Annotated in this window: 58 protein-coding genes (2 of these 58 running past the window's edge); 25 read left to right on the top strand and 33 right to left on the bottom strand. The window is 69.7% G+C overall.

Annotated features, from left to right (window positions below):
• On the bottom strand, positions 1-683 hold the 5' portion of the coding sequence (gene ipdE1 / locus P6281_RS02555; RefSeq protein ID WP_008263616.1) for an acyl-CoA dehydrogenase IpdE1. 466 nt of this gene lie to the left of the window's left edge; 683 of the gene's 1,149 nt are visible here — the first part of the coding sequence; the start codon lies at positions 681-683; its stop codon lies beyond the left edge, outside the window.
• A 59-nt stretch (positions 684-742) separates the two neighbouring features.
• Here ipdE1 and fadD3 point away from each other — a divergent pair, with 59 nt between their 5' ends.
• From fadD3 to P6281_RS02530, 5 genes are all read left to right on the top strand, one after another.
• Entirely contained in the window at positions 743-2,278 is a 1,536-nt protein-coding gene (gene fadD3 / locus P6281_RS02550; protein ID WP_014383763.1) for a 3-((3aS,4S,7aS)-7a-methyl-1,5-dioxo-octahydro-1H-inden-4-yl)propanoate--CoA ligase FadD3, read from the top strand.
• Positions 2,278-3,423 carry an acyl-CoA dehydrogenase family protein gene (locus P6281_RS02545; protein ID WP_008263612.1) on the top strand — a complete coding sequence of 382 codons (1,146 nt, stop codon included), beginning with the start codon at positions 2,278-2,280 and terminating at the stop codon, positions 3,421-3,423. The genes fadD3 and P6281_RS02545 overlap by 1 nt, the downstream gene beginning before the upstream one ends.
• The gene (locus P6281_RS02540) at positions 3,420-4,364 is read left to right on the top strand and encodes an acyl-CoA dehydrogenase family protein (RefSeq protein ID WP_014383762.1); all 945 of its coding nucleotides are present in this window, start codon (positions 3,420-3,422) and stop codon (positions 4,362-4,364) included. The genes P6281_RS02545 and P6281_RS02540 overlap by 4 nt, the downstream gene beginning before the upstream one ends.
• A gap of 360 nt (positions 4,365-4,724) precedes the next feature.
• Positions 4,725-5,675, top strand: coding sequence for an acyl-CoA dehydrogenase IpdE2 (gene ipdE2, locus P6281_RS02535; RefSeq protein WP_014383761.1), 951 nt, complete (start codon positions 4,725-4,727; stop codon positions 5,673-5,675).
• Positions 5,672-6,838: a pyridoxal phosphate-dependent aminotransferase gene (locus P6281_RS02530; protein WP_014383760.1), complete on the top strand. Its 1,167-nt coding sequence runs from the start codon at positions 5,672-5,674 to the stop codon at positions 6,836-6,838. Before ipdE2 ends, P6281_RS02530 begins: the two co-directional genes overlap by 4 nt.
• An 11-nt stretch (positions 6,839-6,849) precedes the next feature.
• Here the strand turns inward: P6281_RS02530 and P6281_RS02525 are convergent, their stop codons facing one another.
• From P6281_RS02525 to hsaA, 5 genes are all read right to left on the bottom strand, one after another.
• Entirely contained in the window at positions 6,850-7,680 is an 831-nt protein-coding gene (locus P6281_RS02525) for an arylamine N-acetyltransferase family protein (protein WP_009957028.1), read from the bottom strand.
• 114 nt (positions 7,681-7,794) lie between these two features.
• Positions 7,795-8,358 carry a 3-hydroxy-9,10-secoandrosta-1,3,5(10)-triene-9,17-dione monooxygenase reductase subunit gene (hsaB, locus tag P6281_RS02520; RefSeq protein WP_008263575.1) on the bottom strand — a complete coding sequence of 188 codons (564 nt, stop codon included), beginning with the start codon at positions 8,356-8,358 and terminating at the stop codon, positions 7,795-7,797.
• A gap of 2 nt (positions 8,359-8,360) precedes the next feature.
• A complete protein-coding gene (hsaC, locus tag P6281_RS02515) occupies positions 8,361-9,263 on the bottom strand; it encodes an iron-dependent extradiol dioxygenase HsaC (protein WP_009957026.1) in 903 nt (300 codons plus the stop codon).
• The gene (gene hsaD / locus P6281_RS02510; RefSeq protein ID WP_009957025.1) at positions 9,263-10,135 is read right to left on the bottom strand and encodes a 4,5:9,10-diseco-3-hydroxy-5,9,17-trioxoandrosta-1(10),2-diene-4-oate hydrolase; all 873 of its coding nucleotides are present in this window, start codon (positions 10,133-10,135) and stop codon (positions 9,263-9,265) included. The genes hsaC and hsaD overlap by 1 nt, the downstream gene beginning before the upstream one ends.
• A 54-nt stretch (positions 10,136-10,189) precedes the next feature.
• Positions 10,190-11,374, bottom strand: coding sequence for a 3-hydroxy-9,10-secoandrosta-1,3,5(10)-triene-9,17-dione monooxygenase oxygenase subunit (gene hsaA / locus P6281_RS02505; protein ID WP_201407461.1), 1,185 nt, complete (start codon positions 11,372-11,374; stop codon positions 10,190-10,192).
• 158 nt (positions 11,375-11,532) lie between these two features.
• Here hsaA and P6281_RS02500 point away from each other — a divergent pair, with 158 nt between their 5' ends.
• Both P6281_RS02500 and P6281_RS02495 read left to right on the top strand, forming a co-directional pair.
• Positions 11,533-12,627 carry a ferredoxin--NADP reductase gene (locus tag P6281_RS02500; RefSeq protein WP_014381743.1) on the top strand — a complete coding sequence of 365 codons (1,095 nt, stop codon included), beginning with the start codon at positions 11,533-11,535 and terminating at the stop codon, positions 12,625-12,627.
• Between the two features lie 51 nt (positions 12,628-12,678).
• Positions 12,679-13,212, top strand: a complete 534-nt coding sequence (locus tag P6281_RS02495) for a hypothetical protein (protein ID WP_008263570.1) — start codon at positions 12,679-12,681, stop codon at positions 13,210-13,212.
• A gap of 4 nt (positions 13,213-13,216) precedes the next feature.
• Here P6281_RS02495 and P6281_RS02490 read toward each other — a convergent pair whose 3' ends face one another.
• Positions 13,217-14,110 carry an SDR family oxidoreductase gene (locus tag P6281_RS02490; protein ID WP_324738605.1) on the bottom strand — a complete coding sequence of 298 codons (894 nt, stop codon included), beginning with the start codon at positions 14,108-14,110 and terminating at the stop codon, positions 13,217-13,219.
• 85 nt (positions 14,111-14,195) lie between these two features.
• On the opposite strand from P6281_RS02490, the gene P6281_RS02485 reads away from it, so the two are divergent.
• Positions 14,196-14,768, top strand: a complete 573-nt coding sequence (locus P6281_RS02485) for a TetR/AcrR family transcriptional regulator (protein ID WP_014383757.1) — start codon at positions 14,196-14,198, stop codon at positions 14,766-14,768.
• On the opposite strand, the gene P6281_RS02480 is transcribed toward P6281_RS02485, so the two are convergent.
• Positions 14,765-16,903, bottom strand: coding sequence for an acyl-CoA dehydrogenase (locus tag P6281_RS02480; protein ID WP_014383756.1), 2,139 nt, complete (start codon positions 16,901-16,903; stop codon positions 14,765-14,767). The two genes, P6281_RS02485 and P6281_RS02480, sit on opposite strands and share 4 nt — an antisense overlap.
• Before the next feature lie 371 nt (positions 16,904-17,274).
• Here P6281_RS02480 and kstR point away from each other — a divergent pair, with 371 nt between their 5' ends.
• Positions 17,275-17,874, top strand: coding sequence for a cholesterol catabolism transcriptional regulator KstR (gene kstR, locus P6281_RS02475; protein WP_008263559.1), 600 nt, complete (start codon positions 17,275-17,277; stop codon positions 17,872-17,874).
• Positions 17,875-17,880: 6 nt separating this feature from the next.
• Here the strand turns inward: kstR and P6281_RS02470 are convergent, their stop codons facing one another.
• Entirely contained in the window at positions 17,881-18,960 is a 1,080-nt protein-coding gene (locus tag P6281_RS02470) for a LacI family DNA-binding transcriptional regulator (protein WP_009957019.1), read from the bottom strand.
• 127 nt (positions 18,961-19,087) lie between these two features.
• On the opposite strand from P6281_RS02470, the gene P6281_RS02465 reads away from it, so the two are divergent.
• From P6281_RS02465 to P6281_RS02435, 7 genes are read left to right on the top strand one after another with little or no spacing between them, the layout of a single operon-like run.
• Positions 19,088-19,990, top strand: coding sequence for a metal ABC transporter solute-binding protein, Zn/Mn family (locus tag P6281_RS02465; RefSeq protein ID WP_014383755.1), 903 nt, complete (start codon positions 19,088-19,090; stop codon positions 19,988-19,990).
• Positions 19,987-20,808, top strand: a complete 822-nt coding sequence (locus P6281_RS02460) for a metal ABC transporter ATP-binding protein (protein ID WP_014383754.1) — start codon at positions 19,987-19,989, stop codon at positions 20,806-20,808. Before P6281_RS02465 ends, P6281_RS02460 begins: the two co-directional genes overlap by 4 nt.
• Complete coding sequence (locus tag P6281_RS02455) at positions 20,808-21,668, top strand: metal ABC transporter permease (protein ID WP_008263555.1); 861 nt, start codon at positions 20,808-20,810, stop codon at positions 21,666-21,668. The genes P6281_RS02460 and P6281_RS02455 overlap by 1 nt, the downstream gene beginning before the upstream one ends.
• A 44-nt stretch (positions 21,669-21,712) precedes the next feature.
• Complete coding sequence (locus tag P6281_RS02450; protein WP_014383753.1) at positions 21,713-22,423, top strand: sensor domain-containing protein; 711 nt, start codon at positions 21,713-21,715, stop codon at positions 22,421-22,423.
• 22 nt (positions 22,424-22,445) lie between these two features.
• On the top strand, positions 22,446-23,204 hold the full coding sequence (locus tag P6281_RS02445) for a LamB/YcsF family protein (RefSeq protein WP_008263550.1): 759 nt from the start codon (positions 22,446-22,448) through the stop codon (positions 23,202-23,204).
• Positions 23,204-24,130 (top strand): MBL fold metallo-hydrolase, encoded by a 927-nt coding sequence (locus P6281_RS02440; protein ID WP_324738604.1) that lies wholly within the window; start codon positions 23,204-23,206, stop codon positions 24,128-24,130. The genes P6281_RS02445 and P6281_RS02440 overlap by 1 nt, the downstream gene beginning before the upstream one ends.
• A gap of 3 nt (positions 24,131-24,133) precedes the next feature.
• The gene (locus P6281_RS02435) at positions 24,134-25,375 is read left to right on the top strand and encodes an SLC13 family permease (protein WP_065508300.1); all 1,242 of its coding nucleotides are present in this window, start codon (positions 24,134-24,136) and stop codon (positions 25,373-25,375) included.
• Here P6281_RS02435 and P6281_RS02430 read toward each other — a convergent pair.
• From P6281_RS02430 to carD, 6 genes are read right to left on the bottom strand one after another with little or no spacing between them, the layout of a single operon-like run.
• Positions 25,372-26,286: a glycerophosphodiester phosphodiesterase gene (locus P6281_RS02430; protein ID WP_202377920.1), complete on the bottom strand. Its 915-nt coding sequence runs from the start codon at positions 26,284-26,286 to the stop codon at positions 25,372-25,374. The genes P6281_RS02435 and P6281_RS02430 overlap by 4 nt on opposite strands.
• On the bottom strand, positions 26,287-27,219 hold the full coding sequence (gene rlmB / locus P6281_RS02425; RefSeq protein ID WP_202377919.1) for a 23S rRNA (guanosine(2251)-2'-O)-methyltransferase RlmB: 933 nt from the start codon (positions 27,217-27,219) through the stop codon (positions 26,287-26,289). It abuts the gene before it with no gap.
• Between the two features lie 11 nt (positions 27,220-27,230).
• A complete protein-coding gene (gene cysS, locus P6281_RS02420; RefSeq protein ID WP_008263537.1) occupies positions 27,231-28,640 on the bottom strand; it encodes a cysteine--tRNA ligase in 1,410 nt (469 codons plus the stop codon).
• Between the two features lie 49 nt (positions 28,641-28,689).
• On the bottom strand, positions 28,690-29,178 hold the full coding sequence (gene ispF / locus P6281_RS02415; protein ID WP_008263536.1) for a 2-C-methyl-D-erythritol 2,4-cyclodiphosphate synthase: 489 nt from the start codon (positions 29,176-29,178) through the stop codon (positions 28,690-28,692).
• Positions 29,175-29,864 (bottom strand): 2-C-methyl-D-erythritol 4-phosphate cytidylyltransferase, encoded by a 690-nt coding sequence (gene ispD / locus P6281_RS02410; RefSeq protein WP_008263535.1) that lies wholly within the window; start codon positions 29,862-29,864, stop codon positions 29,175-29,177. The genes ispF and ispD overlap by 4 nt, the downstream gene beginning before the upstream one ends.
• Before the next feature lie 16 nt (positions 29,865-29,880).
• Positions 29,881-30,369: an RNA polymerase-binding transcription factor CarD gene (carD, locus tag P6281_RS02405; protein WP_003419482.1), complete on the bottom strand. Its 489-nt coding sequence runs from the start codon at positions 30,367-30,369 to the stop codon at positions 29,881-29,883.
• Between the two features lie 278 nt (positions 30,370-30,647).
• On the opposite strand from carD, the gene P6281_RS02400 reads away from it, so the two are divergent.
• Genes P6281_RS02400 through disA form a run of 3 tightly spaced genes read left to right on the top strand, consistent with a single transcriptional unit; the run spans position 30,648 to position 33,766 of the window.
• Positions 30,648-31,205, top strand: a complete 558-nt coding sequence (locus P6281_RS02400) for a hypothetical protein (RefSeq protein ID WP_008263526.1) — start codon at positions 30,648-30,650, stop codon at positions 31,203-31,205.
• 49 nt (positions 31,206-31,254) lie between these two features.
• Positions 31,255-32,667, top strand: a complete 1,413-nt coding sequence (gene radA / locus P6281_RS02395) for a DNA repair protein RadA (RefSeq protein ID WP_008263524.1) — start codon at positions 31,255-31,257, stop codon at positions 32,665-32,667.
• Positions 32,668-32,683: 16 nt separating this feature from the next.
• Positions 32,684-33,766, top strand: a complete 1,083-nt coding sequence (gene disA, locus P6281_RS02390; RefSeq protein WP_008263522.1) for a DNA integrity scanning diadenylate cyclase DisA — start codon at positions 32,684-32,686, stop codon at positions 33,764-33,766.
• A gap of 12 nt (positions 33,767-33,778) precedes the next feature.
• Here disA and P6281_RS02385 read toward each other — a convergent pair whose 3' ends face one another.
• Positions 33,779-34,582 (bottom strand): hypothetical protein, encoded by an 804-nt coding sequence (locus P6281_RS02385; RefSeq protein ID WP_014941218.1) that lies wholly within the window; start codon positions 34,580-34,582, stop codon positions 33,779-33,781.
• Between the two features lie 138 nt (positions 34,583-34,720).
• Positions 34,721-35,338, bottom strand: a complete 618-nt coding sequence (locus tag P6281_RS02380; protein ID WP_008263518.1) for a carbonic anhydrase — start codon at positions 35,336-35,338, stop codon at positions 34,721-34,723.
• On the opposite strand from P6281_RS02380, the gene P6281_RS02375 reads away from it, so the two are divergent.
• Entirely contained in the window at positions 35,337-36,248 is a 912-nt protein-coding gene (locus P6281_RS02375) for an A/G-specific adenine glycosylase (protein ID WP_324738602.1), read from the top strand. The genes P6281_RS02380 and P6281_RS02375 overlap by 2 nt on opposite strands.
• A gap of 4 nt (positions 36,249-36,252) precedes the next feature.
• On the opposite strand, the gene P6281_RS02370 is transcribed toward P6281_RS02375, so the two are convergent.
• A complete protein-coding gene (locus tag P6281_RS02370) occupies positions 36,253-37,023 on the bottom strand; it encodes an alpha/beta fold hydrolase (protein WP_014941216.1) in 771 nt (256 codons plus the stop codon).
• 61 nt (positions 37,024-37,084) lie between these two features.
• Between P6281_RS02370 and mhuD the strand changes: the two genes are divergently transcribed.
• Together mhuD and P6281_RS02360 are read left to right on the top strand one after the other, a co-directional pair.
• Positions 37,085-37,405, top strand: coding sequence for a mycobilin-forming heme oxygenase MhuD (gene mhuD / locus P6281_RS02365; RefSeq protein WP_043954357.1), 321 nt, complete (start codon positions 37,085-37,087; stop codon positions 37,403-37,405).
• On the top strand, positions 37,380-38,744 hold the full coding sequence (locus P6281_RS02360) for a serine hydrolase (RefSeq protein WP_026071445.1): 1,365 nt from the start codon (positions 37,380-37,382) through the stop codon (positions 38,742-38,744). The genes mhuD and P6281_RS02360 overlap by 26 nt, the downstream gene beginning before the upstream one ends.
• A gap of 24 nt (positions 38,745-38,768) precedes the next feature.
• Here the strand turns inward: P6281_RS02360 and clpC1 are convergent, their stop codons facing one another.
• From clpC1 to ftsH, 14 genes are all read right to left on the bottom strand, one after another.
• Positions 38,769-41,312 (bottom strand): ATP-dependent protease ATP-binding subunit ClpC, encoded by a 2,544-nt coding sequence (clpC1, locus tag P6281_RS02355; protein WP_008263504.1) that lies wholly within the window; start codon positions 41,310-41,312, stop codon positions 38,769-38,771.
• A 336-nt stretch (positions 41,313-41,648) separates the two neighbouring features.
• Positions 41,649-41,987, bottom strand: coding sequence for a histone-like nucleoid-structuring protein Lsr2 (gene lsr2, locus P6281_RS02350; RefSeq protein ID WP_008263502.1), 339 nt, complete (start codon positions 41,985-41,987; stop codon positions 41,649-41,651).
• 127 nt (positions 41,988-42,114) lie between these two features.
• Positions 42,115-43,611, bottom strand: a complete 1,497-nt coding sequence (gene lysS / locus P6281_RS02345) for a lysine--tRNA ligase (protein WP_008263500.1) — start codon at positions 43,609-43,611, stop codon at positions 42,115-42,117.
• Between the two features lie 50 nt (positions 43,612-43,661).
• Positions 43,662-44,477: a type III pantothenate kinase gene (locus tag P6281_RS02340; RefSeq protein WP_008263499.1), complete on the bottom strand. Its 816-nt coding sequence runs from the start codon at positions 44,475-44,477 to the stop codon at positions 43,662-43,664.
• Between the two features lie 2 nt (positions 44,478-44,479).
• Complete coding sequence (panD, locus tag P6281_RS02335) at positions 44,480-44,899, bottom strand: aspartate 1-decarboxylase (protein ID WP_008263496.1); 420 nt, start codon at positions 44,897-44,899, stop codon at positions 44,480-44,482.
• Positions 44,899-45,837, bottom strand: coding sequence for a pantoate--beta-alanine ligase (panC, locus tag P6281_RS02330; RefSeq protein WP_008263493.1), 939 nt, complete (start codon positions 45,835-45,837; stop codon positions 44,899-44,901). Before panC ends, panD begins: the two co-directional genes overlap by 1 nt.
• Positions 45,834-46,745 carry a Rossmann-like and DUF2520 domain-containing protein gene (locus P6281_RS02325; RefSeq protein ID WP_008263492.1) on the bottom strand — a complete coding sequence of 304 codons (912 nt, stop codon included), beginning with the start codon at positions 46,743-46,745 and terminating at the stop codon, positions 45,834-45,836. Before P6281_RS02325 ends, panC begins: the two co-directional genes overlap by 4 nt.
• A gap of 114 nt (positions 46,746-46,859) precedes the next feature.
• Positions 46,860-48,284 carry a DUF6779 domain-containing protein gene (locus P6281_RS02320; protein WP_014381726.1) on the bottom strand — a complete coding sequence of 475 codons (1,425 nt, stop codon included), beginning with the start codon at positions 48,282-48,284 and terminating at the stop codon, positions 46,860-46,862.
• 86 nt (positions 48,285-48,370) lie between these two features.
• A complete protein-coding gene (locus tag P6281_RS02315; RefSeq protein ID WP_008263488.1) occupies positions 48,371-48,847 on the bottom strand; it encodes a DUF3180 domain-containing protein in 477 nt (158 codons plus the stop codon).
• A complete protein-coding gene (folK, locus tag P6281_RS02310; RefSeq protein ID WP_008263487.1) occupies positions 48,847-49,365 on the bottom strand; it encodes a 2-amino-4-hydroxy-6-hydroxymethyldihydropteridine diphosphokinase in 519 nt (172 codons plus the stop codon). Before folK ends, P6281_RS02315 begins: the two co-directional genes overlap by 1 nt.
• Positions 49,366-49,429: 64 nt before the next feature.
• Entirely contained in the window at positions 49,430-49,819 is a 390-nt protein-coding gene (gene folB / locus P6281_RS02305) for a dihydroneopterin aldolase (protein ID WP_008263472.1), read from the bottom strand.
• Complete coding sequence (folP, locus tag P6281_RS02300; RefSeq protein WP_085976422.1) at positions 49,812-50,663, bottom strand: dihydropteroate synthase; 852 nt, start codon at positions 50,661-50,663, stop codon at positions 49,812-49,814. Before folP ends, folB begins: the two co-directional genes overlap by 8 nt.
• Positions 50,660-51,262, bottom strand: a complete 603-nt coding sequence (folE, locus tag P6281_RS02295) for a GTP cyclohydrolase I FolE (RefSeq protein WP_014378981.1) — start codon at positions 51,260-51,262, stop codon at positions 50,660-50,662. The genes folP and folE overlap by 4 nt, the downstream gene beginning before the upstream one ends.
• A 16-nt stretch (positions 51,263-51,278) precedes the next feature.
• Positions 51,279-53,711 (bottom strand): ATP-dependent zinc metalloprotease FtsH, encoded by a 2,433-nt coding sequence (gene ftsH, locus P6281_RS02290; RefSeq protein ID WP_324738601.1) that lies wholly within the window; start codon positions 53,709-53,711, stop codon positions 51,279-51,281.
• 70 nt (positions 53,712-53,781) lie between these two features.
• Here ftsH and P6281_RS02285 point away from each other — a divergent pair, with 70 nt between their 5' ends.
• A complete protein-coding gene (locus P6281_RS02285; RefSeq protein ID WP_014381724.1) occupies positions 53,782-53,901 on the top strand; it encodes a hypothetical protein in 120 nt (39 codons plus the stop codon).
• Between the two features lie 23 nt (positions 53,902-53,924).
• On the opposite strand, the gene P6281_RS02280 is transcribed toward P6281_RS02285, so the two are convergent.
• Entirely contained in the window at positions 53,925-54,338 is a 414-nt protein-coding gene (locus P6281_RS02280; protein ID WP_014378978.1) for a VOC family protein, read from the bottom strand.
• Positions 54,339-54,389: 51 nt separating this feature from the next.
• Between P6281_RS02280 and P6281_RS02275 the strand changes: the two genes are divergently transcribed.
• A complete protein-coding gene (locus P6281_RS02275; RefSeq protein WP_232065646.1) occupies positions 54,390-55,367 on the top strand; it encodes an alpha/beta fold hydrolase in 978 nt (325 codons plus the stop codon).
• Positions 55,367-56,524, top strand: the 5' portion of a protein-coding gene (locus P6281_RS02270; RefSeq protein ID WP_008263461.1) for an LLM class flavin-dependent oxidoreductase. 30 nt of this gene lie beyond the right edge of the window; only the first 1,158 of its 1,188 coding nucleotides appear in the window; its start codon is at positions 55,367-55,369; its stop codon lies beyond the right edge, outside the window. Before P6281_RS02275 ends, P6281_RS02270 begins: the two co-directional genes overlap by 1 nt.

The following is a 56,524-nucleotide window of genomic DNA, read 5'->3' as shown; positions in this document are numbered from 1 at the left end:
CCGACCACCAGGTTGGCCTCGGTGCGGGCGTCGTCGAAGAACACCTCGTTGAATTCCGAGTCGCCGGTCAGCTGGATGATCGGCCGCACTTCCACGCCCGGCTGGTCCAGCGGCACCAGCAGATACGACAACCCAGCGTGCCGCTTGGAGCCCTTCTCGGTGCGCGCGACCACGAAGCACCACTGCGCCCAATGCGCCAGCGACGTCCAGACCTTCTGGCCGTTGATCACCCAGTGGTCGCCGTCGAGTTCGGCGGTGGTCGCCACGTTGGCCAGGTCGCTGCCGGCGCCGGGTTCCGAATAGCCCTGGCACCACAGCTCGGTGACATCGAGGATCTTGGGCAGGAAACGCTGCTGCTGCTCGGGTGTCCCGAACGCGATCAGCGTCGGCCCCAGCAGCTCCTCGCCGAAGTGGTTGACCTTGTCCGGGGCGTCGGCGCGGGCGTACTCCTCGTAGAACGCCACCCGGTGCGCGGTGGACAGGCCGCGGCCGCCGTGTTCGACCGGCCAGCCCAGGCAGGTCAGTCCGGCCTTGGCGAGATGCTGGTTCCAGGCCCGGCGTTCCTCGAAGGCCTCGTGCTCGCGGCCGGGGCCCCCGAGACCCTTGAGAGCTGCGAATTCACCGACCAGATTGTCGGCGAGCCAAGAGCGGACCTCGGCCCGGAACTCCTCGACGTCCTGCATGCCTTGTAGGCTAACCTACCAAGCACTTGCTTCGTTAGGCCGCCGTAGGAGAAGCGCCGATGACCACCGATCCCCGCACCGTGCCCGCGGCGCTGGATCGTTTCGCGCGCCAACTCCCCGATCACGACGCGTTGGTCACCGAGGACCGGTCGTTCACCGCCGCGGCGTTGCGCGACGAGGTGCACCGGTCGGCGGCGGCGCTGATCGCGCTGGGCGTGCAGCCCGGCGACCGGGTGGCGATCTGGTCCCCCAACACCTGGCATTGGGTGGTGGCCTGCCTGGCGATCCACCACGCCGGCGCCGCGATGGTCCCGCTGAACACCCGCTACACCGCCGCGGAGGCCGGTGACATCCTGGCCCGCGTCGAGGCGCCGGTGCTGTTCGGCATGGGCGAGTTCCTGGGCAACGACCGCGTCGCCGACCTGGATCGGGCGGCGCTGCCCGCGCTGCGGCACATTGTGCGGATACCGATCGATGCCGCGGATGGCACCTGGGACGAATTCATCGCCGGCGGCACCGATCTCGACGCGGTGGCCGCCCGGGCCGCGGCGGTCACACCCGACGACGTCAGCGACATCCTGTTCACGTCGGGCACCACCGGCCGCAGCAAGGGCGTGCTGTGCGCGCACCGGCAGTCGCTGTCGGCCTCGGCGTCGTGGGCCGCCAACGGCAAGATCACCGCCGACGACCGCTACCTGTGCATCAACCCGTTCTTTCACAACTTCGGCTACAAGGCCGGCATCCTGGCGTGCCTGCAGACCGGCGCGACGCTGATCCCCCACCTCACCTTCGACCCGCTGCGCGCGCTGCGGGCGATCGAGCAACACCGCATCACCGTATTGCCCGGTCCGCCAACGATTTACCAGACCCTGCTCGATCATCCGGCTCGTGGCGATTACGACCTGAGCTCGCTGCGCTTCGCGGTGACGGGGGCGGCCACCGTGCCGGTCGTGTTGGTCGAGCGCATGCAGTCCGAACTCGACATCGACATCGTGCTGACGGCTTACGGCCTCACCGAGGCCAACGGCATGGGAACCATGTGCCGCGCCGACGACGACGCGGTCACCGTCGCCACCACCTGCGGGCGCCCGTTCGCCGACTTCGAATTGCGCATCGACTCCGGGGAATCCGGCGAATCGGGAGAGGTGTTGCTGCGTGGGCCCAACGTGATGCTGGGCTACCTCGACGACCCGGCGGCCACCGCCGCCGCCATCGATGCCGACGGTTGGCTGCACACCGGTGACATCGGTGTGCTGGACGCGGCCGGCAACCTGCGCATCACCGACCGGCTCAAGGACATGTACATCTGCGGGGGATTCAACGTGTACCCCGCCGAGATCGAGCAGGTGCTGGCCCGGCTCGACGGTGTGGCCGATGCGGCGGTGATCGGGGTTCCCGACGAGCGACTCGGCGAAGTCGGCCGGGCGTTTCTGGTCACCCGCCCGGGGGCACAACTCGACGAACAATCTGTGATCGCATACACCCGTGAGCATTTGGCGAACTTCAAGACACCGAGGTCGGTGCGGTTCGTCGACGCGTTGCCGCGCAATGCCGGCGGCAAGGTGCTCAAACCACAACTGCGAGAGCTGGACTGATGGATCTGGATCTAGACGACGACACCTTGGCTTTCCAGGCCGAGGTCCGGGAATTCTTGTCGGCCAATGCCGAGTCGATCCCGACGAAGTCATACGACAACGCCGAAGGCTTTGAGCAGCACCGGCATTGGGACCGGGTGCTGTTCGACGCCGGGCTTTCGGTGATCACCTGGCCGAAGCGCTACGGCGGCCGCGACGCGCCGCTGCTGCACTGGGTGGTGTTCGAAGAGGAGTACTTCCGTGCCGGGGCGCCCGGCCGGGCCAGCGCCAACGGCACCTCGATGCTGGCCCCGACGCTGTTTGCGCACGGCACCGAAGAGCAGCGCGACCGGATCCTGCCCAAAATGGCCAGCGGCGAGGAGATCTGGGCGCAGGCGTGGTCCGAGCCCGAATCGGGCAGCGACCTGGCGTCGCTGCGGTCCACCGCGACGGCGACCGACGGCGGCTGGCTGCTCAACGGGCAGAAGATCTGGAGCTCACGGGCGCCGTTCGCCGAGCGGGGATTCGGGCTGTTCCGCTCCGACCCCGGCGCCGAGCGCCACAACGGGCTGACCTACTTCATGTTCGACCTGAAGGCCAAGGGCGTGACCGTGCGGCCGATCGTCCAACTGGGCGGCGACACCGGATTCGGCGAGATCTTCCTCGACGACGTCTTCGTCCCCGACGAGGACGTGATCGGCACCCCGCACGAGGGCTGGCGGGCGGCGATGAGCACGTCGAGCAACGAACGCGGCATGTCGCTGCGCAGCCCGGCCCGCTTCCTGGCGACGGCGGAACGGTTGGTGCAGCTTTGGAAGGAGGCCGGCGCACCGGCCGCGTTCGCCGACCGGGTCGCCGACGGCTGGATCAAGGCGCAGGCCTACCGGCTGCAGACCTTCGGCACGGTGACCAGGCTGGCACTCGGTGGTGAGCTGGGGGCCGAATCGTCGGTGACCAAAGTGTTCTGGTCCGACCTCGACGTCGAACTGCACCAGACCGCGCTCGACATCCTGGCCGCGGACGGGGAACTCGCCGGCCCGTGGACCGAAGGTCTGCTGTTCGCGCTGGGCGGCCCGATCTATGCCGGCACCAACGAAATTCAGCGCAACATCATCTCCGAGCGGTTGCTGGGCCTGCCGCGCGAGAAGTCCGGGGGCAAGAAGTGAGATTTGCGCTAGACGAACAGCAGCGTGACTTCGCGGCCAGCATCGACGCCGCGCTCGGCTCGGCGGACCTGCCCAGCGCCGTGCGGGCGTGGGCGGCGGGCGACACCGCGCCGGGCCGCAAGGTGTGGGAACAGCTGGCCAACTTGGGTGTCACCGCCTTGGCCGTGCCGGAGAAATTCGACGGCATCGGGGCGGACCCGATCGACCTCGTCCTCGCCCTCGAACGCCTAGGGCGCTGGTGCGTGCCCGGCCCGGTGGTCGAATCCATCGCCGTGGCACCGGTATTGCTCGACTCCGACGATCACGCCGAGCGGTGCGCCGGCCTCGCTGCCGGCGAGCTGATCGCCACGGTCGCGCTGCCGCCGCGGGTGCCGCGGGCCGTCGACGCCGACGTGGCGAACCTGGTGCTGCTGGCCGGTGACGAGGGGGTCACCGAAGCCACCGCGGGGGAAGAGCACGAGTCCGTCGACCCCAGCCGCCACCTGTATGACGTGACCCCGACCGGCTCCGCTTGGGAAGCAGACGGCAAGCGCGCCTACGAGTTCGGCACGCTGGGTACCGCCGCGCAACTGGTCGGCGCCGCCGAGGCGCTGCGCGACGCCGCCGTCGACTACGCCAAGCAACGCACCCAGTTCGGCCGGGTGATCGGCTCGTATCAGGCGATCAAGCACAAGCTCGCCGACGTGCACATCGCCATCGAACTGGCCCGGCCGCTGGTGCACGGCGCGGCGCTGACGCTGGACCCCCGGGACGTGAGCGCGGCCAAGGCGGCGGCCTCCGACGCGGGCCTGCTGGCCGCGCGGTCGGCGCTGCAGACCCACGGCGCGATCGGGTTCACCCAGGAACACGACCTGTCGCTGTTGCTGCTGCGGGTGCAGGCGCTGCGATCCGCCTGGGGCACACTGGAAGAACATCGGCGACGAGTGCTGGAGGCGCTGTGACTCGCACCGCGACGATGCAGAGCCTAGCGATGAGAAGGAGCGGCACCCATGACTCGCGCCGCGACGATGCAGAGCGTAGCGATGAGAAGGAGCGGCACCCATGACTCGCGCCGCGACGATGCAGAGCCTAGCGATGAGAAGGAGCGGCACCCATGACTCGCGCCGCGACGATGCAGAGCCTAGCGATGAGAAGGAGCGGCACCCATGACTCGCGCCGCGACGATGCAGAGCCTAGCGATGAGAAGGAGCGGCGCCCATGACTCGCGCCGCGACGATGCAGAGCCTAGCGATGAGAAGGAGCGGCGCCCATGACTCGCGCCGCGACGATGCAGAGCGTAGCGATGAGAAGGAGCGGCGCCCATGACTGAGGAACGCGAGCTGCTCCGCGAGACCGTCGCCGCGCTGGTCGCCAAGCACGCCGGCCCGGCGGCGGTGCGCGCCGCCATGGAGTCCGATCGCGGCTACGACGAATCGCTCTGGCGGCTGCTGTGCGAGCAGGTCGGCGCCGCGGCCCTGGTGATACCGGAGGAACTGGGCGGCGCCGGCGGTGAATTGGCCGACGCCGCAGCGGTTTTGCAGGAGCTGGGCCGCGCCCTGGTGCCCTCCCCGCTGCTGGGCACCACGCTGGCCGAGCTGGCGCTGCTGAGCGCCCCCGAGCCCGACGCCGCGACGCTGGAGGGCCTGGCCGAGGGCACCGCGATCGGCGCGCTGGTGCTCGATCCCGACTACGTGGTCAACGGCGACATCGCCGACGTCGTGGTCGCCGTCGAGGACGGCCGGCTGAGCAGGTGGACCCGCTTCAGCGCGCAGGCCGTCACCACCATGGACCCGACCCGGCGCCTGGCCCGGGTGCAACCGCAGGAGGCCGAGGCGATCGGCGCGGACCCCGGCCTGGCGGACAAGGCTGCCGTCCTGCTGGCCGCCGAGCAGATCGGCGCCGCCGAACGCTGTCTGGAGCTGACCGTCGAATACGCCAAGGACCGAGTGCAATTCGGCCGGCCGATCGGCAGCTTTCAGGCGCTCAAGCATCGGATGGCCGACCTGTATGTCACGGTCGCCGCGGCGAAGGCCGTCGTGTCCGACGCGTGTGACGAGCCCTCACCCACCAACGCCGCCGCCGCACGGCTGGCCGCCACCGAGGCGCTGAACACGGTGGCCGCCGAGGGCATCCAGTTGCACGGCGGCATCGCGATCACGTGGGAACACGACATGCACCTGTACCTCAAACGCGCCCACGGCAGCGCGCACCTGCTGGACACGCCGCAGGAGCTGCTTAACCGGCTTGAATCCGAGGTACTCAACACGCCGTGACCGATCGTGTCTCGCTGCGCGCGGGCATCCCACCGTTCTACGTGATGGATGTCTGGTTGGCGGCCGCCGAACGCCAGCGCAGCCACGGCGATCTGGTCAACCTGTCGGCGGGCCAACCCAGCGTCGGGGCGCCCGCGCCGGTGCGCGCGGCCGCCGCGGAGGCCGTGCATTCCAACCAGCTGGGCTATTCGGTGTCGCTGGGCACCCCCGAGCTGCGAGCCGCGATCGCCGCGGATTACCGGCGCCAGCACGGCCTCGACGTCGAACCCGACGCCGTGGTGATCACCACGGGCTCCTCCGGCGGCTTCCTGCTCACCTTTCTGGCCTGCTTCGACGCCGGCGACCGCGTGGCCCTGGCCAGCCCCGGCTATCCGTGCTACCGAAACATCTTGTCGGCCTTGGGATGTGAGGTCGTGGAGATCCCCTGCGGGCCCCAGACCCGCTTCCAGCCCACCGCGCGGATGCTCGCCGAGCTCGACCCCCCGGTGCAGGGCGTCATCGTGGCGAGCCCCGCCAACCCCACCGGAACGGTCATCGCGCCGGAGGAGCTGGCCGCGATCGCCGCCTGGTGCGACGCCTCCGGGGCGCGGCTGATCAGCGACGAGGTGTACCACGGGCTGGTCTACGAGGGCGCGCCACAGACCAGCTGCGCGTGGCAGACATCGCGAAATGCCGTGGTGGTCAACAGCTTTTCGAAGTACTACGCGATGACGGGCTGGCGGCTGGGCTGGCTGCTGGTGCCGGCCGAGTTACGCCGCGCGGTGGATCGCCTCACCGGCAACTTCACCATCTGCCCGCCCGTGCTCTCGCAGCTGGCCGCGGTGGCGGCCTTCACCCCGGAAGCCACCGCCGAAGCCGACGGCCACCTGCACCACTACGCGACCAACCGCTCGCTGCTGCTCGACGGGCTGCGCGGCATCGGTGTCGAGCGCCTGGCCCCCACCGACGGCGCCTTCTACGTGTACGCCGACGTCTCGGACTTCACCGACAACTCGATGGAGTTCTGCTCGAAACTGTTGGAAGAGACCGGCATCGCCATCGCGCCCGGCATCGACTTCGACACCACCCGCGGCAATTCGTTCGTCCGGCTGTCCTTCGCCGGGCCCACCGCCGACATCGAGGAAGCGGTGCGACGGCTCGGCCCGTGGCTTTCAGCCCGCTAGCCGCGCCGCGCCTACGCGTCCAACACCTGCCCGATGCGCGCCTCGAGCGCACTGCGCTCGCCGATGCCGGCCACATCGATGCCGAATCGCTCGCCGAGCACGTCGACGACCGCCGCCGCGTCGTCCAGGCGGATCTTCTCGCTGCCGTCGGCGCGGTGGACGGTCAGGTGGCGGCCGGCCAGGTTGTAGCGGGCGTCGGCGGTCGTCAGGGCGGCCATCAACCCGGTCACGAAGTGCGACTCGGGGTGCGTGGACACGTACCAGCTGCCCACCCGCAGATCGATCTGCGGCACGGTCTGGGTGCCGAACACGTACAGCGGTTTCCACTCGTCGCGGACCAGGGCTTGCAGCACCAGGCCGTCGCCGCGGTCATTGAGCCGGTACGGCTCGTGCGTTGTCTGCTGGGCGTTTCCGGTCTCGAAGCGGATGGGGGACGTCAGCGTCTGACCACCGAAACCGACGTCGACCAGATAGGAGCCCTGCGAGCCCGGGAACGTCACAGCCAGCGCCGTGTGCGTCTGGGCTCCCAGCGGCGCGTCGGGCGGCTGCATCCAGACCACCCGCCCGGCCAGGCGGCGCACCCGGAACCCGATCTCGGCCAGCACGTAACCCATCAGGCCGTTCTGCTCGTAGCAGTAGCCGCCCCGGCGCCGGTACACCAGCTTGTCGGTGAGGGCTTCGGGGCTCAGGTCGTCGACCGGTACCCCCATCAGCGGATCGAGGTTCTCGAACGGGATCGACCCGGTGTGCGCGGTCATCAGATCCTGCAGCACCTCGAGATTCGGCTCGGCGGCGCCGCGATAGTCGATGCGGTCGAAGTACGCGCCCAGATCCAGCGTCATGAAACCATTCTGGGCCCAACGTGGGGCGTTACGGCGGCCGGGTGTCCCGCGGGCGTAACGCCACGGCGGAAAAACGCACGCGAAGTCGCCGTGGCGTTACGGCGAAGAGAACCCCTACAGCCAGGTGTCCTGGGTGGTCGTGGTGAGGAACGCTTCCAGGTCGTCGCGCCACTGCGCCGGCGTCGTCTTGTCCGGCTCGATGCCGGTGTATTCACCGCGATAGAACAGCAGCGGCCGCGGCTTGATCTTGGGGGCCTCCGAAAGCGATTGCACCGCACCGAACACCACGAAGTGGTCGCCGCCGTCGTGCGCGGAGGCCACGGTGCAGTCGATGTAGGCCAGCGACCCGTCGATGATCGGTGAACCGAGATCGGAAAGGTGCCAGTCGATGCCGGCGAATTTGTCGGGCTCCTTGGAGCCGAACCGGGCCGAGACGTGCTTCTGGTTCTCGGTCAGCATGTTGACGCAGAACCGGCCGGAGGCCTCGATGGCCTTCCAGGACCGCGACACCTTGGTCGGGCAGAACAGCACCAGCGGCGGGTCCAGCGACAGCGCCGCAAACGACTGGCAGGCGAAGCCGACGGGGACGTCGTCGTGCACGGTGGTGATGATGGTGATGCCGGTGCAGAACTGCCCCAGCACCTGCCGGAAGGTCCGCGGATCGATGGGCGCCGACATGGTCAGCCGCGCATGCCGACCGTGAAGTCGTGGCCCCACAGGCTGACCGCGGTGCTTTCCCGGGCGACCCAGTCGTCGTCTTCGACTTGCCTTCCCTCGCAACCGAATTCGATGTCGAATCCGCCGGGTGTCTTCATGTAGAACGACAGCATGAGGTCGTTGACGTGACGGCCCAGGGTGGCCGACATGGGCACCTTGCGGCGCAGCGCCCGGTCCAGGCACAGCCCCACGTCGTCGGCGTTCTCGACCTCCATCATCAGGTGCACGATGCCGCTCGGTGTGGGCAGCGGCAGGAAGGCCAGGCTGTGATGGCGCGGGTTGCAGCCGAAGAAACGCAACCAGGCGGGGGCCCCGTCGGCGGGCCGGCCCACCACCTGCGGCGGCATCCGCATCGAGTCGCGCAGCTTGAACCCCAGCACGTCGCGGTAGAAGTGCAGCGCCTCGTCGTCGTCGCGGGTGGACAACACCACGTGCCCCAGGCCCTGCTCACCGGTGACGAACTTGTGCCCGTAGGGGCTGACCACCCGGCGGTGTTCCAGGGCGACGCCGTGGAAGACCTCCAGGCAATTGCCCGACGGGTCGGAGAACCGGATCATCTCGACGACCCGGCGGTCCGCCAGTTGCGCGGCGGTGGCTTCCTTGTAGGGGACGCCCTCGACGTCGAGGCGGTCCCGGATCTCTTGCAGGCCTTCGGCGTTCGCGCACTCCCAGCCGGCCTCCATGAGGTGGTCGCGCTCGCCGGGCACGATCACCAGCCGCGCGGGGAAGTCGTCCATCCGCAGATACAGGGCGCCCTCGGTGTTGCCGCTGCCCTCGACCATGCCGAGAACCTTCAGGCCGTACTCACGCCAGGCCGCCATGTCGGTGGCCTCGATGCGCAGATAGCCCAGCGAACGGATGCTCATCACGCACCTCCCAGGAAATCGATGGTGAGCTTGTTGAACTCGTCGAACTTCTCCACCTGCGCCCAGTGCCCACACTGCCCGAAAACGTGCAGCTGCGCACGCTTGATGGTCTTGAGCGCGACCAGCGACCCGTCCAAGGGATTGACGCGGTCCTCACGCCCCCAGATCAGCAGCACGGGCTGGCGCAGGCGGTGCACCTCGCGCCACATCATGCCGAGCTCGAAATCGGCGCCCGCGAACGACATTCCCATCGCCCGCGTCGCGGTCAGCGATTCCGGCGTGCTGGCCAACGCGAACCGCTCGTCGATCAATTCGTCGGTGATCAGCTTCTGGTCGTAGACCATCACCCGCAGGAACGCCTCGAGGTTTTCCCGGGTGGGCTCGGCCGAGAACTTGCCCAGCCGCTTGACGCCCTCGGTGGGGTCCGGGGCGAACAGGTTGATGCTCAGCCCGCCGGGCCCCATCAGGACCAGGCGCCCGGCCAGGTCGGGGTAGTCCAGGGCGAACCGGACCGCGGTGCCCCCGCCCAGCGAATTGCCCACCAGCGGAACGCGTCCCAGGCCCAGGTGGTCGAAGAGGCCCTTGAGCGCCCTGGCCGCGTAGTGGTTGAACTGCCCGTGCTCGGCGCGCTTGTCCGAATGCCCGTAACCGGGCTGATCGACGGCGAGCACGTGGAACCGCTCGGCGAGCACCGGGATGTTGCGCGACCAGTTCGTCCAGCTCGCCGCCCCGGGTCCGCCGCCGTGCAGCAGCACGATGGTCTGGTCGTTGCCGACCCCCGCCTCGTGGTAGTGCAGCTTCAGCGGTCCGTCGACGTCCACCTCCACGAACCGCGAGGTCGACTCGAAAGTGAGTTCCTCTGTCGCGGTCACTTAGCGCCGCTCCTCCTCATCGATTCGCTCTGCATCGTCGTCGGCGCGCATGGTTTAGACCATCGTGTCGCCGGGTGGCAGCCCGAACTCGTTGTTCCCGAAGATCTGGTAGGCCCGCTCGGGGTCGTTCGCCGCGTGCACCCGGCCGGCGTGGGCGTCGCGCCAGAACCGTTGCACCGGTTGGTCGTTGGCCAGGGCGGTGGCACCGGACGCCTCGAACAACCGGTCGATGGAGGCGATGGCCCGGCCGGTGGCGCGCACCTGGTCGCGACGGGCGCGGGCGCGCAGCTCGAACGGGATCTCCTTGCCGGCCGACAGCAGCGCGTACTCGTCGGCGACGTTGCCGCTCAGCTGGCGCCACGCCGCGTCGATGTCGCTGGCCGCCTCGGCGATGCGGACCTTGGCGAACGGGTCGTCCTTGGCCTTCTCGCCGGCGAACGCCGCGCGCACCCGCTTGCCCTGGTGCTCGACGTGCGCGGCGTAGGCGCCGTAGGCCATGCCGACGATCGGCGCCGAGATGGTGGTGGGATGCATTGTGCCCCAAGGCATCTTGTAGACGGGCGCGGTGTTGGTCTCATAACCCCCGGCGGTGCCGTCGTTCATCGCCTTGTAGGACAAAAACCGGTGCCGCGGCACGAAGACGTCCTTGACGACGACGGTGTTGCTGCCGGTGCCGCGCAGGCCGACGACGTGCCACACGTCGTCGATGCGGTACTCGCTGCGCGGGATCAGGAAGCTGCCGAAGTCGACCGGGCGGCCGTCCTTGATCACCGGGCCACCCAGGAACGCCCACGTCGCGTGGTCACAGCCCGAGGACCAGTTCCACGCGCCGTTGACCAGGTAGCCGCCGTCGGTCACCACGCCCGCGCCCATCGGGGCGTACGACGAGGAAACCCGGGTCTTGGGGTCCTCGCCCCAGACCTCCTCCTGGGCCTGCTGGTCGAACAACGCCAGGTGCCAGTTGTGCACGCCGATGATGGAGCTGACCCAGCCGGTGGAGCCGCAGGCGCTGGCCAGCCGGCGGACCGCCTCGTAGAACAGCGTCGGATCGCACTGCAGTCCGCCCCACTGCTCGGGCTGCAACAGCGTGAAGAAGCCCACGTCTTGCAGGTCCTGAACGGTCTCGTCGGGCAGCCGCCGCAGATCCTCCGTCGCCTGAGCGCGCTCCCGGATATGCGGGAGCAGATCATCGATGCCAGCCAGAACCGACTGCGCATCACGCTGTTGAATGGACGTCACTTAAGTTTGCCTCCTGGGCCAGACTTACACAGCGGACTTACACCAGAGACTAGAACACGTTCCGATTTGTGTCGAGCAGGGTATTCCTGCGGCTGGTAGCGATACGAATCCACTTTTCTGTAACATGTTCTAGTTGCAACGACAGGAAGGCACGGGCCTTGACCGAGGCGGATCTGGACCAAGTACCCGACGAGCCACTCGGTGACCACGTCCTCGAACTGCAGATCGCCGAGGTCATCGCGGAGACCGACGATGCGCGGTCGCTGGTGTTCGCGGTGCCCGACGACGAAGGGGACCCCGGCATCCCGCCCGAGCGCCTGCGTTACTCGCCGGGCCAGTTCTTGACGTTGCGCGTCCCCAGCGAGCGCACCGGGTCGGTGGCGCGCTGCTATTCGCTGTGCAGCTCGCCGTTCACCGACGACGCCCTGGCCGTCACGGTCAAACGGACCGCCGACGGGTACGCCTCCAACTGGCTGTGCGACAACGCGCGGGCGGGCATGCGTATCCACGTGCTGGCCCCGTCGGGCAATTTCGTGCCGAAGACGCTCGGCGACGACTTCCTGCTGATGGCCGCGGGCAGCGGGATCACCCCGATCATGTCGATCTGCAAGTCGGCGCTGGCCGACGGCGGCGGACAGGTGACGTTGGTCTACGCCAACCGCGACGAGGATTCGGTGATCTTCGCCGAGGCGCTGCGCGAGCTGTCGGCCAAATACCCTGACCGGCTCACCGTCGTGCACTGGCTGGAATCGCTGCAGGGCCTGCCCAGCGTGGCCGCGCTGGCCAAGCTGGCGGCCCCCTACACCGACCGGCCCGTCTACATCTGCGGCCCGGGCGCGTTCATGGAGTCCGCCAAGGAGGCGCTGGAGACGCTGAAAGTGCCTGCGCCACAAATACATATCGAGGTGTTCAAGTCGCTGGAATCGGATCCGTTCGCCGCGGTGAAGATCGAGGACACCCCCGAGGGTGACCTGCCGCCGGCCACCGCGGTGGTGGAGCTCGACGGCGAGACCCACACGGTGTCATGGCCGCGCAACGCCAAGTTGCTCGACGTGCTGCTGGCCAAGGGCCTCGACGCGCCGTTCTCCTGCCGCGAGGGTCACTGCGGCGCGTGCGCCTGCACCCTGCGCAGCGGCAAGGTGAACATGGAGGTCAACGACGTGCTCGAGCAGCAGGACCTCGACGAGGGCCTGATCCTGGCCTGTCAATCCCACCCCGAATCTGATTCGGTAGAAGTGACCTACGACGAGTAGTCGCGGGTTAGGTTCACCCTTGGGGTCAGCAACGGGGAAGGGATGGCGTCGATGATGCGGCTGGTGTCGGGATTCGCGGTGGTCGCGGCGCTGCCGATGTTGCTGCCCGCCGGGGTGTGCGCGGCGGCGAGCAACACGGCCACCACGCTGTTCCCGCTGGACGGGCCCAACCAGCTCGAGACGCGGGTGATCCTCAACTGCTTCAAATCCGACGGCCACTGCGACTTCACCGCCGGCGCGGACATGCTGACGCCCGACGGGGTGACCGGTTTCCCGCCCGGCCTGTGGGCCCGTCAGACCACCGAGATCCGCTCCTCGAACCGGCTGGCCTACCTCGACGCGCACGCCGACGGCCAGTACGAGCGGGTGCACAAGTCGATGGGTTCCGACGAGATCACCACGATCTACATGGGCGAGGGTCCCCCGGAGAAGTATCAGACCAACGGGCGCATCGACTCCACCGATTGGCAGACGGGGCAACCCAAGACCGACAACAACGTCATCGCCTGCACCCACATCCAGGTCGTCTACTCCGGGGTCAACATCACCTCGCCCAGCACCTGCGCGCAGACCACCTTCTCCTGATCTCTCAGTCCGGGTAGTCGCCGGTCTCGAGGTCGTCGAGAAGGCTTGGGCCCGTGGGTTTCCAGTCGAATCGTTGGCGGGTCAGCGCGCTGGACGAGGGCTGGTCGGCGGCGAAGATGGCGCCGAGCGGGCCGAAGGCCTCGACCGGGGCGGATTCGACGGGCACCCCGAGCCGGCGGCCGATCACCTCGGCGATCGCCCGCATCGGGTCGCCTTCGTCACCCACCGCGTGCAGTACCGAGCCGGGCGGGGCCTGCTCGAGGGCCAGCCGGAACAACGACGCCGCGTCGTCGCGGTGCACCGCGGGCCAGCGTTGCGCGCCGTCGCCGATGAAGGCCGACACCCCGCGCCGGCGCGCGAGCTGAATCAGCATGCCGGCGAAGCCGTAGCGTCCGCCGGCATCATGGACCGACCGCGGCAGCCGCACCACGGCCGATCTGACACCGCGCTCGGCCAGGTTGATGACGGCTTGTCCGGTGCGGCCACGCCCGGCCATCGGCCCCTCGGTGTTGAACGGGTCGTCCTCGGTGCTGGCGCGACCGGCCACCGCGGGGCCGCCGCTGGCGAGCACCAGCGGCTTGCCGGTGTCGACGAGCGCGTCGCCGAGCGCGGCGACCGCGCGGGCCTCGTCCCCGATCGCGTCTCCGATCACGTCGCCGGTACCGACGAAGTCGTGCGAGAACGCCAGGTAGGCAACGCCGTCGGCGTCGCCGGCCGCCTCCCGCAACACGTCGAGGTCGGTGACGTCGCCGCGCAGCGGCTCGCCCCCGAGTCCGCCGATGGTCGCCGCCGCGGCCTCCGAGCGGGCCAGGCCCACGACCTGATGGCCGGCGGCGAGCAGTTCCGTGACGACGGCCGAGCCGATTCCTCCGCTGGCGCCGGTGACGAATACGCGCACGAGCAGCTCCTTCCACGTGATGAGACATTTGTCCCATCACCCTACACCCGTGACGGGACTATGGTCGCATCACTAGGCTGGGGCCATGGCCCGGTGGGAACCCGATGCGCGCGAACGCCTGGTCGCCGCCGCACTGGACCTGTTCAACGAACGGGGCTACGACGAGACGACCGTCACGCAGATCGCCAAGCGCGCCGGCCTGACGAAAAGCACGTTCTTTCGGCACTTCCCGGACAAGCGGGACGTGCTGGCGGCCGGCCAGGACGCGATCGCGCAACTACTGCGCGAGGGCATCGCCACGGCGCCGGCCGACGCGACGCCGCTGGCCGCCGTGTGCTCCGGCCTGAAATCGGCCGCGGCCGCGTTCACGTCGTTCAACCGGGAGCTCGCGCCCAGGCTCAAGGCCGCGATCGCCGCCAGCACCGAACTCCAGGAGCGCAACGCGCTCAAACAAATCGGGCTGGCGCGCGCGGTGGCCGAGGCACTCCAGGCGCGCGGCATACCCGAGCCGACGGCGGTATTGGCCGCCGAACTCGGTGCGCTGGCATTCAAGACGGCCTACGCACGCTGGAGCGAACCGGGCGACGACCGAGACCTGGGCGCCATGGCATGCGACGCGCTGCACGAATTACACGCCGCCGCGGCCGATCTCGGCTAGCGCGGCAGACCGAGCAGGCGTTCGGCCGCCACGGTCAGCAGGATCTGCTCCGTGCCGCCCGCGATCGTCAGGCAGCGGGTGTTGAGGAAATCGAACACCGCCCGGTCGCCGTCGGCCCGGCGGTCGACGAGGCCGCCGCCTTCGGCGGCATCCATGGTGAATTCGGCCAGCGCCTGGCGGTAGCGGACGCCGATCAGCTTGCGCACACTCGATTGGGCGCCGGGGTCCTGGCCGCCCACCGCGAGCTGGGCGATGCGCTGGTCCAGCAGCGCGCCGGTCTGGGCCAGGATGATCAGGCGCGCCAGCCGGTCCTGCTCGGCGACGTCGAGTTCCCTTGCCGCCAAGAGGGTTAACAGCTCTTCCATCGGGTTGCCCAGCGCCGTGCCGTTGGCCATCGCCACCCGCTCGTTGGCCAGCGTGGTGCGGGCCAGCCGCCAGCCGTCGTTGACCTCACCGACCACCATCTCGTCGGGCACGAACACGTTGTCCAGGAACACCTCGTTGAACAGCGAGTCGCCGGTGATCTCGCGCAGCGGCCGGATGTCGATGCCGGGCGATTTCATGTCGACCAGGAAGTAGGTGATGCCTTTGTGTTTCGGGGCATCGGGGTCGGTGCGCGCCAGGCACACGCCCCAGCGCGCCTTGTGCGCCGCGGACGTCCACACCTTCTGGCCGGTCAGCAGCCAGCCGCCGTCACCGCGGACCGCCTTGGTGCGCAGCGACGCCAGGTCGGAGCCCGCGCCGGGCTCGGAAAACAGTTGGCACCACAGGAATTCACCGCGCAACGTGCCCGGCACGAATTGCTCGATCTGCTCCGGTGTGCCGTGCTCGAGGATGGTCGGCGCCGCCCACCAGCCGATCACCAGGTCCGGCCGTTCGACGCCGGCCGCGGCGAGCTCCTGATCGATCAGCAGCTGCTCCGCCGGGGATGCGGCGCGCCCGTACGGCTTGGGCCAGTGCGGCGCCTGCAGGCCCGCCTCGGCCAGACCCACCTGTCGCTTCTCGGCCGGCAGTTCGGCGATCTCGGCGACGGCCGCGGCGATCTCGGCGCGCCGGCCCTCGACCTCGGTGAGGTCGATGCCCAGCCGCCGGCGCACGCCGTCCTGGGTGAGCGCGGTGATGCGCCGCTGCCAGCGCTCGGGGCCGCCCAGGAAGCGGCCGATGGCGTGCGCCCGGCGCAGGTACAGGTGCGCGTCGTGCTCCCAGGTGCAGCCGATGCCGCCGAGCACCTGGATGCAGTCCTTGACGTTGGCCTTCACGGTGGTGATGCAGGTGCTGGCGGCCAGCGCGGCCGCGATGGAGAACTGGGACGCGTCGCCGTCGCCGGCGGCGCGAGCCGCGTCCGAGGCGGCCACCTCGGCCTGCTCGGCGCGGCACAGCATCTCGGCGCACAGGTGTTTGATGGCCTGGAAGCTGCCGATCGGCTTGCCGAACTGCTCGCGGACCTTGGCGTAGTCGACGGCGGTCTCGAGCGCCCATCGGGTGATGCCGGCGGCCTCGGCGGCCAGGACGGTGGCGGCCAGTTCCTCGACGCGCGTGCCGGTTTCGGACAGCACCGTGGCCGGGGCGGAGCTGAGCACCACCCGGGCCAGCGGCCGGGAGAAGTCGGTGGCCTGCAGCGGCTCGACCCGCACGCCCTCGCCGGCAGCGTCGATCAGCAGCCACTTGCCGTCGGCGGGCGCCAGCAGCACGCTATCGTCGGCGGCGCCCAGCGCGAACGGAAGTGTGCCCGACGCCGTCGAGGTCGCGCCGTCGAGTCGGACGTCGCCTTCGAGCGCCAGCCCGGCGAAGCGCTCCCCGGCGGCCAGCGCCTCCAGCAGTCCGGGGTCGGTGACGACGAGCGTCGCGAGCGCGGTGGTCGCGACCGGGCCGGGGACCAGCGCTTTGGCCGCCTCCTCGACCATCGCGCACAGGTCTTCGATGGACCCACCCGCCCCGCCGGATTCCTCCGGGATCGCGACGCCGAAGATTCCCAGTTCGGCCAGCCGGGAGAACACCGGCCGCCACGCGTCGGGCTTGCCCTGCTCGACCTCGCGGATCGCCGCGGTGCCACCCGGTCCCGACGTCGCATTGCGGGCCCAGTCGCGCACCAGGGCGCGCGCGGCAAACTGCTCATCGGTGACGGTCGCTACCACCTGAGAGGACCTCCGCGTCCTTGGCTCGACGTGACACGGGGCCGGCCGGCGCCCGTGTCCTGATTGTCCGATCTTTGCGCGAGCGGGGACATCCCCACCACCAGTTGGCGCGCAACCCGCTCACCGAAGACTAGAACGTGTTCTAATAGTGCCAGTGATCGACCGTCAAGTCGAACGCCATTGCAGCAGCACATGCGCTTGTCCCCGGCGGTATGGAGGTGGGAAATTCACACGCAGAATGCGTATCGTTTGCAAACGAACCGCCCGGAACAGGAGCAAACCATCACATGCCAGCCAGCGCCAATGCCAAGGCCACTTCCAAGGCTAGTTCGGGCCGCGTTTCCGACTCGCAGCCGCGTGAGGTCATAAACGTGGCGGTTCTGGCGGAGTCCGAACTCGGGTCTGAGGCGCAGCGGGAACGCCGCAAGCGCATCCTGGATGCCACCATGGCCATCGCGTCCAAGGGCGGCTACGAGGCCGTTCAGATGCGTGCGGTCGCGGATCGCGCCGACGTGGCGGTGGGGACGCTGTACCGGTATTTCCCGTCGAAGGTGCACCTGCTGGTATCGGCGCTGGGCCGCGAGTTCGGCCGCATCGACGCCAAAACCGACCGCTCGGCGATGACCGGCGGCACACCCTTTCAGCGGCTGAACTTCATGGTGGGCAAGCTCAACCGCGCGATGCAACGCAACCCGCTGCTGACCGAGGCGATGACGCGCGCCTACGTCTTCGCCGACGCGTCGGCGGCCAGCGAGGTCGACCAGGTCGAAAAGCTCATCGACTCCATGTTCGCGCGCGCGATGGCCGACGGCGAACCGACCGAGGACCAGTACCACATCGCCCGGGTGATCTCCGACGTGTGGCTGTCGAACCTGCTCGCCTGGCTCACCCGCCGCGCCTCGGCCACCGACGTCAGCAAGCGGCTGGATCTGGCCGTGCGGTTGCTGATCGGCGACCAAGACTCCAAATAGCGGCGCTCACCCGGGCGGGCCGGCGGTGCGTCCGCGGATCAGCTCGGTGTCGAGGAGTTCGGTGACCGGCAGACCGGACCGCGGTGGCTTCAACAACAGCTCGCCCGCGCGGCGCCCCTTGTGCAGGCTCGGCTGCGACACCGTGGTCAGCCCGCGGCTGATGGCCTCGGGCACGCCGTCGAATCCGGTGACGGTCAGCTGGCCGGGCACGTAAATGCCATGCGCCCGTAGGTAATCCATGGCGGACAGGGCCAGGATGTCCGCGGTGCACAGCAGCGCGGTGATGCGCGGATTGGTTTCCAGCGCCACCTTGGCGGCCGCGCCGCCCGATTCGGCCAGGTGCTCGTAGCTTTCCACCACGGTCAGCGAATCCGGGTCGATGCCGGCGGCCGTCATCGCCTCCCACACGCCGATGATGCGCTCGCGTTGCACGTCGAAGGCGGGCGAGCGCAACCGCTCGGCGTCCACCAGGCCGTGGCGCCGGTCCCGGCCCAGCCGCATGGTCAGCAGCCCGATCTCGCGATGCCCCAGCCCGAGCACGTAGTCGGCGAGCTCACGCATCGCCGCGCGGTCGTCGATGCCCACCCGCGAGGCGCCGGCGAGATCCTTCGGCTGATCGACCACCACGACCGGCAGCCGTCGCTGCAGCACCACCTGCAGGTAGGGATCGTCATCGCACACCGAATACACCACGAAACCGTCCACGCCCGCCGACAGCACCGCGTCGGTTCCCTCTTTCAGGCTGCGGCTGGGCCCCACGGCCACCAACAGCAGCCCCTGCCCGGCCGCCTCGCAGGACTGCGCCACCCCGGTGACGAAATCCCGGGCGGCGGGGTCGCTGAAGAAATAGGTCAGCGGCTCGGCCATCACCAGACCGACCGCGCCGGCCTTGCGGGTCCGCAACGAGCGCGCCACCGGGTCGGGGCCGGCGTAGCCGAGCCGCTTGGCCGTCGCGAGCACGCGTTCACGCAGGTCGGCGGAGAGTTGATCGGGGCGGTTGAAGGCGTTCGAGATCGTGGTGCGCGAAACGTTGAGCTCGTCCGCGACCGACGCCAGGGTCGCACGCCGGCGCGGTGTGGGGCTCACGTTCGGTGACGCTACAGCGGATCGGTGCGCGGCCCATGCGCTTCCGACCGCGGCTTTGTAATGGAAACGATTTTCATTAGTATTGTGGATCGGCTTGCTGGCGGGCGGGAGGAAATCGGACGTGCGCATGGCACTGACGCGTGGGCTGGCGGCCGCATTGGCCGTGGCCGGCTCGGCGGTGCTGTCCGGCTGCGGCGGGCACCCCGCGCACCCGCACGCGTCTGCCGTCGTCGCGTCCACCGACGTGTGGGGCAGCGTCGCGCGCGCCGTCGCCGGCAGCCATGTGGCGGTCAAGTCCATCCTGAGCGGCGCGGAAACCGACCCGCACTCCTACGAGGCCAGCCCCTCGGACGCCGCCGCCATCGCCGACGCCGCCCTGGTCGTCTACAACGGCGGCGGCTACGACGGATGGGTCGACGACGTGCTGGCCCGCCAGCCCGGCGCCAGGCCGGTCAACGCCTACTCGTTCCTCGAGAACGACGGGCAACCGCGCAACGAGCACGTCTTCTACGACCTGAGCGTCGCCAAGGCGGTGGCCGCCACGATCGCCGACCGGCTCGCGACGATCGACCCGGGCAACGCCGCGGACTACCGGGCCAGTGCCGCCACGTTCGGGCGCGGCGCCGACGCCATCGCCGGCACCGAACACGGCATCGCCGCCGCCTACCCCCACACCTCGGTCGTGGCGACCGAACCGGTCGCCTTCTACCTGCTGAAGGCGACGGGCCTGCTGAACCGCACCCCGCCCTCGTTCGCCGCGGCGATCGAGAACGAGACCGACCCGGCGCCGGCCGATCTGGCGTCGGTCCTCGACCTCATCGACCGGGCTCAGGTGTCGGCGCTGGTGGTCAACCCGCAGACCTCGGCGGCCGCAATCACCGGCCTGCGCGACGCCGCGCGTCACGCGGGTGTGCCCGTCACCGAGGTGGCCGAGACCCTGCCCGACGGGGCGGATTACCTGAGCTGGCAACGCAATACGGTCGAACGGCTGCTGGCCGCGCTGCAGTCGAGCCGGCCCGTCCAGCCGTGAGCATCGACACGGCACCCGCCGTCGATCGGCACCCGGACACCGTGTCACTGCGCGGCGCCCGCCTGGCGTTCGGCGACCGGGTGCTGTGGGACCACCTGGACCTGTCGGTGTCGCGCGGCGAGTTCATCGCGGTGCTCGGCCCCAACGGCAGCGGCAAGACGTCGCTCCTCAACGTGCTCCTGGGGCAGCTGCCGCTGAGCGCCGGCGTCGGGTTGGTGGAAGGCAGGCCGATCACCTCGGGTAGCGGCCGCATCGGCTATGTGCCGCAACATCGCCCGCTGGACCGCGACGTGATGCTGCGGGGACGGGACCTGGTTCGGCTGGGTGTCGACGGCGGGCGCTGGGGCGCCGTCCCGCTGCGGTCCCGCGACCGTGCCCGGCGGCGCGCGACCGTCGCCCACGCCCTGAGCCAGGTAAACGGCGAACGCCTGGCGGACGTCCGGGTCGGCGTGATGTCCGGCGGCGAGCTGCAGCGGGTACGCATCGCCCAGGCACTCGTCAGCGACCCGACCCTGCTGCTGTGCGACGAACCGCTGCTGACGCTGGACCCGGCGAACGCGAAGCTGGTGTCGGCGCTGATCGACCGGCGCCGCCGGGAGGCGGGGACCACGGTCATCGTCGTCACCCACGAGATCAACCCGATCCTGCCGTATGTGGACCGGGTGCTGTACCTGGTCGACGGCCGGTTCAGGATCGGCACCGTCGACGAAGTGATGACCAGCGAGACGCTCTCGGCGCTGTATCGATCCGACATCCAGGTGGTGAAGGTCAGGGACGGCTACGTGGTGGCCGGCGAGCGCACCGACGGCCACGGCTGATGGAGCACCGGCTCGCCGACGTGGGACACCACCTGTTCTCCTTCGACATCACCGCGCATCTGCTCAGCCACGACTTCGTGCAGCAGGCGCTGGTGGCGGCCGCGCTGCTGGGTTTGGTGGCCGGGCTGATCGGGCCGTTCATCGTGATGCGGCAAATGTCGTTCGCCGTGCACGGGTCCAGCGAATTGTCGTTGACCGGAGCCGCTTTCGCGCTGCTCGTCGGATTCGGGGTGGGTCTGGGCGCGCTGATCGGCAGCGCCCTCGCGGCGGCGCTGTTCGGCGTGCTGGGCCGGCGCGCCCGGGAACGCGATTCGGTGATCGGGGTGGTCCTCGCGTTCGGCCTGGGCCTGGCGGTGTTGTTCATCCACCTCTACCCGGGCCGGACGGCGACCAGCTTCGCGCTGCTGACCGGCCAGATCGTCGGGGTCGGCTACACGGGGCTGACGATGCTGGCGCTGGTTTGCCTCCTCGTCATCGCCGTGCTGGCAACGTGTTACCGCCCGCTGCTGTTCGCCACCGTCGACCCCGACGTCGCCGCCGCCCGCGGCGTGCCGGTTCACGCGCTCGGGATCGTGTTCGCCGCGCTGGTCGGGGTGGTGGCCGCCCAGGCGGTGCAGATCGTCGGGGCGCTGCTGGTGATGTCGCTGCTGATCACGCCGGCGGCCGCGGCGGCCCGGGTGGTCACCTCGCCGGCGGCGGCCATGCTGACCTCGGTGGTGTTCGCCGAGGTGGCCGCGGTCGGCGGGATCGTGTTATCGCTTGCGCCGGGCGTGCCGGTGTCGGTCTTCGTCGCGAGCATCTCATTTCTGATCTACCTGGTCTGCTGGCTGGTGGGGCGCCGGCGCGAGGCGTCCGCCTAAGCTGGTCGCACAGATCGGCCCACGTCGGGGAAGGCTCGGAGGCCATGGCGCGCAGGCGAATCGCGGTCCTGGTGCAGGCGGCGGTGTCCACCCTCGCGGTCGGCTGCACCACCGTCGTCGACGGAAGCGCCGCGCCCGCAGACACCCCCGGCCCGCTGCCGCAGCCCCCCGTGGCCGTCGCCGCCCTCGACGGACTGCTGCTCGACCAGGGCCAGATCAACTCCGTGCTCACCGCGGGGATGCGGGTCCGCAACCGCACACAGGCGATGTGGGACTCCAGCGCGACTTTCAGCGACAAGAGCTGCCTGGCGGTGGACGGTCCCGCCCAGGAAGCCGTGTATGCGGACACCGGCTGGACCGCGATGCGCGGCCAACAACTGGACGACAACTACGACGACCCCACCGTCCGCAATGACTCCGCCGCCGAGGCCGTGATCGCCTATCCAACCGCGCGCCAGGCCAACACCTTCTACGACGCCTCGGTGCGGCGGTGGTTCGCCTGCGCCAACCGCAAGTTCGTCGACCGTCCCCCGGGCAAGCCCGAAATCGTGTGGACCGCGGGCGACGCCCACAAAGTCGGCGGCACACTCAGCACGTCGACAGCTCAGGACGGCGGCGACGGCTGGACGTGCCAGCGGGCGCTGACCGTTCGTAACAACATCGCCATCGACGTCGCCACGTGCGCGTCCTTCCTGGCCGGCGGGTCCGCCGCCGACATTGCCCAGCAGATCGCGGCCAAGGTCGCCGGGCAATAGCCCGCCCCCATAAGCTGGGCGGGTGGCCGGTATCGACCTCAACGCCGACCTGGGCGAGGGCTTCGGCGTCTGGCGCCTCGGTGACGACGACGCCATGCTCGACATCGTCACCAGCGCCAACGTGGCGTGCGGTTTCCACGCGGGGGACCCCGCCGGACTGGTGCGGGTATGCACCTCGGCCGCGCGGCGCGGGGTGCGCATCGGGGCGCAGGTGAGCTACCGCGACCTGGCCGGGTTCGGCAGGCGCTTCATCGACGTCGCCGCCGACGACCTGATCGCCGACGTGGTGTATCAGATCGGCGCGCTGCAGGCGATCGCGCACGCGTGCGGTTCTGTCGTGTCCTACGTGAAACCGCATGGGGCGCTGTACAACACGATCGTGACCAACAGCGAGCAGGCCGCCGCGGTCGCCGAGGCGGTGCGGCTCGTCGACGACGGCCTGCCGGTGCTGGGCATGGCCGGGTCGGCGTTCTTCGACGAGGCCGCCCGACGCGGTCTGCGGACCGTGGCCGAGGCGTTCGCCGACCGGGCCTACCGCCCGGACGGGCGGCTGGTCTCCCGCCGCGAACCCGGCGCGGTATTGCACGATCCGGGCGCGATCGCCGAGCGCGTCACCGCCATGGTGACCGCGGGCCAGGTCACCGCGATCGACGGGAGCCACATCGAGGTGAGCGTGGAATCGGTTTGCGTGCATGGTGATTCGCCGGGGGCGGTGCGGATTGCCACCGCGGTCCGCGATCGCCTCACGGCGGCCGGCGCCGACCTTCGGGCGTTCTGCTGATGCGGCTCAAGCTCGGGCGCCCCGACATCGCCCGGTACGCGGACCGATTCGACGCCCCCGCGGCCGGACCCGACGGGCTCTCGGTGACCTGGATGGGCGTGGCGACGCTGCTGATCGACGACGGCTCGTCGGCGTTGATGACCGACGGCTACTTCTCCCGGCCGGGCCTGGCCAAGATCGCGGCCGGCAGGGTGGCGCCGTCGCCGGCCCGCGTCGACGGATGCCTGGCCCGCGCCAAGGTGTCGCGACTGGCCGCCGTCATCCCGGTGCACACCCACATCGACCACGTGCTGGACTCCGCGCTGGTCGCCGACCGCACCGGCGCGCAGCTGATCGGCGGCCAGTCCGCGGCCAACGTCGGGCGCGGCTACGGCCTCCCGGAGAACCGGATCGTCGTCGCGGTCGACGGGCAGCCAATTCGGTTGGGCGACTACGAGATAACGTTGGTAAACTCCCACCACTGCCCACCCGACCGGTATCCCGGCGTGATCGACGAACCGCTGATCACCCCGGTGAAGGCGTCGGCGTACCGCTGCGGCGAGTCGTGGTCGACGCTGGTGGCCCACCGGCCGACGGGCCGGCGGCTGCTGATCCAGGGCAGCGCCGGTTTCGTCAAGGGGGCGCTGGCCGGCCACCGCGCCGATGCCGTCTACCTGTCCGTCGGGCAGCTGGGGCTGCAGCCGCGGTCGTATCTGGTCGACTATTGGGCCGAGACCGTCCGCGCGGTGGGCGCTCGCCGGGTGATCCTCATCCACTGGGACGACTTCTTCCGCCCGCTGACAAAGCCGTTGCGCGCCTTGCCCTATGCGGGCGACGACCTCGACGTCTCCATCCGCGTCCTCGATGAGCTGGCCGCACAGGACGGTGTCGCGCTGCACCTGCCGACGGTGTGGCGGCGCGAGGACCCGTGGAGCGAAGCGGTCTAGACGTTGGCACTGACCGTCGCGCTGTTGCTGCTCGCCGTCGTCCTGGGGTTCGCCGTCGCGCGCCCACGGGGCTGGCCCGAGGCGCTTGCCGCGATCCCGGCCGCGCTCATCCTGGTCGGGATCGGGGCGGTCTCGGTCCAGCAGGCGGCCACGGAGATCGCCGACCTGTCCGAGGTGGTCGCCTTCCTCGGGGCGGTGCTGGTGCTGGCCAAGCTGTGCGACGACGAGGGCCTGTTCGAGGCCGCCGGCGCGGCGATCGCGCGCGGACGCGTCGGGTCGGGCACGCTGCTGCGGCGGGTGTTCGCGATCGCGTCGGGGATCACCGCCGTGCTGAGCCTGGACGCCGCCGTGGTGCTGCTGACCCCGGTGGTGCTCGCCGCCGTGCGGCGGCAGCGCACGCGGGTGCGGCCCTACGCCTACGCCACCGCCCATCTGGCCAATGGCGCCTCGCTGCTACTGCCGGTGTCCAACCTGACCAACCTGCTGGCCTTCCACACTGCCGACATCTCGTTCACCAAGTTCACGCTGGTGATGGCGCTGCCGTGGCTCGGCGCGGTGGCCACCCTCTACGTGGTCTTCCGCTGGTTCTTCGCCAAGGACCTACGGGTGCAGCCGAACCCGGAGCAACGCGGCGCGCCACCACGCCCGCCGGTGTTCGTGTTGGTGGTCGTCGCGCTGACGCTGGCCGGGTTCGCGGTCGCCCAGTCGGTGGGGGTGGCGCCGGCCTGGGTGGCGTTGTGCGGCGCCGCGGCGCTGGCGGCGCGCAGCCTGCGCCGCCGCCATACGTCGGTGTCGGAGATCGTGCGCTCGGCCAACGTGTCCTTCCTGGTTTTCGTGCTGGCGTTGGGGGTCGTGGTGCGGGCGGTCATGCTGGGCGGGATGGACCGGGCGATGTCGGCGGTGCTGCCGTCGGGCTCGGGCCTGCCCGCCTTGCTGGCGATCGCCGCGATCGCGGCCGTGCTGGCCAACGTCGTCAACAACCTGCCCGCCACCCTGGTGTTGCTGCCGCTGGTCGCCCCGGCCGGGCCGGTGGCGGTGCTGGCGGTGCTGATCGGGGTCAACATCGGCCCCAACCTGACCTACGTCGGGTCATTGTCAAACCTGTTGTGGCGGCGGGTGCTTCGCCAGCACGACGTCGACGCCGGGGTCGGCGAATACACCCGCCTCGGGGTGTGCACCGTGCCCGCGTCGCTGGCGGTGGCGGTGCTGGCGCTGTGGGCGTCGGCGGGGGCGCTCGGCCTCTAGCCCCGACGGTATGCCCGCGGCAACGGCATGGACAGCTCGGCCAGCACACCCCGCAGCGCCGTCGGATAGTCGGTGATGATGCCGTCGACCCCGTACCCGATCTGCCGGCGCATGGCGTCGACGTCGTCGACCGTCCACGGAATGACCTTGAGCCCCAACGCATGCGCGCGGTCGACGTACGGCTTGCCGGCGACCAGCCGGTAGTCCGGTGAGACGGCGTCGGCGCCCACCGTCAGCGCGCCGATCAGCGGATCGCCGGGAGTCTGCTCGTCATAGAGGGCCACCAACGGGATTGACGGTTCGGCCCGGTGGACCAACGGCAGCGTGCGCCAGTCGAAGCTCTGTATGTCCACCCGCTCGACCTTGCCCGCGGCCCTGACCGCGGCCAGTATCACGTCGACGAACTCCTGCGGCTCGGGTTCATCGGCGTCCACCTTGGTTTCGATGTTGTAGCGCACGGCGTCGGCGCGGTAGGAGTCGGCGAGTGCGAAAACCTGAGGCAGCGTGGCGATCCTGTTGCCCGGCGCCACTTCGGCGTTCGGGAAGTCGTCCAGCCGGCGCCCGCAGTCCAGGGTGCGGATCTGGGCCAGCGTGAGCTCGTGCACGAGTTTGCCGACGTAGGGGTACTGCGGGTCGCCGGCGAATGCGGGTGCGGTGTCGGCGCATTTCTCGGCCGCGATCGTCGAGTCGTGCCACACCAGCGGTTGGCGGTCCCGGGTGAGCACGACGTCGAGTTCCAGTGTGCTGACCCCCAATTCGAGCGACCTGGCGAAGGCCCGCAACGACTGCTCGGTGGCCTCCCCGCGGCCGCCGCGGTGGGCCTGCAGGTCGAAGTCGGGTGCCTGCGCGGCGGCCGGCGCCGCCACAAGCACCGCCGATGCCAGCAGCGCGGCAACGAGGCGGGCGATCACCTAACCCCTGCGCTGGCGCGAGATTTCGGCGAGCACCACCCCGGCGGCCACCGAGGCGTTCAGCGATTCGGCATTGCCGGCCATCGGGATGGACACCACCTCGTCGCAGTTCTGCCGCACCAGCCGCGACAGCCCCTTGCCTTCCGACCCGACGACGACCACGATCGGGTCGGTGCCGTCGAGGTCGTCGAGCGTGGTGTCGCCGCCGGCGTCCAGCCCGATCACCCGCAGGCCGCGATCCGCCCAATCCGTCAGTGTCCTGGTGAGATTGGTGGCCCGGGCCACCGGGACGCGGGCCGCGGCCCCGGCGCTGGTGCGCCATGCCACCGCCGTCACCGAGGCCGACCGCCGCTGCGGGATGAGCACGCCGTGGCCGCCGAACGCGGCGACCGAACGCACGATGGCGCCCAGGTTGCGGGGGTCGGAGATGTTGTCGAGCGCGACCAGCAGCGCGGGCGGCGAACCGGTCCCCGCCTCCACCAGGTCGTCGGGGTGGGCGTAGTTGTAGGGCGGCACCTGCAACGCGATGCCCTGGTGCAGATGGTTGTTGGTCATCCGGTCCAGGTCGGTGCGCGGCACCTCCAGGATCGCGATGCCCAAATCGGCGGCGCGGGAGACGGATTCGGTGAGCCGCTCGTCGGCTTCGCTGCCCAGCGCCACGTAGAGCGCGGTCGCCGGAACGCCGGCGCGCAGGCACTCCAGCACCGGGTTGCGGCCCAGCACCGTCTCGGTCTCGTCGGTCTTACCCCGCGCGGGGCGGCGCGACGGCGACTGGGCGCGCTTGGCGGCGGGGTGGTTGGGGCGCATGTGCGCGGGAGGCGTGGGGCCGCGGCCCTCCAGCCCGCGGCGACGCTGGCCGCCCGAACCGACGGTCGGGCCCTTCTTGGTGCCCGCCTTACGGATTGCGCCGCGGCGTCGCGAATTGCCGGCCATGTGCGTGGCCCCTACTGATCCGGGCCGGCCTGCAGCGACCACTGCGGCCCGTCGGCGGTGTCGGTGACCTCGATGCCGGCGTGCTTGAGCCGGTCCCGGATCTCGTCGGCGAGCGCCCAGTTGCGCTGCTCGCGCGCCTTCTCCCGGTTCTCCAGCTCCGCGTGCACCAGCACGTCGACGGCGGCCAGCGCCGCCGACGTCTCGTCGCGGGTCTCCCAGCGCTCGTCGAGGGGGTCGCAGCCCAGGATGCCCATCATTGCGCGGATCGCCCGGGCGTGGCGCAGCGCGCCGTCGTGATCGCCGGAGTCCAGCGCCCGGTTGCCCTCGGCGCGGGCGGAGTGCACCTCGGCCAGCGCCGCCGGCACCGCCAGGTCGTCGTTGAGCGCGTCGGCGAACTTCGGCGTCCACTGGCCGGGCTCGACGCCGCCGACCCGAACCCGCACCCGGTGCAGGAATTCCTCAACGCCCACATAGGCTTTCACCGCGTCCTGCAGGGCGGTCTCGGAGAATTCCAGCATCGACCGGTAGTGGGCGCTGCCCAGGTAGTAGCGCAACTCGGCGGGCCGGACCCGCTGCAGCAGCGCCGGGATGGCCAGCACGTTGCCCAGCGACTTGCTCATCTTCTCGCCGCCCATCGTCACCCAGCCGTTGTGCAGCCAGTAGCGGGCGAAACCGTCGCCGGCGGCGCGGCTCTGGGCGATCTCGTTCTCGTGATGCGGGAAGACCAAATCCATTCCGCCGCAATGGATGTCGAATTCGGCGCCCAGGTAGGTGCGGGCCATCGCCGAGCATTCCAGGTGCCAGCCCGGGCGGCCGCGGCCCCACGGCGTGGGCCAGGACGGCTCGCCGGGCTTGGCGGCCTTCCACAGGGTGAAGTCGCGCTGGTCGCGTTTGCAGGTGGCCGCGCCCTCGCCCTGATGGACGTCGTCGATCTTGTGGCCGGACAGTTGCCCGTACTCCGGGTAGCTGAGCACGTCGAAGTAGACGTCGCCGCCGGCGGCGTACGCGTGGTCGGTTTCGATCAGGCGGTGCATCAACTCGATCATCTGGGTGATGTGGCCGGTGGCCCGCGGCTCGGCCGACGGCGGCAGCACGTCCAGGGCGTCGTAGGCGGCGGAGAAGGCGCGTTCGTAGGTGGCCGCCCACTCCCACCACGGCCTGCCCGCCGCGGCGGCCTTGTTGAGGATCTTGTCGTCGATGTCGGTGACGTTGCGGATGAAGGCGACGTCGCACCCGCGGGCGATCAGCCAGCGGCGCAGGATGTCGAAGGCCACCCCGCTGCGGACGTGGCCGATGTGCGGCAGGCCCTGCACGGTGGCGCCGCAAAGGTAGATGGAGACGTGGCCCTCGCGCAGCGGCACGAAATCACGCACAGCACCGGCTGCCGTGTCGTGTAGCCGCAAGCGGGCGCGATCGGTCACGACGTGCCAGCTTACCGGGTAGTTCCCCGGCGCCCGGCGCTGCGCGGGCTTAGCCCGCGGGGACCACCAGCGCGGTGGCGATGGCAGCCAGCCCCTCACCGCGTCCGGTCAGCCCTAACCCGTCGGTCGTGGTCGCCGACACCGACACCGGCGCTCCCAATAATTCCGACAGCACGCGCTGCGCCTCGGCGCGGCGGGGACCGACCTTCGGCCGGTTCCCGATGACCTGCACGGCGGCGTTGGAGACCCGGAAGCCTGCGCCCGACGCCAGTGCGGCGACGTGGCGCAGCATGTCCGCGCCGCTGATGCCCTCGAAGCGCGGATCGTCTACCCCGAACATGGCGCCCACGTCGCCGAGGCCCGCCGCCGAGAGCACCGCGTCGCACAGCGCGTGCGCCCCCACGTCGCCGTCGGAGTGGCCGGCGCAGCCGTCGGCGTCGGCGAACAGCAGACCCAGCAGCCAGCACGGCCGCCCGGGTTCGATCGGGTGCACGTCGACGCCCAGGCCGACCCTGGGGACGGGAAGGGGCTCGCTCATCGGCGCACGATCGCTTCGGCCAGCAACAAATCGAGCTGAGTGGTGATCTTGAACGCCAGCGGATCGCCGTCGACCACCTGGACCTGCCCGCCGACGTGCTCGACCAGCGACGCGTCATCGGTGAAACCGGCCGCGCCGGCGCCGGCCCGGTAGGCGCGCTGCAGCAGGTCGGTGGCGAACCCCTGGGGCGTCTGCACCGCCCGTAGCCCGTCGCGCTCCGGCGTCCCCAGGACCACCCCGTTGGCGTCCACGGCCTTGATGGTGTCGTGCAGCCGCAACGCGGGCACCACGGCGTCGTGGCCGGCCCGCAGGGCGTCGACCACGCGGGTGATCAGCGTCGGAGGGGTCAGCGCGCGCGCCGCGTCGTGCACCAGCACGTACGCGGCGGCCACGGGGAGGGCGGCCAAGGCCAGGTCGACGGATCGGGTGCGGTCGGGCCCGCCGGCGACGACGGTGGCCCGGCCGGCGAGGACGCGCTTGGCCTCGTCGATCCGGTCGGCGGGCACGGCCACCACGACGTGATCGACCACGCCGGATTCCAGTAGACCCGCGACGGCGCGCTCCAGCAGGGTGCGGCCGGCAATCTCGCAGAATGCCTTGGGGATTCCCGCCGCCAGTCGTTCGCCCGAACCTGCGGCCGGGACGACGGCGATTACGTTGCCCGAGGTGCCCGTCTGTCGGGCCACCGAAGCGTCAGGACCTTCAGGAAGCGGCGGCCAGAACCTCGTCGAGGATGGTCTCCGCCTTGGCGTCGTCGGTGCTCTCCGCCAACGCCAGTTCACCGACGAGGATCTGGCGGGCCTTGGCCAGCATGCGCTTCTCACCGGCCGACAGTCCGCGCTCCTGGTCGCGGCGCCACAGGTCGCGCACCACCTCGGCCACCTTGTTGACGTCGCCGGAGGCAAGCTTTTCGAGATTGGCCTTGTAGCGGCGCGACCAGTTCGTCGGCTCCTCGGTGTGCGGGGCGCGCAGCACCTGGAACACCTTGTCGAGGCCTTCCTGTCCGACGACGTCGCGGACGCCGACGTACTCGGCGTTCTCCGCGGGAACTCGAACGGTCAGGTCTCCCTGCGCCACCTTCAAGACGAGATATTCTTTTTGTTCCCCTTTGATCGTCCGGGTTTCGATCGCCTCGACTAACGCAGCACCGTGATGCGGATAAACAACGGTGTCGCCGACCTTGAAGATCATCTGATTCGAGCCCCTTTCGTTACTTCATCCTAACACGCCCGCCTAACCACGCGCGAAGCAACGATGCAGGTCAGGGGCACAACACGCGCAGATTAGGGGTTGACATGGGGACCAAGTCGTGCAGTGCAGCACATTACCAACGCCCCCGGACCGGGCGGTTGGCGGCCTTTAAAACAGCTCCTGCGCTGGTCTGGCGCCCCGCGCTACCGCGTGCACAGCGTCCCTACTACTGTGCATAGTTGCATTAGTCGAACCGGCCGAGCAGGAGGCTGTAGAGAGTGAACCGCTTCAAGATCCGCCTCGGCCTTCCCGCGATCGCCGTGGCCGGCGTGCTGGCCGTGCTGGCCGCGCTGCTCAGCGGTTGCGGGGCCGGTCAGGTTTCGCAGATGGCGGTGCAGGAGCCCGCCATCAACGGGAACAAGGTCACCTTCAACAACGTGGCGTTGCGCAACATCCACCTCCAGGCCACGCAGACGGGTGACTTCCTGCAGCCCGGCCGGGCGGTCGACCTGGTGCTGGTGGCCGTCAACCAGTCGCCGACCACCCCGGACAGGCTCGTCGGCATCACCAGCGACGTCGGCGCCGTGGCGATCAGCGGCGACACCCGCCTGCCCGCCGGCGGGATGCTGTTCATCGGCACGCCCGAGGGCCAGAAGGTGGCGCCGGGACCGATCGATTCCAGCACCGCGGCCAAGGCGACCGTCACCTTGGCCAAGCCCATCTCGAACGGCCTGACCTACAACTTCACGTTCAACTTCGAGAAGGCCGGGCAGGCCACCGTGCTGGTCCCGATTTCGGCCGGAGTGACCCCGCCGCACCAAAATCACGCGGGGTAACCGCCTGTCGTGACGGGGGCTTGTCGTAGCGGCTCGATACCGTCATCACGTGGCAACCGCGCGCTCGCAATACCGCTGCTCGGAATGCCGGCACGTCACCGCGAAATGGGTCGGCCGCTGCCTCGAGTGCGGCACCTGGGGCACCGTTGACGAGGTCCCGGTGCTCAGTACCGTCGCCGGGCGCCGCGCCGTTCGTGCCGCGGCGTCGCAGGCCGTGCCGATCACGTCCATCGAGCCGGGCGCCAGCCAGCACCGCACGACGGGCGTAGGCGAACTCGACCGGGTGCTCGGCGGCGGCGTGGTGCCCGGTTCGGTCACGCTGCTGGCGGGCGATCCGGGCGTGGGGAAGTCGACGCTGTTGCTCGAGGTCGCCCACCGCTGGGCGGAATCCGGCCGCCGCGCGCTGTACATCTCCGGCGAGGAGTCCGCCGGCCAGATCCGGTTGCGCGCCGACCGCATCGGCTGCGGCGGCGACGAGCTGTACCTGGCCGCCGAATCCGACCTGCACACCGTGCTCGAGCACATCGCCACGGTCAAGCCCGCGCTGGTGATCGTGGACTCGGTGCAAACCATGTCCACCACCGAGGCCGACGGCGTCGCCGGCGGCGTCACGCAGGTGCGGGCGGTGACGTCGGCGCTGACCGCGGCGGCCAAGACCAACGGGGTCGCGCTGATCCTGGTCGGGCACGTCACCAAGGACGGGGCCATCGCCGGGCCGCGTTCCCTCGAGCACCTCGTCGACGTGGTCCTGCACTTCGAGGGTGACCGCAACGGCTCGCTGCGGATGGTCCGGGGCATCAAGAACCGGTTCGGCGCCGCCGACGAGGTCGGGTGTTTCCTGTTGCACGACAACGGGATCGAAGGGGTCGCCGACCCGTCGAACCTGTTCTTGGACCAGCGCCCCGCGCCGGTTCCCGGCACCGCGATCACGGTGACCCTCGACGGCAAACGTCCGCTCATCGGCGAGGTGCAGGCCCTGCTGGCCTCGCCGTCGGGCGGTTCGCCGCGCCGCGCCGTCAGCGGCATCGACCATTCGCGGGCCGCCATGATCACCGCCGTGCTGGAAAAGCACGCCAAGTTGCCCGTCGCCGCCCACGACATCTACCTGTCCACCGTCGGCGGCATGCGGCTGACCGATCCGTCATCGGATCTGGCGGTCGCGGTCGCGCTGGCGTCCGCGCTCGCCGATCTGCCCCTGCCCACCACGGCGGTGATGATCGGGGAGGTGGGCCTGGCCGGCGACCTCCGGCGGGTCAGCGGCATGGAGCGGCGCCTGTCCGAGGCCGCGCGCCAGGGATTCACCGTCGCGCTCATCCCGGACGGCGACGACCCCCGGCGCGATATCGTGCCCCGCGGGATGCGCGCGCTGCGTGCGCCCACCATCGTCGCGGCGCTCCAGCACATGATCGACATCGCCGAGCGCCGCGGCGGCCCCGCAAACCCGTACCGGCTGGACGCGTGACGCGATGGGCCGCAGAATGCACGCTGTGACCCGACCGACGTTGCGTGACACCGTTGCCCGCCTGGCGCCGGGGACCGGGCTGCGTGACGGCCTGGAACGCATCCTGCGCGGCCGCACCGGCGCGCTGATCGTGCTCGGCAACGACGAAAACGTCGAAGCCATCTGCGACGGCGGCTTCGCGCTGGACGTGCGCTACGCGCCGACCCGGCTGCGCGAGCTGGCAAAGATGGACGGCGCCGTGGTGCTGTCCACCGACGGCAGCCGCATCGTGCGCGCCAACGTGCAGTTGGTGCCGGACCCGTCGATCGCCACCGACGAATCGGGGACTCGACACCGGTCGGCGGAGCGGGCGGCGATCCAGACCGGATACCCGGTGATCTCGGTGAGCCACTCGATGAACATCGTGACGGTCTACGTGGGCGGGGAGCGCCACGTGGTCGCCGATTCCGCGACGATCCTGTCGCGGGCCAATCAGGCCATCGCCACCCTGGAGCGGTACAAGATCAGGCTCGACGAGGTCAGCCGGCAGCTGTCGCGGGCCGAGATCGAGGACTTCGTCACCCTGCGCGACGTCCTGACGGTGGTGCAGCGCCTCGAGCTGGTCCGGCGGATCGGCCAGGTGATCGACAACGACGTCGTCGAACTCGGCACCGACGGGCGCCAGCTGCGGCTGCAGCTCGACGAGCTGCTCGGCGGCAACGACATCGCCCGGGAGCTGATCGTGCGGGACTACCACGCCAGCCCGGAGCCGCTGTCCGAGGCGCAGCTGACCGCGACGCTGGACGAGCTGGACGCGCTCTCGGACACCGAGCTGCTCGACTTCACCGCTCTGGCAAAGGTTTTCGGCTACCCGACGACGACGGAGGCGCAGGATTCGGCGGTCAGCCCGCGCGGCTACCGCGCGCTGGCCGGCATCCCCCGGCTGCAGTTCGCCCACGCCGATCTGCTGGTCCGCTCGTTCGGGACGCTGCAGAACGTGTTGGCGGCCAGCGCCAGCGACCTGCAATCGGTCGACGGCATCGGCGCGATGTGGGCGCGCCACGTGCGGGAGGGGCTGTCGCAGCTGGCGGAGTCGACGATCACCGACTCACTGAGCTAATGCTCGTTGAGGTCAGCCGGCCGGGGGCATCGGCGGCGCCTCCGGCTGCGGCACGGCGCCGGGCTGGCCCGGTCCGGGCACCGGGCCCGGCGGCGGCGGGGGCTGATTCATGATGAACGGCACCGGCATCGAGCGCAGATTGCCCAGCTGGACGACCAGGTTGTAGGTGCCCGGCCCGATCGCCGGCCGGGGCAGCGGGCAGTGCGGCGCCGATCCCATGCCGGTCCACGTCACCGCGGTGGTCACCTGCTCGCCCGGCGTGAAGGTCTTGATCAGCGTCTCGTTGGACGGCGCGCAGTCCAGGTTCGACCACAGCCGCTTGTTGTCCAGCGAGTAGACGTAGGCCGCCAGCACCGCGGCCCCGACGTCGCGCTTGCACGCGACCAGCCCGATGTTGGTGACGACCATGGTGAACTTCGGCTGGTCACCGATGAAGTACTGGGGAGCGTTGGTCAGGCCCTTGACCGCCAGCGTCGAGTCGGGGCAGTCGTCACCCTCCTTCAGCACCGGCGGCGGCTGCACCGCGGCGGTGGGGGTGGGCGTCTCGGGGTTCTGGCCCTGCGCCGGCGGCGCCCCGGGGGCGGGGCTTTCGGGCCCCGCCGGTGGCGGCGCCTGGGGCGCGGGCGATCCGGGCTTGCTCTGCGCTGAGTTCGGCTTGTCGGCGGTGGCGGGCTTGGCTCCCGAGCTGTGCCCCATGAACGCGATGACGGTGGCGGCCACGATCCCGATCACGACGACCGCGATGCCCACGGCCAGGCCTCTGCGCCGCCAATAGATCTCGGTGGGTAGCGGGCCACGCGGTTCCAGATCGAGCACGTTCGCAGCGTAGGCCCAGGTCACGCCGATTCGGTTGACCCGCCTCGGCGTGTCGCTAGGTTTGCCGGCCAATCGCCGTGTTAGTGGCGGCCGACCGCGCGGCCCATTCGCCCGCGATCGGCCCCGCTACTCGGCGCGCTATTCGCCGATGTCGCCGACGTGGTCGCACAACGCCGCGCGCCCGTCGGCAAGGTGGTAGGTGACACCGGCCACCGCGACCGTGCCGTCGGCGATCCGCTCGGCGATCGCGGTGGACCGCGACACCAGCTGCGCCACGGTTTCGCGTACGTGTCGCTCCACGAACTCCTCGACGCGGTTGAGGCCGTCACGGCGGCCCATCAGGATCGACGGCGCGACCCGCTCCACCACGTCGCGCACGAAACCGCCCGGGATGGATCCCTCTTCGATCGCGCCCAGGGCGGCCTTGATCGCGCCGCAGCTGTCGTGACCCAGGACGACGATGAGGGGCACGTTGAGCACGCTCACCGCGAACTCGATGGAACCCAGGACCGCGGTGTCGATGGCCTGCCCGGCGGTGCGCACCACGAACATGTCGCCCAGGCCCTGGTCGAAGATGAGCTCGGCGGCGACCCGGCTGTCCGAGCAGCCGAACACGACCGCGGTGGGACTCTGCCCGGCGGCCAGGCTGGCTCGATGCTCAACACTTTGGCTGGGATGCTGCGGCTTACCGGCGACGAATCGCTCGTTACCCTCTTTGAGTGACTTCCACGCTGTTACCGGACTGGTGTTAGGCATGGCTGCCATCATGCCGGAACAACCAACGCCGGGTCCGGCATACATATCAGTTACCAATCTTTTGGCCTGGTACGAAACCTCACGCCGCGACCTGCCCTGGCGCGAACCCGGGGTGAGCGCCTGGCAGATCCTGGTCAGCGAGTTCATGTTGCAGCAGACGCCGGTGGCCCGGGTGTTGCCGATCTGGTCGGATTGGGTGCGGCGCTGGCCGACCCCGTCGGCGACGGCCGCGGCCAGCGCCGCGGATGTGTTGCGCGCCTGGGGCAAGCTCGGTTATCCGCGGCGGGCCAAGCGATTACACGAGTGCGCCACCGTGATCGCGCGCGATCACGACGACGTCGTCCCCGATGACGTCGACACCCTGCTGACGCTGCCCGGCGTCGGCAGCTACACCGCGCGCGCCGTCGCCTGCTTCGCCTATCGCCGGCGGGTGCCGGTGGTCGACACCAACGTGCGCCGGGTGGTGGCGCGCGTCGTGCACGGCCTGGCCGACGCGGGCGCGCCGTCCGCGACCCGCGACCACGCCGACGTGTCGGCGCTGCTACCCGACGACGCGACCGCACCGCAGTTCTCGGTCGCGCTGATGGAGCTGGGAGCGACGGTGTGCACCGCGCGCGCCCCGCGATGCGGGCTGTGTCCGCTGGGCCAATGCGCCTGGCGGCGCGCGGGTTATCCCGCCGCGCAAGGACCGCCGCGACGCGTCCAGACCTATGCCGGCACCGACCGCCAGGTTCGCGGCCGCCTGCTGGATGTGTTGCGCGCCAAGGATTCCCCGGCCAGTCGGGCCGAGCTGGATGTGGCGTGGCTGACCGACACCGCGCAGCGCGACCGGGCGCTGTATTCGCTGCTCGCCGACGGCCTGGTGACACAGACCCGCGACGGCCGGTTCGCGTTGGCCGGCGAGGGGTAGCGGATCACGCCCGCGGATGCGGCGCGGCCAGGAAAGCCTGCACCGCTTCGCGGTATTGGCCGGGCGCTTCGTCGTGGATCAGGTGACCCGCTTGCGGAACACGCAAATACGTTGCGGCATGGCCGCTTTCGGCCATCTGTCGCATCTGGCCCGGCGGCGTGACCGAGTTGCCGGCCTCGATGAGCAGCGACGGGGCACGCACCGCCCGCCACTGCGCCCAGTAGTCGCGGGTACCCCACTCCGCGGCGATCTCGATCCATCGCGAGGTGTGACCGTGCAGCCGCCACCCGGTTTCGGTGCGGTCGAACGCCTCCAGGAAATACTTCCCGGCGACGGGCCCGAATTCGGCGAATACCTGCTCCGCGGAATCGAATTCGACCGGAAGCGCGTGCAGCCAAGGCTCCCACGGGCCGGTGGTGCGGCCGCGAAAGTCTGGAGCCATGTCCTCGAGCACCAGAGCGGAAACCAGTTCGGGGCGCTGCGCGGCCAGGCACCACGCGTGCAGGGCACCCATCGAATGCCCGACGATCCTGACCCGCGCGCCCAACTCGTCCACCGCGTCACCCAGGTCGGCCACGAACCGCTCGGTGCTGATCGGGTGCGGATCGTCGACGTCGCGCCCCCGATGCCATGGCGCGTCGTAGCTGTAGACGGTGCCCAGGCGGGTCAGCCACGGCAGTTGACGCGTCCACGTGGTCCCGCGCCCCATCAGGCCGTGCACCAGCACCAACGGCTCGCCGCGTCCCCCGTGACGCGTCAACAAATCGCCGGGCATGTCACCATCTTGCGTGGACCGCCCTAGTTGAACGGCGCGGGGGGCGGGGTAGCCTAGCGGCATGCCGCCTGTGGTGAAGATCAACGCAATCGAAGTTCCCGCCGACGCCGGCCCCGAACTGGAGAAGCGGTTCGCCCACCGCGCGCACGCGGTGGAGAATCAGCCCGGTTTCCTCGGCTTCCAGTTGCTGCGCCCGGTCCAGGGCGAGGACCGCTACTTCGTGGTGACGCACTGGGAGTCCGACGAGGCGTTCCAGACGTGGGCGAAGGGTCCGGCCATCGAGGCCCACGCCGGCCATCGGGCCAACCCGGTGGCGACCGGGGCGTCCCTGCTGGAATTCGAGGTTGTGCTGGACGTTGCCGCAAACAAGCAGGCTGGCTAGCGGGCGGTCGGCCTGGCGCCGCGCGCTGGCGCTGAGCGCCGCCACCACACTGATCGTCACCTCGGCGCCCGGCTGCGCCCCCTCCCCCTCACCGCAGGCGAACGCGGCAAATTCGGGACGGCAGATCGACACCCGGACCCCGCCCGGCATTCGGGCCCAGCAGACGTTGGACATGCTCAACTCGGACTGGCCCATCGGGCCGGTCGGGGTCGGCACGCTGGCCGCCGCCGACAAGGTCGAGTCGGTGCAGACCACCATGGAGGCGCTGTGGTGGGATCGCCCGTTCGCCCTCGACGGCGTCGACATCGGTGCGAGCGTGGCCACCCTGCACCTGACGTCGTCCTACGGTGCCCGCCAAGACATCCGGATCCACACCGACGACGGCGGGTGGGTGGACCGGTTCGACCTGGACACCCGGGCGCCGACGGTCAAGTCGTGGCAGGACATCGACGCGGTGCTGAGCAAGACCGGCGCGCGCTACTCCTATCAGGTCGCCAAGGTCGACGACGGCCACTGCAACCCGGTGGCGGGCACCAACGCCCGCGAATCCCTGCCGCTGGCATCGATTTTCAAGCTGTACGTGTTGCATGCCCTGGCCGGCGCCATCAAGAACGGCACGGTGTCCTGGGATGACCAACTGACCGTCACCGACAAGAGCCGGGCCGTCGGCTCGTCGGGTTTGGCGCTGCCCGCCGGGGCCCACGTCTCGGTTCGCAAGGCCGCCGAGAAGATGATCGCCACCAGCGACAACATGGCCACCGATCTGCTGATCGGAAAGTTGGGCACGCAGGCCATCTCCGAAGCGCTCGCCACGGCCGGCCATCACGACCCGGCCAGCATGACGCCCTTCCCCACCATGTACGAGCTTTTCTCGGTCGGCTGGGGCAGACCCGACCTGCGCGGCCAATGGGAGCACGGGTCCCCCCAAGTGCGGGCCCAACTGCTTCAGCAGGCGAATTCCACGCCGTACGACCCGGATCCGATGCGCGCCCACTCACCCGCGTCCTCGTACGGCGCGGAGTGGTACGGCAACGCCGAGGACATCTGCCGGGTCCACGCGGCGCTGCAGGCCGACGCCGTCGGCGAGGCCGCGCCGGTGCGCGAAATCCTCTCCGCGGTGGCGGGTATCCAGCTGGACCGCAACGTGTGGCCCTACATCGGCGCGAAAGCCGGTGGCCTGCCGGGTGATTTGACGTTCAGCTGGTATGCCGTCGACAAGACGCGGCAGCCCTGGGTGGTCAGCTTCCAGCTGACCTGGCCGCGCGACCACGGGCCGACCGTGACCGGCTGGATGCTGCAGGTCGCCAAGCAGGCCTTCGCGTTGATCGCGCCGCGATAGCGCCGGCGCCGCGAGAACCGCTCGCTACTGCGGGTCCGGCCCCTGCGGCGCGGCGTGCGCCCCGGCCTTGGCCAGGTCCGGCTCGGCCGGCGGCTTGCGGGTGCCGGTGAAGGTGAACTTCGCGTCCTCGCCGGCGCTCTCGCCGTCCCAGTTGTCGACGTCGACCGTGACAACCTGGCCGGGACCGACCTCCTCGAAGAGGATCTTCTCCGAGAGCTGGTCCTCGATCTCGCGCTGGATGGTGCGCCGCAGCGGACGGGCACCCAGCACGGGGTCGAAGCCGCGCTTGGCCAGCAATGCCTTGGCCTTGTCGGTCAGCTCCATCGCCATGTCCTTGCTCTTGAGCTGGTTGCCGACGCGCTGGATCATCAGATCGACCATCCGGATGATCTCGTCGCGGGTCAGCTGGTGGAAGACGATGATGTCGTCGATGCGGTTGAGGAACTCCGGGCGGAAGTGCTTCTTCAGCTCGTCGTTGACCTTCTGCTTCATCCGCTCGTAGTTGTTCTCACCGCCACCCTGGGTGAAGCCCAGGCCGACCGGCTTGGAGATGTCGGACGTGCCGAGGTTCGAGGTGAAGATCAGCACGGTGTTCTTGAAGTCCACCGTGCGTCCCTGACCGTCGGTGAGCCGACCGTCCTCGAGGACCTGCAGCAGGCTGTTGTAGATCTCCTGGTGCGCCTTCTCGATCTCGTCGAACAGCACCACGGAGAACGGCTTGCGGCGCACCTTCTCGGTGAGCTGGCCGCCCTCCTCATAGCCGACGTATCCCGGCGGGGCGCCGAACAACCGCGACGCGGTGAACCGGTCGTGGAACTCGCCCATGTCGATCTGGATGAGCGCGTCGTCGTCGCCGAACAGGAAGTTCGCCAGCGCCTTGGACAGCTCGGTCTTACCGACACCGGACGGGCCGGCGAAGATGAACGAACCCGACGGGCGCTTGGGGTCTTTCAGCCCGGCGCGGGTGCGGCGGATCGCCTTGGAGACGGCCTTGACGGCGTCCTCCTGGCCGATGATCCGCTTGTGCAGCTCGTCCTCCATGCGCAGCAACCGCGTGGTCTCGGCCTCGGTGAGCTTGAACACCGGGATGCCCGTCCAGTTGCCCAGCACCTCGGCGATCTGCTCGTCGTCGACCTCGGCGACCACGTCGAGATCGCCGGAGCGCCACTGCTTTTCGCGCTCGGCGCGCTGGGCCACCAGCTGCTTCTCCCGATCCCGCAGGCTGGCCGCCTTCTCGAAGTCCTGGGCGTCGATCGCCGATTCCTTCTCCCGGCGCGCGTCGGCGATCTTCTCGTCGAACTCGCGCAGGTCTGGCGGCGCGGTCATCCGGCGGATCCGCATCCGGGCGCCCGCCTCGTCGATCAGGTCGATCGCCTTGTCCGGCAGGAACCGGTCGTTGATGTAGCGGTCGGCCAGGGTGGCCGCCGCGACCAGCGCCGGGTCGGTGATCGAGACCCGGTGGTGCGCCTCGTAGCGGTCGCGCAGGCCCTTGAGGATCTCGATGGTGTGCTCCACCGTCGGCTCCCCGACCTGCACCGGCTGGAAGCGGCGCTCCAGGGCGGCGTCCTTCTCGATGTACTTGCGGTACTCGTCGAGCGTGGTGGCGCCGATCGTCTGCAGCTCGCCGCGGGCCAGCTTGGGCTTGAGGATCGACGCGGCGTCGATCGCGCCCTCGGCGGCGCCCGCACCCACCAGGGTGTGCAGCTCGTCGATGAACAGGATGATGTCGCCGCGGGTGTTGATCTCCTTGAGCACCTTCTTGAGGCGTTCCTCGAAGTCACCGCGGTAGCGCGAGCCCGCGACCAGCGAGCCCAGGTCCAGCGTGTAGAGCTGCTTGTCCTTGAGTGTCTCCGGGACCTCGCCGTGCACGATGGCCTGCGCCAGGCCCTCGACGACGGCCGTCTTGCCGACGCCGGGCTCGCCGATCAGCACCGGGTTGTTCTTGGTGCGCCGGCTCAGCACCTGCATCACCCGCTCGATTTCCTTCTCGCGGCCGATGACCGGGTCCAGCTTGCCTTCCATCGCGGCGGCCGTCAGGTTGCGGCCGAACTGGTCGAGCACCAACGACGTCGAGGGGCTGCCGGACTCGCCACCGCGGCCACCGGTGCCCGCCTCGGCGGCCTCCTTGCCCTGGTAGCCACTCAGCAGCTGGATGACCTGCTGGCGCACCCGGGTCAGCTCCGCGCCCAGCTTCACCAGCACCTGCGCGGCCACGCCCTCACCCTCACGGATCAGGCCCAGCAGGATGTGCTCGGTGCCGATGTAGTTGTGGCCGAGCTGCAGCGCCTCGCGCAGGCTCAGCTCGAGAACCTTCTTGGCGCGCGGGGTGAACGGGATGTGGCCCGACGGCGCCTGCTGGCCCTGGCCGATGATCTCCTCGACCTGGCTGCGAACGCCCTCGAGCGAGATGCCCAGCGACTCCAGCGACTTCGCCGCGACGCCTTCGCCCTCGTGAATCAAACCCAGCAGGATGTGCTCGGTGCCGATGTAGTTGTGGTTGAGCATCCGGGCCTCTTCTTGCGCCAGGACGACGACCCTGCGGGCACGGTCGGTAAATCTTTCAAACATCGGGTTACCTGCTCTCCCTCAACATCGGTACAAACTAGTTAGCGGCCCTTCGAACAACCCTGCCGGTCCCCTGTGGCCGGAATCGCGTACCTGCCATCCACTGTAATGGTCGGCTTGCCGGCGGACCTAACCTTGTGCGGCCTCGTTCGCTGTCGACGCAACTCGGTCGTTCCGGCCCTGATCTCACTTGCGACTGCCTGGGGCTTTACCCGCCGTATCCCAAGAAACGTTGCAATGTCCCAATTCGTTTCCCGGGACGCCCGACCATCGTTTCGCGCCGAGCGAAATGACAAACCGGCGCCCGGGCTTGGGGCCCGGGCGCCGGTTTGAAGACTGTCAGGTTGCGGCGTGGAACGCGTCGATGACGTCGGCCGGGATGCGGCCGCGCGTCGACACGTTGTGCCCGTTCCGGCGAGCCCATTCGCGGATCGCCGCGCTCTGCTCACGGTCGATGGCGCCGCGCCCGCGTCCCGAGCCGGACCGCCCCCGCCGGCGGCCGCCGACGCGGCGACCGGCTTCCACCCACTGCTTCAGATCCCCGCGAAGTTTCGCGGCATTCTTGGACGAAAGATCAATCTCATAGGTCACCCCGTCAAGCCCGAATTCGACCGTTTCGTCGGCTGCGCCGGCACCGTCGAAATCATCGACCAAGGTGACGGTCACTTTTTTTGCCATTGGCTCACCCTCGCATTTCGTCCTGAGCAGTTGCTGAGCAGATTGGATCGACCTCCCCGGTCACCAATCTGCCATAACAACGCAGCATACTCAATCTGTACGGGCGTTGCAGGGTTGAGCTTTTCGACTACGAGTGTGGCCGAACAATGGGGAACAAAACTGTCTCCCGAATTGACAGTCCGGTCAATGTCATCAACAACCGGTCGATACCCATTCCCGTTCCGGTACATGGCGGCATCGCATACTCGAGTGCGGCAAGAAAATCCTCGTCGAGCACCATGGCCTCGTCGTCGCCGGCGGCCGCCGCGCGCGCTTGGGCGGCGAACCTCTCCCGCTGCACGACCGGGTCGTTCAATTCCGAGTAACCGGTGGCCAGCTCGACCCCGCGCACATACAGGTCCCACTTCTCGGTGACGCCGGCGATGCTGCGGTGCTGGCGCGTCAAAGGTGTTGTCTCGACCGGGAAGTCCCGCACGAACGTGGGTGCGACGAGCGCGTTGCCCACCGTGTGCTCCCACAGCTCCTCGACGATCTTTCCGTGTCCGTAACCACGGTCGCGCGGGATCTCGACGCCGAGGCGATCGGCGATGCCGAGCAGCTTTTCCACCGTCGCCTCCGGCGTGATCTCTTCACCGAGCGCCGACGACAACGACGGGTACATTTCGATCGAAGCCCATTCTCCGTCTATGTCGTAGACACTGCCGTCGGGCAGCGGTAGTTGTCGGGTTCCGATCGCCTCGTCGGCGACCTCTTGAATAAGCTCGCGCGTCACAACCGCCGAATCGTCATACGTTCCGTACGCCTGGTAGGTCTCGAGCATGGAGAATTCGGGAGAATGCGTGGAATCCGCACCTTCGTTTCGAAACACGCGATTTAGTTCGAAAACTCTGTCGAAACCGCCGACCACGCACCGCTTGAGGAACAGTTCCGGTGCGATCCTCAAGTAGAGATCGATGTCCAGCGCATTGGAATGTGTGATGAAGGGCCGCGCGGCCGCGCCGCCGGCGAGCGTCTGCAACATCGGGGTTTCGACTTCGAGAAAGCCGCGGCGCTCCAATGCGTTGCGGATGGCGCGGATGACCGCGATCCGCTGCCGGGCGACCGTGCGCGCCTGCGGGCGGACGATCAGGTCGACGTAGCGCTGCCGCACCCGCGCCTCTTCACTCATCTCCTTGTGCGCGACCGGTAGCGGACGCAACGACTTCGACGCCATCCGCCACGAATCGGCCAGCACGGACAATTCGCCGCGCCGTGAGCTGATCACGTTGCCGTGCACGTAGACGATGTCGCCCAGGTCGACGTCGGCCTTCCACGCGTCGAGGGATTCGCGGCCCACCTTGTCGAGGCTGACCATCACCTGCAGCGTGGTGCCGTCGCCCTCCTGCAGCGTGGCGAAGCAGAGCTTTCCCGAGTTGCGGGCGAAGATCACCCGGCCGGCGACGCCGACGACGTCGTCGGTCGCGGTGTCGACCGGCAGGTCGGGGTGGGCGGCGCGGACCTGCGCCAACGTGTGGGTGCGTTCGACGGCGACCGGGTAGGGGTCGCGCCCCTCGGCGAGCAGCCGAGCGCGCTTGTCCCGGCGGATCCGGTACTGCTCGGGAATATCTGGCTCGTCGGCACTCACGACGTGCCAGCTTAAATCAACTCTCGTGGTGCCCTTGACCGGCGGGCGCCCTAGCGGGCGGTCTTCAGCCGGCCGCGCTGGGCGTCGCGGTTGCGTTCGAAGACCAGCCGCAGGCCGTGCAGGGTCAGGTGCTGTTCGTAATGGCTGACGGTCTGCAGCTCGGGCAGCAGCAGGGGCGCGGTGTGTCCGGTGGCCACGATGGCGACGTCGTCACCGGCAAAGCCGTCCACGTCGTCACGGATGCGTCCGACCAGGCCGTCGACCAGACCGGCGAACCCGAACACCGCACCGGCCTGCATGCACTCGACCGTGTTCTTGCCGATCACCGAACGGGGCCGGGTCAGCTCGACGCGGCGCAGCGCGGCCGAGCGGGCCGCCGCGGCATCGGAGGAAACCTGCAGCCCGGGCGCGATCGCGCCGCCGAGGAATTCGCCCTTGGCCGACACGACGTCCACGCAGATCGAGGACCCGAAGTCGATGACGATGGCGGCCTGACCGAACTTGTGAAAGGCCGCCAGGCAGTTGACGATTCGGTCGGCGCCCACCTCTTTGGGGTTGTCCACCAGCAGCGGGATGCCGGTGCGCACCCCGGGCTCGATCAGCACGTGGGGCACCGACGGCCAGTACTGGTCGAGCATGAGCCGCACCTCGTGCAGCACCGAGGGGACGGTCGACAGCGCGGCGGCGCCGGTGAGCCGCTCGGAGTCGTCGCCGATCAATCCGTCGATGGTCAGCGCCAATTCATCCGCGGTGATCTCCGATTCGGTGCGGATCCGCCACTGCTGCACGACGTTTGCGTGCTCCTTGGCGCCCGATATGAGCCCGACGACGGTGTGGGTGTTACGGACGTCGATCGCCAGCAGCACGGCTACCGCGCAACGATCCGGGGATCCAGCAGCTCGGCCGCGTCTTCGGGCACGAACGCCGGGTCGTGGCCGAGGTCGACCGGTTTGTTGTCGGCGTCGACGAAGACGATCCGCGGCCGATACGCCCGGGCCTCCGCCTCCTCCATGGTCCCGTACGCGATCAGGATCACCAGGTCGCCCGGGTGGACGAGATGCGCTGCGGCACCGTTGATCCCGATCACGCCGCTGCCGCGTTCGCCGGTGATGGCGTAGGTGACGAGGCGGGCGCCGTTGTCGATGTCGACGATGGTCACCTGTTCGCCTTCGAGCAGGTCCGCCGCGTCCATCAGATCGGCGTCGATGGTCACCGAGCCCACGTAGTGCAGGTCGGCCTGCGTGACGGTGGCCCGGTGGATCTTCGACCTGAGCATCGTCCGTAGCATCAATTCCTCCAAGGTGATTGGGCGTATTCGTGATTGCCGTCCGGCCCTGAGGTGCCGGCGGGTGTTTCGATCTGCATTTCGATGTTGTCCAGCAGCCTGGTGGTGCCCAGCCGGGCGGCGACCAGCAGCCGGGCCGAACCGTGGGCGGGCGCCGGCCCGAGCCCGGCGTCGCGCAGCTCGAGGTAGTCGACCGTGAGCGCGGGGACGGCGTCGAGCACCGCGCGCGCCGCGTCCAGCGCGGCCGCGCCGCCGTGGTGCGCGGCGTGGGCGCCAGCAGTCAGCGCGGCCGAAAGCGTCACCGCCAGTTCGCGTTGCGTGGGGTCGAGGTAGCGGTTGCGCGACGACATCGCCAGGCCGTCGGATTCCCGGACGGTCGGCACCCCGACGACCTGGGCGTCGATGTTGAGGTCGGCGACCATCTGGCGGATCATCACCAGCTGCTGATAGTCCTTCTCGCCGAAGAAGATCCGGTCCGGGCGCACGATCTGCAGCAGCTTGCACACGACGGTGAGCACGCCCGCGAAATGGGTGGGCCGGTGGCGGCCCTCGAGCTCGGCGGCCAGCGGTCCGGGCTGCACCGTGGTGCGCAGCCCGTCGGGATACATCGCGGCGGCCGTTGGGGCGAAGACGATTTCGACGCCTTCTGCGCGCAGCAGCGCGAGGTCGTCGTCCATGGTGCGGGGATAGGCGTCGAGATCCTCACCGGCGCCGAATTGCAGGGGGTTGACGAAGATCGAGACCACGACCACCGAGCCGGGCACCCGCTTGGCCGCCCGCACCAACGCCAGATGGCCGTCGTGCAGCGCGCCCATGGTGGGCACCAGCATCACCCGGCGGCCGGTGTGGCGCAGGGCGCGGCTGACGTCGGTGACATCACGCGGGTTCGGGTACAGGTTGAGTTCGCCCGCCTTGAAGGCCGGGGGTTTTGCTCGGGTCATGGCGCCAGCACCTCCACGACGTCCTGGGGGGCGTGCGCGCGCTGCGCGGTTCGCAGGGCGTTCACCCGATACGCCTGCGCCAGTTCGGGTCCGACCCCGGCCAGGGCCGCCAGATGCCCGGCGACCGCGGCGGCGTCGCCGCGCGCGACCGGGCCGGTGAGCGCGGCCTGCCCGCGTTGCAGGGTGTTCTCCAGCGCCGCCCGGGCCAGCGGGCCGACGATGCGTTCGGCGATGCCGCCCGGCTGGTCGTCGACGGACTGTTGGCCGAGCAGCTCGCTGCCCCGCAGCGCGGCGCGCAGCGCCTCCAGGGCGTCGGCGAGCACGGTCACGATGTGGTTGCCCGCGTGGGCCAGCGCCGCGTGGTAGAGGACGCGGGCGTCCTCGGCGACGCAGAACGGCTCCCCGCCCATCTCCAGGACGAGCGATTGACCGATCGCGTACCCGACCTCGTCGGCCGCCGTGATGCCGAAGCAGGTGTCCGGCAGCCTGCTGATGTCCTCGTCGGAGCCGGTGAACGTCATGGCCGGGTGGATCGCCAGCGGGATGCAGCCCTGCGCGGCCAGCGGCGCCAGGACGCTCACCCCGTTGGCGCCGGACGTGTGGACCACGATGGTCCCGGGCCGCACGGCCGACGTCGCGGCCAGCCCGGATACCAGGCCGGCGAGTTCGCTGTCGGGAACCGCGAGCAGTAACAGCTCGGCGCCGGCGGCGACGTCGGGCGGCGTCGCCACCGGGGTGTCGGGCAGGCGGCGCTGCGCCCGCTGCCGCGACGCATGGGAGATGGCGCTGCACGCCACCACGACGTGGTCCGCGCGCTCCAGCGCGACACCGAGCGCGGTGCCCACCCGGCCGGCGGAGATGATTCCCACCTTGAGCCTGGCCGGGCGCAGACCGTCGAACTGCACCATCGCAGACGACCTCACAGATTTCTTGTTCGTTCCGGTCCCACCAGGTGGGTACCGTTCGGTCACCAAGACTCTAGTCGATCACCAGGCGTTTCCCAATGTGAGGAAGCTCCCAGCTCAGCCTTCGCGGCGGCGACGCCGGCCGCCCTCGGAGGGCTGCACCTGCAGGCGGGCCAGCAGGTCGGCCACCGACTGGCCGCCCGTGGCGGTGGTCTCTCCGGCGGCGCCGGCGTCCTCGCGCTGGGGATCACCGCCGTGCCGGGGCGTGTGCTCCGGTGCCGGCGGCGGCGCCAGCCGCGGCGGCGGGGGCGCGCCGGCGGGCGGGCCCTGCTGCACCGGGGGCTCGGGCGGCGGGGGCGGCGCCGGGGCCGGTGGCTCGGTGCCGGGGGCGAAACTGCGCACCCCGTAGTCGCGGTACTCCGCCGAATGGCGTGACCGTGCCCGGCGGCCGGACTCGGCGTAGGGCGGTTGGGGCAGGGGCTCGACGGGCAGGCCGTCCCAGGCTTCGTCTCGGTATTCGTCCCGGGCTTCGTCCCGAGGTTCGTCTCGGGACTCGTCGGGGCCCGAATGCCGGGCGCGCCGCCGCCCGCCCGCCGGTTCCCCGGGGGCGTCGGCGCCGGTCCAGTTGCTGCCCGGTGTCCCGGGTGGCAACCACTGGCCTTCCGCGGCCGTCGGCTGCCAGTCCTGGCGGTGCCGCTCCGCCCGGGGCGCAGGCTGTGGTTCGGGCTCCGGCGGAGCCTGCGGTTCGGGTTCGGGTTGCGGTGGCGGTTGCTGGCGGGGTTCGAACCGGGGCTCCGGCGGCGGTGGGGCGTAGGCCGGCTCCGGCGCCGGATACGCGGGTTCTTGGGGCGGTTCGTACTGGTAGCGGGGCCGTTCCCGACGGGGTGGCGGCGGTTGGCGGGGCGGCAGTAGGGGTTCTTCGGGGACGTCGATGATGGCCGTCTCGTCGGCGCGGCCGCGCGGGTTGTCCTGGGGCACCGAAGTGACCCGATCGCTGGGCACCCAATCGACGGGGTTGTCGCGGGGGGTCTCGCCGTTGCGATCCCACTCGCTGTAGGCGCGCTCCGGTTGCGGCTCGCTCTCGACGGTCCCGAGCGCGGGGCGGTGCGCGAGGTCGGTGTCGAACAGGATTTCCAGGCTGGTGCGCAAGGCGCTCAGCTCGGCGCGCAGTTCGGCCAGATCGTCGGCGGCCTGGGCGCGCAACTCGGAGGCCAGCTCGCGACGCAGCTGGGACTCCACGGTCAGTTCGTATTCGCGCCTGGCCGAGATCTCCCGGTCGAGCTGGAGGTCGTAGACCAGCTTGAGATCGCGGACGCGGGCTTGATCGGCGTCGCTTTGGCGGCGATAGAGCACGGAAACGAAGGCGCCGGCGACTGCGGCCCACAGCGCCAGGATTACAGCGAGCTTGAGGAGTTCCACCCGATTGGTGAAAACCAATGCGGAACTGGCACCTATCGCGAGGACCAGCAACGCGGTCAAGAGCACCCACCCCGGCCTGCGGCCGCCGCGCCGCACCCGGGCGCCGCGGGACAGAACGGTCATGGCCTGACTGTACCTGCGCGAGGTCAATCCGCGTGTCGCCCTACTCCGGCGATTCTCACCTGGGTTGATCCGCCGATCGATCGGCGCTAGGTTTCGGCGCCCTCGCCGCGCTCGGTCGGGTCGTACGGGGACTTGCAGCAATGTTGCAGCCACAGCGCGGCGACCACCAATGCCAGCGCGCTGATGGCCGCCACCACCGTTCCGGTGGTGTCCTCGGCGGCGGCCCGCAGCCAGGACCGGCGCGGCAGGAAGTACACCAGCAGTCCCACCCACCAGCCCAGCATCAACGCCCCCACCCAGGCCGACGCCTTGGCGACCATCAGGCTGCGTGCCACCGCAAGCGGATGCAACCTGCCCCGACCGGGGCCGATTTCGCCGTCGGCGATCTTGGCGCGCACGTAGCGCGCCCACAGCGCCTCGCCGATGGCCACCGCCAGCAACGACAGGCCGGTCAACACCGTGATCGGGGGAAACCACCGGTACAGGCCGTTGACCAGCAGGTAACCCAGCACGGCGGCGCCGACCACCGCGGCCGTCAGGTCACGCTTGCGGGTGGGCCCCATCAGGTTGTGAGCTCGAGCGTCAGGTCGGAGCGCCGTACGGCGGCACGGTCGGCGGGCTCCAGTTCGGCCAGCAACTGCGCGACGGGACGCGGCCCTTCGGCGACCGTCAGCCGAGCGTCCGGGTCGACCGCCAGCCAGGGGATCAGCACGAAGGCCCGCAAATGGGCCAGCGGATGCGGGAGCGTCAGGTTGTTCTCCCGCGAGGTCACCTCAGCTTGCCCGTAACAGGCGATCAGGTCGACGTCGAGGGTGCGCGGCCCCCAGCGCTCGCCGCGGACCCTGCCCGCCGCGCGCTCGAACTCCTGCGCCCGGGCCAGCCAGCCCTGCCCGTCGCAGGCCGGGTCGTCGGCGATCAGCACCGCGTTCAGGAACGGCGCCTGATCGACCCGGCCCCAGGGGTCGGTCTCGTACACCGGTGACACGGCGAGCACCGCGTCCCCCAGCCCGTCGACGACCGACTGCAACCGCGCCAGCCGGTCCCCCAGGTTGGACCCGATGGACAACACCACTCTGGTCATCCGCGCCACTCCTCGATCCCGGCTCCGCACAGGACCGAGCCGGCATCATCGTCGTCAACACGCGTCATAACGGCACCACCGAACCCCGGCCACCGCGCCGGGACCGCCGCACCACCACCGAGACGTCGGCGAACTGCTGCGGGATCGGGGCCTGCGGCTTGTGCACCACCACCTCGACGGCGTGCACGCGTTCGTCGTCCATCACCTCATCGGCGATCTGGGCGGCGACGGTCTCGATCAGGTTTCGCGCGGGTCCCGCCACGACGTCGGCCGCCAGCCGGGCCAGCGCGCCGTAGTCGTAGGTGTCGGTCAGGTCGTCGGTGGCGGCGGCCGACGCCAGATCGATCCACACGGTGACGTCGACGACGAAGTCCTGCCCGCTCGCGCGTTCGTGGTCGAAAACCCCGTGTTGCCCGCGAACCTTCAACCCGCGCAACTCGATTCGATCAGCCATCGTGTTCAGCCAGCCCAGTGTGCGTCTCGTCGTTCCACGCCGCCACGACCTTGAGCGCATCGACCGTGGCGCGCACATCGTGCACCCGTACCCCCCAGGCCCCGTGCAGCGCGGCGAGCGCGGAAATCACCGCGGTCGCCGTCTCACGCCCGTCGGGGGGCCGCGGCGAACCGTCGGGCCCGGCCAGCAACGTACCGAGGAACCGTTTGCGCGACGCGCCCAGCAGCACCGGGATCCCGGTGGCGACCAATCGCGGCAGCGCATGCAGCAGCGCCCAATTGTGTTGTCCCGTCTTGGCGAATCCCAGCCCCGGATCGATCATCAGCTGAGCGGGATCGACACCGGCGGACACCGCGGCGTCGACACTGGCAAGCAACTCGGCGCGCACCTCGGCGACCACGTCACGATAGTCCGGGGCCGCGTGCGGACGCTGCGCCGACACGGAGCGCCAATGCATCAGCACCCAAGGCACTTTCGCCTCGGCCAGCAGCGGCGCCATGGCGGGATCGGCCCGGCCGCCGGACACGTCGTTGACGATCCGCGCGCCGCTGCACAGCGCCGCCCGCGCGACGTCGGCGTGCATGGTATCGATGCTCACCGTAATGCCTTGCGAGGAAAGCTCTTTGACCACGGGGACGACCCGGGAGGCCTCGACACGGGCGTCGACGCGCGTGGCACCGGGACGGGTGGATTCTCCCCCGACGTCGACGATGTCGGCGCCGTCGGCGGCCAGCGCCAATCCGTGTGCCACGGCTTTGTCGGGGTCGAGATAGCGGCCGCCGTCGGAGAACGAATCGTCAGTGACGTTCAGAACTCCCATTACCTGCACAGGCGCCAGGCTCACTTCCGCAGGATGAGGTCGAGCGCCTCGGCTCGAGAAGCGGCGTTCGTTTTGAATATTCCGCGCACCGCCGAGGTCGTGGTCGTCGCTCCGGGCTTGCGGACACCGCGCATCGCCATGCACAGGTGCTCGGCCTCGACCACGACGATCACACCGCGCGGATTGAGCTTTTTCACAAGGGCGTCGGCGATTTGGCTGGTGAGCCGTTCCTGCACCTGGGGCCGCTTGGCGTACAGATCGACCAGTCGCGCGATCTTCGACAGGCCGGTGACCCTGCCGTCGTTGCCCGGGATGTAGCCGACGTGGGCCACCCCGTGGAACGACACCAGGTGGTGTTCGCACGTGGAGTACAGCGGGATTTCCTTGACCAGCACCAACTCGTCGTGATCCTCGTCGAACATGGTGTTCAACACGCTGTCCGGATCGGTGTAGAGCCCGGCGAACATCTCCCGGTAGGCGCGGGCGACGCGGGCCGGGGTTTCCCGCAGCCCGTGCCGGTCCGGGTCTTCGCCGATCGCGCACAGCAACTCGCGGACCGCGGCCTCGGCACGGTCCTGGTCGAAGACCCGCATCTTGGACATCGCGGTGTCCGGCAGTGCCATCGAATCCTCCGTTTGCTCAGCCGTGGGCCGGCGGATTGGACCGGCTCACGTCGTCATCCTGCCGGTCGGGCGAGCCACCCTCCTGGGAGGGCTGTCCCGGTGGGGGATACGGCGGGTACGGCGGGTACGACGGCTGCGCCTGGCCCTGCTGGCCGGAACGACCCTGCCCGCCCGGATAGCCCTGCTGGTGGCCGGCGTGGCCCTGCTGACCGGGATAGGGCTGCGGGCCCGGATAACTGGGCGCCGGTTGCTGCCAATAGGGCTGCTGTGGCGGCTGCGCCGGCGGATGCCAATAGTTCGGCTGCTGCTGCGGTTGCTGCGCTTGCGGCGGCCATCCCGGCGCGCGCCAGCCCGCCGGCGCGCCGTAGTCCGGCTGGGTGGGCCCGTGCGGCGCACCCTTACCGCTGGCCTGACCGCCGTGAGAACCGTTGCCGCCGTTGGCGTTTCGGTCGGCCTCCAGCCGTGCCGCTTCGCTGGCCCGCGCGATGGCCGCCTTGAACGCCGGCTCGGGGGTGGGCGGCGGCCACGGCTCGCCACGCTCGATGGCCAGCTCGCCGGGGGTCTTGATGGGCGGCTTGTCCGACGGGATGCGGCCACCGAAATCGTCGAACATGGTGAGCCGCGGGCGCTTTTCGACGCCCGAGAAGATGCTTTCCAGTTCGGCCCGGTGCAGGGTTTCCTTTTCCAGCAGCTCGCCGGCGAGGGTGTCGAGGATGTCGCGGTATTCGGTGAGGATTTCCCACGCCTCGGTGTGCGCGGCCTCGATCAGCTTGCGGATCTCGTCGTCGATGTCGCGGGCGACCTCGTGCGAATAGTCCGCCTGCGTTCCCATGGTGCGGCCCAGGAACGGGTCGCCGTGTTCCGAACCGTATTTGACCGCACCGAGTTTGGAGCTCATCCCGAATTCGGTGACCATGGCACGCGCGATCTTGGTGGCCTGCTCGATGTCCGACACCGCGCCGGTGGTCGGCTCCCGGAAGACCAGCTCCTCCGCGGCGCGCCCGCCCATGGCAAACACCAACTGCGCGATCATCTCCGAGCGGGTCCGCAGCCCCTTGTCTTCCTCCGGCACCGCCACCGCGTGCCCGCCGGTGCGGCCTCGCGCCAGGATCGTCACCTTGTAGATCGGCTCGATGTCGGGCATCGCCCAGGCCGCCAGGGTGTGGCCGCCTTCGTGGTAGGCGGTGATCTTCTTTTCCTGCTCGCTGATGATGCGGCCCTTGCGGCGCGGGCCGCCGATCACCCGGTCCACCGCCTCTTCCAGGGCGGCGCTGGTGATGACGGTGCCGTTCTCCCGGGCCGTGAGCAACGCCGCCTCGTTGATGACGTTGGCCAGGTCGGCGCCGGTCATGCCGACGGTCCGCTTGGCCAGCCCGGCGAGGTCGGCATCCGGGCCGATCGGCTTGCCCTTGGAGTGCACCTCCAGCACCGCCTTGCGGCCCGCCAGGTCCGGGTTGGACACCGGGATCTGCCGGTCGAAGCGGCCGGGCCGCAGCAGCGCCGGGTCCAGGATGTCGGGCCGGTTGGTGGCCGCGATCAGGATCACGCCGGCCCGCGGGTCGAACCCGTCCATTTCGACCAGCAACTGGTTCAGCGTCTGCTCGCGCTCGTCGTGCCCGCCGCCCAGGCCCGCGCCGCGCTGGCGGCCAACGGCGTCGATCTCGTCGACGAAGATGATGCACGGGTTGTTCTGTTTGGCCTGGTCGAACAGGTCGCGTACCCGGGACGCACCGACACCGACGAACATCTCGACGAAGTCTGAGCCGGAGATGGTGAAGAACGGGACGCCGGCCTCGCCCGCCACCGCGCGGGCGAGCAGCGTCTTGCCGGTCCCGGGCGGACCGTAGAGCAGCACGCCCCGGGGGATCTTGGCGCCCAGCGCCTGATAGCGACCGGGGTTCTGCAGGAAGTCCTTGATCTCGTAAAGCTCCTCGACCGCCTCGTCGACGCCGGCGACGTCGGCGAACGTGGTCTTGCGCATGTCCTTGGAGAGCTGCTTGGCGCGCGATTTGCCGAACCCGAAGCCCATCCGGGCGCCGCCCTGCATGCGGGAGAACATCACGAACAGCCCGACCAGCAGCAGCAGCGGCAGGACGTAGACCAGCAGCTCGCCCAGGATGCTGCCCTGGTTGACGACGGTGCTGACCTTCGCGTTCTTGGCGGTCAGCGCGTTGAAGAGGTCGACCGCATACCCGCTCGGGTATTTGGTGATGACCTTGTCGGAGTTGTCCGTGTCGCCATTGCCCTTCTTCAGGGTCAGGCGCAGCTGCTGCTCGCGATCGTCGATTTGCGCGCTTTTGACGTTGTCGCCGTTGATCTGGGACATCGCCACGGACGTGTCGACGGGCTTATAGCCGCGAGTGTCGTCGCTGAAATAGAAGAACGACCAGCCGAGCAGCACCACGACAGCAATCGCCGTGATGGTGCGAATAACGTTTTTCCGGTTCATCAATCATCGGCCTTGCCGGCCAGGTCCTTCCCCGATATACACGCAGCTGGAAAAGTCCAGGCTACCGCCTGTGGCGATCGCCAGCTCCGGCAGCGCCGGGGCGCAGCGGGTCGCCACCATCTGCTCCGCGGCGATCGCCAGCTCCGGCAGCGCCGGGGCGCAGCGGGTCGCCACCACCCTGTTCAGTTAACGACGGGCGGTTCCCGCGTCGCGTCACTCGTAGTAGCGCGCCTCGACCACATTCCCGTCGGGATCGGCGAAATAGAATCCCTGCGGCGCCCAGCCCCGCGCGCCGAAGCTGTGGTTCAGCCGGGCACTGGTGTCCACGCCCTCGGCCTGCAGGCGCGTGTCGAGCGCGTCGTATTCGGCCTTCGACAGGGCAAGGCAGACGTGGTTAACCGGTTGGCCGGCGCTTCCTTCGGCCACCGCGGACGACACCGCACCGGAAGCCATCTCGAGTGGCATCAGGTCGATGATCGAATCCTCGGACACCCGCACGCTGGGGAAAGGCGCCTCGGCGGCCTCGAACTCGGCGAACCGCACCGGTGCCAGCCCGACCACCCTCGAGTAGAAGTCCATCGCCGCGCGCGGATCCTTCGTCCACAGAACTACGTGGTCCAATCGCATGCACAAATTATGCTGCGCGGGGCCAAAGAGACCCTTCTCAGTGCGCAACCGTTGTGCTTTGGTGAGACGGTGCCCCCAACCCAACGGTTAGTAGATACCAATGGTGTGCGGCTGCGGGTGACCGAAGCGGGCGACCGCGGCGCACCCGTGGTGATCCTGGCCCACGGCTTTCCCGAACTGGCCTACTCCTGGCGCCACCAGATAGACGTCCTCGCGCAAGCCGGCTACCACGTGCTGGCGCCCGATCAGCGCGGCTACGGCGGTTCGGATCGCCCGGATGCCGTCGAGGCGTACGACATTCACCAGTTGACGGGAGACCTGGTCGGTTTGCTCGACGACGTCGGCGCCGAGCGTGCCGTGTGGATCGGGCACGACTGGGGTGCCGCCGTGGTGTGGAACGCCCCGCTGCTGCACCCCGACCGGGTCGCGGCCGTCGCCGCGCTCAGCGTGCCCGTGACGCCGCGCCCGCGCGTAGCGCCGACGAAGGCGTGGCGAAAGATGTTCGGCGAGAACTTCTTCTACATCCTCTACTTTCAGGAGCCCGGTGTCGCCGACGCCGAATTGAACGCCGATCCCGCCCGGGTGATCCGTCGCATGATGGGCAGCCTGGGAACCGACGGCAAGGATGCGCTGGTGCGGATGGCCAGCCCCGGTCCGGCGGGTTTCGTCGAACGCCTTGGCGAACCGGACGGCCTGCCGGACTGGATAAGCCAGGACGAGCTCGACCACTACGTCGCCGAATTCTCGCGGACCGGCTTCACCGGCGGGCTGAACTGGTATCGCAATTTCGACCGCAACTGGGAGACCACGCCCGAACTCGACGGCGTCAAGATTTCGGTCCCGTGTCTGTTCATCGGCGGGACGGCCGATCCGGTCCTGTCGTTCACCCGCGCCGACCGCGCCGCGGAGGCGATTTCCGGTCCGTACCGACAGGTGATGATCGACGGCGCCGGGCATTGGCTGCAGCAGGAGCGCCCCGGCGAGGTGAATGCGGCCTTACTGGAATTCCTCAACGGATTGGAGCTTTGATGAGCGCGCCCCTGCGTTTCGGTGTCTTTATCACGCCGTTTCACCCCGTCGGCCAATCCCCAACGGTCGCACTCGAGTACGACATGGAACGCGTCGTCGCGCTGGATCGCCTCGGGTTCGATGAAGCGTGGTTCGGCGAACACCACTCGGGCGGCTACGAGCTGATCGCCTGTCCGGAGGTATTCATCGCCGCGGCGGCCGAGCGGACCAAACACATCCGGCTGGGCACGGGAGTGGTCTCGCTGCCCTATCACCACCCGCTGATGGTCGCCGATCGCTGGGTGCTGCTGGATCACCTGACCCGCGGCCGGGTCATGTTCGGTACCGGCCCGGGTGCGCTGCCGTCGGACGCCTACATGATGGGCATCGATCCCGTCGAACAGCGACCGATGATGCAGGAATCCCTCGAGGCCATTTTGGCGCTGTTCCGGGCCGCACCCACCGAACGGATCGACCGCCACTCCGATTGGTTCACCCTGCGCGACGCGCAGTTGCACATCCGGCCCTACACCTGGCCTTACCCCGAAATCTCCACGGCGGCAATGATTTCGCCGTCCGGTCCGCGGCTGGCCGGCGCGCTGGGCACCTCGCTGCTGTCGCTGTCGATGTCGGTGCCCGGCGGCTACGCGGCGCTGGAAACCACCTGGGACGTGGTGCGCGAGCAGGCCGAAAAGGCCGGACGGGACGAGCCCGACCGCGGCAACTGGCGCGTCCTGAGCATCATGCACATCGCCGACAGCCGCGAGCAGGCCATCGACGATTGCACTTACGGGCTGCAGGATTTCGCGAATTACTTCGGCGCCGCCGGATTCGTCCCGCTGGCCAACAGCGTGGAAGGCACCCAGACGCCACACGAGTTCGTCGCGGACTACGCGGCCAAGGGGAATTGCTGCATCGGCACGCCCGAGGACGCCATCGCCCACATCGAAGACCTGCTCGACCGCTCCGGCGGCTTCGGCACCCTGCTGATGCTCGGCCATGACTGGGCATCGCCCGAGGCGACGTACCGCTGCTATGACCTGATGGCGCGCAAGGTGATTCCCCACTTCAAACGTCAACTCGAAGCGTCCCGCGCATCGCACGACTGGGCCAGAGGCAAACGTGACCAGTTGATCGGCCGGGCCGGCGAGGCCGTGGTCAAGGCCATCACCGAGCAC

The sequence above is a fragment of the Mycobacterium sp. 5-140-3-2 genome (assembly GCF_035666375.1).
GTDB lineage: Bacteria > Actinomycetota > Actinomycetes > Mycobacteriales > Mycobacteriaceae > Mycobacterium > Mycobacterium intracellulare.
Note: the sequence above shows the minus strand (reverse complement) of the source record. Positions and strands in the feature narration are given on the sequence as shown.

What these genes read in the sequence shown, in the direction of transcription:
- folE (WP_014378981.1), bottom strand. Translation starts at nt 51,262, where the DNA reads ATGGCACTGCCGGACACCGCGATGTCCAAGATGCGGGTCTTCGACCAG.
- P6281_RS02495 (WP_008263570.1), top strand. Translation starts at nt 12,679, where the DNA reads ATGATGCGGCTGGTGTCGGGATTCGCGGTGGTCGCGGCGCTGCCGATG.
- hsaC (WP_009957026.1), bottom strand. Translation starts at nt 9,263, where the DNA reads ATGAGCATCCGTTCGCTGGGCTATCTGCGCATCGAGGCCACCGACATG.
- P6281_RS02545 (WP_008263612.1), top strand. Translation starts at nt 2,278, where the DNA reads ATGGATCTGGATCTAGACGACGACACCTTGGCTTTCCAGGCCGAGGTC.
- P6281_RS02370 (WP_014941216.1), bottom strand. Translation starts at nt 37,023, where the DNA reads ATGCCCGGCGATTTGTTGACGCGTCACGGGGGACGCGGCGAGCCGTTG.
- folK (WP_008263487.1), bottom strand. Translation starts at nt 49,365, where the DNA reads ATGACCAGAGTGGTGTTGTCCATCGGGTCCAACCTGGGGGACCGGCTG.
- P6281_RS02450 (WP_014383753.1), top strand. Translation starts at nt 21,713, where the DNA reads ATGGCGCGCAGGCGAATCGCGGTCCTGGTGCAGGCGGCGGTGTCCACC.
- disA (WP_008263522.1), top strand. Translation starts at nt 32,684, where the DNA reads ATGCACGCTGTGACCCGACCGACGTTGCGTGACACCGTTGCCCGCCTG.
- P6281_RS02320 (WP_014381726.1), bottom strand. Translation starts at nt 48,284, where the DNA reads ATGACCGTTCTGTCCCGCGGCGCCCGGGTGCGGCGCGGCGGCCGCAGG.
- P6281_RS02325 (WP_008263492.1), bottom strand. Translation starts at nt 46,745, where the DNA reads ATGGTGCAGTTCGACGGTCTGCGCCCGGCCAGGCTCAAGGTGGGAATC.
- lsr2 (WP_008263502.1), bottom strand. Translation starts at nt 41,987, where the DNA reads ATGGCAAAAAAAGTGACCGTCACCTTGGTCGATGATTTCGACGGTGCC.
- P6281_RS02440 (WP_324738604.1), top strand. Translation starts at nt 23,204, where the DNA reads ATGCGGCTCAAGCTCGGGCGCCCCGACATCGCCCGGTACGCGGACCGA.
- P6281_RS02315 (WP_008263488.1), bottom strand. Translation starts at nt 48,847, where the DNA reads ATGGGGCCCACCCGCAAGCGTGACCTGACGGCCGCGGTGGTCGGCGCC.
- folB (WP_008263472.1), bottom strand. Translation starts at nt 49,819, where the DNA reads ATGGCTGATCGAATCGAGTTGCGCGGGTTGAAGGTTCGCGGGCAACAC.
- ipdE2 (WP_014383761.1), top strand. Translation starts at nt 4,725, where the DNA reads ATGACTGAGGAACGCGAGCTGCTCCGCGAGACCGTCGCCGCGCTGGTC.
- P6281_RS02465 (WP_014383755.1), top strand. Translation starts at nt 19,088, where the DNA reads ATGGCACTGACGCGTGGGCTGGCGGCCGCATTGGCCGTGGCCGGCTCG.
- ftsH (WP_324738601.1), bottom strand. Translation starts at nt 53,711, where the DNA reads ATGAACCGGAAAAACGTTATTCGCACCATCACGGCGATTGCTGTCGTG.
- P6281_RS02375 (WP_324738602.1), top strand. Translation starts at nt 35,337, where the DNA reads ATGGCTGCCATCATGCCGGAACAACCAACGCCGGGTCCGGCATACATA.
- P6281_RS02455 (WP_008263555.1), top strand. Translation starts at nt 20,808, where the DNA reads ATGGAGCACCGGCTCGCCGACGTGGGACACCACCTGTTCTCCTTCGAC.
- P6281_RS02525 (WP_009957028.1), bottom strand. Translation starts at nt 7,680, where the DNA reads ATGACGCTGGATCTGGGCGCGTACTTCGACCGCATCGACTATCGCGGC.
- panD (WP_008263496.1), bottom strand. Translation starts at nt 44,899, where the DNA reads ATGCTACGGACGATGCTCAGGTCGAAGATCCACCGGGCCACCGTCACG.
- P6281_RS02485 (WP_014383757.1), top strand. Translation starts at nt 14,196, where the DNA reads ATGGCCCGGTGGGAACCCGATGCGCGCGAACGCCTGGTCGCCGCCGCA.
- fadD3 (WP_014383763.1), top strand. Translation starts at nt 743, where the DNA reads ATGACCACCGATCCCCGCACCGTGCCCGCGGCGCTGGATCGTTTCGCG.
- mhuD (WP_043954357.1), top strand. Translation starts at nt 37,085, where the DNA reads ATGCCGCCTGTGGTGAAGATCAACGCAATCGAAGTTCCCGCCGACGCC.
- panC (WP_008263493.1), bottom strand. Translation starts at nt 45,837, where the DNA reads ATGACCCGAGCAAAACCCCCGGCCTTCAAGGCGGGCGAACTCAACCTG.
- rlmB (WP_202377919.1), bottom strand. Translation starts at nt 27,219, where the DNA reads ATGGCCGGCAATTCGCGACGCCGCGGCGCAATCCGTAAGGCGGGCACC.
- clpC1 (WP_008263504.1), bottom strand. Translation starts at nt 41,312, where the DNA reads ATGTTTGAAAGATTTACCGACCGTGCCCGCAGGGTCGTCGTCCTGGCG.
- P6281_RS02380 (WP_008263518.1), bottom strand. Translation starts at nt 35,338, where the DNA reads ATGCCTAACACCAGTCCGGTAACAGCGTGGAAGTCACTCAAAGAGGGT.
- ispF (WP_008263536.1), bottom strand. Translation starts at nt 29,178, where the DNA reads ATGAGCGAGCCCCTTCCCGTCCCCAGGGTCGGCCTGGGCGTCGACGTG.
- P6281_RS02280 (WP_014378978.1), bottom strand. Translation starts at nt 54,338, where the DNA reads ATGCGATTGGACCACGTAGTTCTGTGGACGAAGGATCCGCGCGCGGCG.
- hsaB (WP_008263575.1), bottom strand. Translation starts at nt 8,358, where the DNA reads ATGTCGGCGCCCATCGATCCGCGGACCTTCCGGCAGGTGCTGGGGCAG.
- carD (WP_003419482.1), bottom strand. Translation starts at nt 30,369, where the DNA reads ATGATCTTCAAGGTCGGCGACACCGTTGTTTATCCGCATCACGGTGCT.